Origin of the sequence: Pseudomonas marginalis (assembly GCF_024169655.1) — a bacterium.
Taxonomy (GTDB): Bacteria; Pseudomonadota; Gammaproteobacteria; order Pseudomonadales; family Pseudomonadaceae; genus Aquipseudomonas; species Aquipseudomonas paraveronii.
The window spans coordinates 6,310,945-6,366,023 of the sequence record NZ_JALJWV010000001.1; the positions used below are offsets into that span (position 1 = coordinate 6,310,945).

Consider the following 55,079-nt stretch of genomic DNA (forward strand, 5'->3'; position numbering starts at 1 on the left):
AAATGCTCGCCGCGAAAAACTTCCAGTCCGGCCTGATGATGGTGCGCCAGTTGGAGTTTTCGCTGTTCGACTTTGAACTGCACGCCACCCACGGCGACGGCCGCAGCGTGGCGCAGGTACTCGAAGGCGTGCGCGACGAGGTGTCGGTGATGCGTCCGCCGGCCTACAACCGCTTCCCCAACAGCTTCGCGCATATCTTCGCCGGTGGTTATGCCGCGGGTTATTACAGCTACAAGTGGGCTGAAGTGCTGTCGGCCGATGCCTTCTCCAAGTTCGAAGAAGACGGCGTGCTCAATGCCGAAACCGGACGTGCTTTCCGCGAGGCGATCCTGGCCCGTGGCGGTTCCCAGGCGCCGATGGTGTTGTTTGTCGATTTCCGCGGGCGTGCGCCGTCGATTGACGCACTCTTGCGCCACAGCGGCCTGAGTGAGGACGCAGCAGCATGAGTGACGTGCCAGTGATTACCAAAAAGCAGTTTATTGCCGGGGCCGTTTGCCCGGCGTGCAGCGAGCCGGATAAATTGAAGATGTGGACCGAGGACAACGTGCCGCATCGCGAGTGCGTGGCCTGCGGCTATACCGACACGCTGAATGATCAGGGCTTGTCGGTGCCCAAGGAGCTGGGTACGCGGGTCAATACCTCGGCGCTCAAAGCGCCGGACCCGAAGGTGCAGTCGGTGCAGTTCTTTCCTAACCCGAAGCTGAAGAAAGACTGAGATCCTGTCAGGGCGTAGTCAGCGCTCTGGGGTCTTTGGTGGGTTCAACAGGGCTGGTGGTACCGGCCGTGTTGAACCAACTTTTCACTGAGCACAGAGCAAACTCGCTGGTGCTGCAATCGCCATTCGCCAAGGCTGTGCGCAACTTGTCGATATCGGCCTTCATCATGTAGCGAACACCGTCCTTGAGGCCCTTGCTGCTGCCGAAGCTGCCCAAGGTCATTTCGTTCAACGCCTCTTCCTTGCTCCAACCCTGAACCACCACGCGATACATCGCCGCCATCAGGCCAGTGCGGTCTGTGCCGTGTTTGCAGTGCATCAGCACCGCACCGTTGGCTTCGGCCTCGCGAATCGCCCTCAGCGCGGCGAGCACGTCAGCGTCATCGACATGGTTGGTGCGATAAACCAACTGGACCTGTCGGATATCAGGAGTTTTCAGCCAATCGCTATCGGACTCCGGCAGAAAGTTGATTACGGTGCCGATCTTGAGTTTTTCCAGCAGAGGTACCGCGTTGCTGTCTGGCAGCGCGCTGCGGTAGAGCGTGGGCGTCATCTGGTGCAGGTTGTATTGATTGCCAACCGGCTGCGCCCATTCGGGAGAGCGAAGGGATGCGGTGTCGTCCGCCCAGGTGTGTGCGCTGGTGAACAGTGCCAGGAACGCGAGGCCGAGGGCCGGTAGCCATTGATGCTTGAACATGCGCGACGTAACCGATAGAGGGTTGGCGGGTGAGGCCAAGCGTCGACTAAGCGGGGTCAAGGGGGTGTGAGCGGTCCGTCAAAGAATCGTGAATCCTTCTCGACGCCGCAGGTTTTGCACTGAATCGATTCTCTCGATGCTTGGCTTGCTATTGATTGCCGCTGCGTTCTATCTCCTTGGGTGGGTTGGGTCCAACCTGCTGCCGCCAAACCGGCAGTTTCCATCCGTGGCGAGAGGGTTTAGACGTGGCGACCTTCACCCTGTGGGCGCTTGCCTGTCGGACCATGAAGTGGCGGATGTCGTCAGTTTCATCCGGGGCAGTTGGAGTAATAAAGGGGGGGCAACAAGTGCCGCTCAAGTTGCGGGTTTACGTAAAAAGTCGGCTGATAGAAACTGAGCAAGATAAAGTCTTGCTGGCCCAACTTATATAAGCGGTTTATATAAATTGGGCGGTTCTAGTTTGTTTGAGCGATTAGTTTAATTCTCTTTACGCTGGCAGGTCTTTGCAAAGGCGTTGGCCATGGTCAGGAAAATCGACTTGTCCTCATCGTCGAAGTCGCCGTCATTGTCCAGATCCGTTGGAGACGATGTCGTGTCGTAGTGGCCGTCTTTCTTGGATGAAGAGGCGTACATGGCGTAAGAAAGATCCCCGTTGGTTAAACGTTCGAGTAAGATTTCCGGGCTGTTATCTTTTTCAAAGTCTTCACACGTCAAACGTAGTTCGTCCTGAGACATATTAAGTTCCTTTTGGGTTTTGCTAAGTTGGGGCAAGATCATAGTTGCAGGATGAAAATTTAATCCATGACTAAAATGTGGCGATTTATGTCCTGAAAGTTGATATGTAATACACCGTGTTTTCAGATGTAAGTCGATTACCTCGCAACTTCCCGCCCAACGGCGCTGGCGGGAAACGTCGGGTTCGAATACTGTATGTAAACACAGTATTGAGGCCTGTCCATGAGTTCTTCTCTACCGCCCCGTGGCCGGGGCACGGCGACCAACCTGCACAATCGTTTCGCGCCCACTGTCAGCGTGGTCGAGGACGACGGCTGGTATCAGGAAGTGCCGCCGACCCAGGGCACCGAAGTGCGTATCGAAACGGCCAAGACCATCATCACGCGCAACAACTCGCCGGACTTGCCGTTCGATCGCTCGATCAATCCTTATCGCGGGTGTGAGCATGGCTGTATCTACTGCTATGCGCGGCCCAGCCATGCCTATTGGGACCTGTCGCCGGGGCTGGATTTCGAAACCAAACTGATCGCCAAGACCAACGCCGCCGACGTGCTGGAGCAGCAGCTGTCCAAGCCCGGCTACGTGTGTGCGCCGATCAACCTGGGGTCCAACACCGATCCGTACCAGCCGATCGAGCGCGAGTACACGATCACCCGGCAAACCCTCGAAGTGCTGCTGCGCTATCGGCACCCGGTGACCATCATCACCAAGGGCTCGCTGATCCTGCGCGATCTCGACCTGCTCACCGAACTGGCGCGCCAGCGGCTGGTGGCGGTGATGATCAGCCTCACCAGCCTCGACGACGAGCTAAAGCGCATCCTGGAGCCACGCACTGCTGCGCCCAAGGCGCGGTTGCGGGCGATCCGGGTGATGCGCGAGGCCGGCATCCCGGTGGGGGTGCTGTGCTCGCCGATGATCCCGATGATCAACGACAGCGAACTGGAGAGCCTGCTCACCGAAGCCCATGCGGCCGGTGCGCAAAGTGCGGCGTACATGATGCTGCGCCTGCCGCTGGAGGTGGCGCCGCTGTTCGAGGAGTGGCTGGCCGCGCATTACCCGCAGCGCGCCGCCCATGTGATGAGCCTGGTGCGCCAGGTGCGCGGCGGGGAGGTGTATGACAGCCGCTTCGGCGTGCGCATGCGCGGAGAAGGGCCGTTTGCCGATCTGCTGGCGCAGCGTTTCAGCAAGGCGATCAAGCGCCTGGGGCTCGACCGTCGGGAAGGTTTCAACCTGGATTGCACGGCGTTCTGCCCACCGGGCAGGCAGATGGCGTTGTTGTAGACTACAGGGCAAACACGCACTGTGATTGTGGCGATGGTCGCGTTTTGATATCACTGAAACCCGCGATCTAGAGCGGTTGATTCAGTTTGAGTTAAGTTTCGACGGCTACCTTGTTCAGCGAGTGACTGACGAGTCGGAACCCGGCTTTGTGGCGTTCCAAAACTATCCCATCGGCCCGGCGTCGAATTGACCTGAACCCTCCCCTGCATTAATCAAGAGGATGCATCATGAGTGACAAGGATAAACAGCCGTTGGCTGCGTCGGCTTCAGCCGCTCAAGTGGCGGAGTCCGCCGATGCAGCGCTAAAGCACATCGTTGACGGCTTTTTGCATTTCCATCACGACGTCTTCCCTCAGCAAGAAGAGCTCTTCAAGAAACTCGCCACGGCCCAGAACCCGCGAGCGATGTTCATTACCTGCGCCGACTCGCGCATCGTGCCCGAGCTGATTACCCAGAGCTCGCCCGGCGACCTGTTCGTGACCCGTAACGTCGGCAACGTGGTGCCACCCTACGGGCAGATGAACGGCGGCGTTTCCACCGCCATCGAGTACGCGGTCCTTGCCCTGGGCGTGCAGCACATCATCGTGTGCGGGCACTCCGACTGCGGCGCGATGCGTGCGGTGCTCAACCCGGCGAGCCTGGAGAAGATGCCGACGGTCAAAGCCTGGCTGCGTCATGCCGAAGTCGCCAAGACCATGGTTCACGATAACTGCGATTGCGCCAATGAAGGCGAGAGCATGAAGATGCTGACCGAAGAAAACGTCATCGCCCAGTTGCAGCATTTGCGCACCCACCCTTCCGTGGCCTCGCGCATGGCCAATGGTCATTTGTATATCCATGGCTGGATCTACGACATCGAGACCAGTGAAATCCGCGCCTACGATGCGGAAAAGGCGGCGTTTCGACCGCTGAACGGCACCGAGCCGATCCCCTCCGCGACGCCTAAAGCGCGCTTCTAACACACTTCCCTGCCGGGTAACGCGGTGGCTGCCATGGACGCAGCCAGGCTTTACCGTGCCCGGCGAATGCCTCGGGAGAGTCATCATGCGTGCTGCTCAATTAAAAGCTGTATTGCCTCGGGAGCTGCTGGCTTCCGTGGTGGTGTTTCTGGTCGCCCTGCCGTTGTGCATGGGGATCGCGATCGCGTCCGGCATGCCGCCGTCCAAGGGCCTGATCACCGGGATTATCGGTGGCCTGGTGGTGGGCTGGATGGCAGGTTCGCCACTGCAAGTCAGCGGGCCGGCGGCGGGTTTGGCGGTATTGGTGTTTGAGCTGGTGCGCCAGCACGGCATGCTGATGCTCGGGCCGATCCTGCTGCTGGCCGGCTTCCTGCAACTGGTGGCCGGACGTTTGCGTCTGGGTTGCTGGTTCCGTGTCACGGCGCCCGCGGTGGTCTACGGCATGCTGGCGGGGATCGGTGTGCTGATTGTGCTGTCGCAGGTGCATGTGATGCTCGACGGGGCGCCCAAGCCATCAGGGCTGGATAACCTGGCGAACTTCCCGGCCGCGCTGGCAGAGGCGATTCCTACGCTGGGCGGCGGCCTTGGTTGGCAGGCCGGTTTGCTGGGTTTGTCGACCATGCTCGTGATGTACCTGTGGGATAAGTTCCGCCCGCAACCGCTGCGGTTCGTGCCGGGCGCCTTGTTGGGGGTGGGCCTGGCAACGGTAACCAGCCTGGTGCTCGCGTTGCAGGTCAAGCGCGTGGAGGTTCCGGAAAACCTCGCCGACGCCATCGATTGGCTGCGTCCCAGCGACCTGCTGAACCTGGCCGACCCTCAATTGTTGATCGCCGCGTTTGCCGTGGCGTTTATCGCCAGTGCCGAAACCCTGCTTTCCGCCGCAGCGGTCGACCGTATGCACAGTGGTCAGCGTTCCGATTTCGATAAGGAATTGTCTGCGCAAGGCGTGGGCAACATGCTCTGCGGCCTGGTCGGCGCCTTGCCGATGACCGGCGTGATCGTGCGCAGCTCGGCCAACGTGCAAGCCGGGGCCACCACGCGCTTGTCGGCGATGTTCCACGGCGTGTGGCTGCTGGGGTTCGTGCTGCTGCTGTCGAGCGTGCTGCAGAGCATTCCGGTGGCGAGTTTGGCGGGCGTGCTGGTGTACACCGGGATCAAGCTGGTGGACGTCAAGGCGTTCCGGGCGTTGGGCCGCTACGGGCGGATGCCGATGTTTACCTACGCGGCCACGGCGCTGGCTATCGTCTTTACCGACCTGCTGACCGGCGTGCTGGTGGGCTTCGGGCTGACGTTGCTGAAACTGGCGTTCAAGGCTTCGCGCCTGAAAATCAGTCTGGTCGATTTGCCCCAGATCGGCGAAATGGAACTGCGTTTGAGCGGTGCAGCGACCTTTCTGAAGGTGCCGGCGTTAACCCAGGTGCTGTCGACGGTGCCTGCGGGAACCACCGTGCATGTACCGCTGAGTAACTTGAGTTACATCGACCACTCTTGTCTGGAGTTGCTGGAGGAGTGGGGTCGGGCCAATGCGGCTAAGGGCGCGAAGCTGGTGATCGAGGCGCGGGGGTTGAAGCGTCGGCTGGAGGGACGGGTGCGGACGACGACGGGGATCGGTTCGGCGCCGCTTACCAACTGACGGAACCGGATCAAAAATGTGGGAGGGGGCTTGCCCCCGATGGCGGTGAATCAGTGCCTAATCCGCTAGCTGACACACCGCCATCGGGGGCAAGCCCCCTCCCACATTTGTTTCGCGTCAGGCCGAAGATTCAGGCCGACTGATCCAGCTCCAACTCAACGCCCAGCTTGCGTGACAGGCACGGCCAGCGCTTCCACGCCGCTTCCGTTGCCACGCTTTTGAGCTGCTCGCGATACGCCTCGACCGATTCCAGCGCAAAGCTGTCTTCGTTGAGCATTTCATCCACCGCATGGTGGACGGCTTCGTCCAACTGGTTGGCAAATGTCTCGCCGATCAGTTGATGGGCAATCAGGTTGGCCACGGTCGTATCCGCCGGAATCAACGGTTGGCCGAAATGCTTGATATACAGGTCATTGACCTCTTCAACCAGACGATGGGCCAGGTAGGCCTCGTCCAGCAGGCCGTCGAGGCCAATATGCCCCGCCAGAATCGCTGGCGGTTGCAGGAAAAACTGCTCGGCAATCTTCAGTACCGGCTTGACCTGGCTTTCGATGCCGGCCTCGCGGGCTACGTCGTTGGCGGCGTCCAGCAGGTCCGGGACGAGGTCGACGTAGGCAGTGACAAAGCGTGTCATGACGATGTTGCGATCCCCCTCCGCCAGGCTGATGGCCGGGTGCAGGTGCGGTAATTGTTTCTCGAGTTGCTGGGCCAGTTGGCCAGTGCTGGCTTCGTGTTGATGGGCACGGGAAATCTGCTCGCGCAATGCGGCGGTGTTCATGAAAGCTCCAGTGAAGCAGGCGTAGGAAAAGGGAAAGGACAAGGTAGTTCGTTTATACAAGCGTCTAAGACGCATTTGTCATAATTATTTCATGGTTATGCACCGCGGTTATATCGAATTGCCATCGTTCGTCGGATAAACAATACCGTCCCCGATTTTATGGGCTCCGTCCGTCTGTTTTAGCTCATTTGGCCCAACACATTGCGGGGTTGCAGGTGCTGTCTATACTCGGTTTTGTACGCGATTAGCTGATGACGCCAGACTGCATAAGCAGGTGAGGCTAAGCGGTTGTAAGCAGTATGGAAGCCGCTCCCTTCGACGCAGGTGCACACCGGCGGGATAACAAGAACGATAAGGGGAACCCGCAATGACGCGACATCCACATGTTTGGATGGGCCTCCTGTTGTGGTCAGTATTCGGTCAGGCGCACGCCGCCTGGACAACGAATATGGCGCCAGGGGCGACAGAAGTCAGTCACGCTGTGTTCGACCTGCACATGACCATTTTCTGGATCTGTGTAGTGATCGGCATTGTCGTATTTGGCGCGATGTTCTGGTCGATGATCCTTCACCGCCGGTCTACGGGCCAGGTGGCAGCCAAGTTCCACGAAAGCACCACCGTGGAAATCCTCTGGACCGTAGTGCCCTTGCTGATCCTGGTGGCCATGGCCATCCCGGCGACCAAGACCCTGATCAACATCTACGACAGCACGGAATCGGATATCGATATCCAGATCACCGGCTATCAGTGGAAGTGGCATTACAAATACCTCGGCCAGGATGTGGAGTTCTTCAGCAACCTGGCCACGCCCGCCGAGCAAATCCATAACCAGGCCACCAAGGGCGAACATTACCTGCTGGAAGTCGATCAGCCGCTGGTGTTGCCGGTGGGCGCCAAGGTGCGTTTTCTGGTGACCGCTGCGGACGTGATCCACTCCTGGTGGGTGCCGGCCTTTGCGGTCAAGCGCGATGCCATCCCCGGTTTCATCAACGAGGCCTGGACCCGTGTCGAGAAGCCCGGCATCTACCGGGGCCAGTGCGCCGAACTGTGCGGCAAGGACCACGGCTTCATGCCCATCGTGGTCGAGGTCAAGTCCAAGGCCGACTACGACACCTGGCTCGGCGAGCGCAAGGCCGAGGCCGCCAAGCTCAAGGAGCTGACCTCCAAAGAGTGGACGCGCGAAGAGCTGGTGGCCCGTGGCGACAAGGTCTACCACAGCGCCTGCGTGGCCTGTCACCAGGCCGAAGGCCAGGGCCTGCCGCCGATGTTCCCGGCACTCAAAGGCTCGCCGATCGCCACCGGAAGCAAGGAAGACCACCTGCACCGCGTCTACTTCGGCAAGCCCGGCACCGCCATGGCCGCCTTCGGCAAGCAACTCTCGGAAGTGGATATCGCCGCGGTGGTGACCTACGAGCGCAACGCCTGGGGCAACAACAAAGGCGACATGGTCACGCCCAAAGACGTGCTGGCTCTGAAACAGGCGCAAAGCAAATGACTCACTTCATTGCGAATGCCCTGAACCGCCCCGCCCACTCGTTTGCAGGAGAACGGCCATGAGCGCTGTGATCGATGACCATGGCCACGCCAGTGACCATGCCCACGGCCCCGCCAAGGGTTTGATGCGCTGGGTGCTGACCACCAACCACAAAGACATCGGCACGATGTACCTGTGGTTTGCCTTCACCATGTTCCTGCTCGGCGGCTCGTTCGCCATGGTGATCCGCGCCGAGCTGTTCCAGCCCGGGCTGCAGATCGTCGAGCCGGCGTTCTTCAACCAGATGACCACCATGCACGGCTTGATCATGGTGTTCGGCGCGGTGATGCCGGCGTTCGTCGGTCTGGCCAACTGGATGATCCCGCTGATGATCGGCGCGCCGGACATGGCCCTGCCGCGTATGAACAACTTCAGCTTCTGGCTGCTGCCGGCGGCGTTCCTGCTGCTGGTCTCGACCCTGTTCACTCCGGGCGGCGGACCGAATTTCGGCTGGACCTTCTACGCCCCGCTCTCCACGACCTACGCCCCGGAAAGCGTGACCTTCTTCATCTTCGCCATCCACCTGATGGGCATCAGTTCGATCATGGGCGCGATCAACGTGGTCGCCACCATCCTCAACCTGCGCGCACCGGGCATGACCCTGATGAAAATGCCGCTGTTCGTGTGGACCTGGCTGATCACCGCCTTCCTGCTGATCGCGGTGATGCCGGTGCTGGCCGGTTGTGTGACCATGATGTTGATGGACATCCACTTCGGCACCAGCTTCTTCAGTGCGGCCGGCGGTGGTGATCCGGTGTTGTTCCAGCATGTGTTCTGGTTCTTCGGCCATCCCGAGGTGTACATCATGATCCTGCCGGCCTTCGGCGCCGTCAGCTCGATCATCCCGACCTTTTCGCGCAAACCGCTGTTTGGCTACACCTCGATGGTCTACGCCACGGCGAGCATCGCGTTCCTGTCATTTATCGTGTGGGCGCACCACATGTTCGTGGTCGGCATTCCGCTGGTGGGCGAGTTGTTCTTCATGTACGCCACCCTGCTGATCGCCGTCCCGACGGGGGTGAAGGTGTTCAACTGGGTCAGCACCATGTGGCAAGGCTCGCTGACGTTCGAGACGCCGATGCTGTTTGCGGTGGCGTTCGTGATCCTGTTCACCATCGGCGGTTTCTCCGGCTTGATGCTGGCCATCGCGCCGGCGGACTTCCAGTACCACGACACCTACTTCGTGGTGGCGCACTTCCATTACGTACTGGTGCCCGGCGCGATCTTCGGCATCTTCGCCTCGGCCTACTACTGGCTGCCGAAATGGACCGGCCACATGTACGACGAAACCCTGGGCAAGCTGCACTTCTGGCTGTCTTTCGTGGGCATGAACATGGCGTTCTTTCCGATGCACTTCGTCGGGCTGGCCGGCATGCCGCGCCGGGTGCCGGATTACAACCTGCAGTTCGCTGACTTCAACATGGTCTCGTCCATCGGTGCCTTCATGTTCGGCGCCACGCAGATCTTCTTCCTGTTTATCGTGATCAAGTGCATCCGTGGCGGCCCGCTGGCGCCGGCCAAGCCGTGGGACGGCGCCGAAGGCCTGGAGTGGAGCGTGCCCTCGCCCGCGCCGTATCACACCTTCACCACGCCGCCGGAGGTCAAATGAACCGGTTTGCACAAATCTCCTGTGGGAGGGCGCTTGCTCCCGATAGCGGTGTGTCAGTCGACACCTTCTTTGGCTGTAAGGCCGAGCCTCCTCCCACACCGTCGGGTGATCGCCATGGCTGACTCCGTGCCACTCAAGCGCCTGGTCACCCGCCTGCTGATCCTGGTGTTGGCGATGTTCGCCTTCGGCTTTGCCCTCGTGCCGATCTACGACGTGATGTGCAAGGCGTTCGGCATCAACGGCAAGACGGCCGGGCAATATGAAGGCGAGCAGATCGTCGATCCTTCGCGCCAGGTGCGGGTGCAGTTCCTGTCCACCAATGCCATCGACATGGTCTGGGAGTTCCATTCCAAGGCCGATGAGATCGTGGTCAACCCCGGCGCGGTCAACGAAATGCTCTTCGTGGCCTACAACCCCAGCGACAAGCCGATGACCGCTCAGGCGATCCCGAGCATTTCCCCGGCCGAAGCGGCGATGTACTTCCACAAGACCGAGTGCTTTTGCTTCACCCAGCAAGTGCTGCAACCCGGTGAGCGCATCGAAATGCCGGTGCGCTTCATTGTCGATCGCGACATGCCCAAGGATGTGAAGCATTTGACCCTGGCGTACACGCTGTTTGATATCACCGCGCGCCAACCGCCCGTGGCTGTCCATAGCGGCGGCTAGCTACTGTTTGCCCGCTCAATCAGGAGAGCGAATACATGTCGACTCATGATACGTACTACGTACCAGCGCAAAGCAAATGGCCGATAATTGCCACGGTTGGCCTGCTGGTCACCGTGTATGGCCTGGCCGTGTGGTTCAACGACCTGAAGGCTGCGCGCCCGGAATCCCACGGGCCGTGGATCTTTTTCGTCGGCGGCTTGCTGCTGGCCTACATGCTGTTCGGTTGGTTCGGTGCGGTGATCAAGGAAAGCCGCGCCGGGTTGTACAGCGCGCAGATGGACCGCTCGTTTCGCTGGGGCATGACTTGGTTCATCTTTTCCGAAGTGATGTTCTTTATCGCGTTCTTCGGCGCGCTGTTTTATGTGCGGCATATGTCGGCGCCGTGGTTGGCGGGCGAAGGCTCCAAAGGCATCGCGCATATGCTGTGGCCGAGTTTCGAGTTTGCCTGGCCGCTGCTCAACAACCCTGATCCCAAGCTGTTTCCCGCGCCCGAAGGCACTATCAGCCCGTGGGGCCTGCCGCTGGTCAACACCATCCTGCTGGTGAGTTCCAGCGTGACCATCACCATCGCCCACCATGCGCTGCGCAAAGGCCATCGTGGCGCGCTGAAAATCTGGCTGGCGCTCACGGTGCTGCTGGGCCTGGGCTTTCTCGGGTTCCAGGCCGAGGAATACATCCACGCTTACAAAGAGCTGGGCCTGACCCTGGGCTCCGGCGTGTACGGCGCGACCTTCTTCATGCTCACGGGTTTTCACGGGGCTCACGTAACCATCGGCACCATCATTCTGTTCGTGATGCTGATGCGCATCCTGCGCGGGCACTTCAATGCCGAGCATCAATTCGGTTTCGAAGCCGCCAGTTGGTATTGGCACTTTGTGGATGTGGTCTGGATCGGCCTGTTTTTCTTCGTGTATGTGCTGTGAGGCGCGCTACCAAGGCGCATGCGACACCAACTGGCCGCTGAAAAAGCCCCAGGCGATCAACGCCACGGTGATCACGGCCAGTACGACACGCACGGTCAAGGCCGTGACGAGGCGGTTGGAGTGGCCCTCGTCCTTGACCAAAAAGAACAAGCCGCTGAACAGGCTTGCGACGGTCGCGATCAGCATCAGGGCAATGGCGGCTTTGAGCATGGTCTGGCTCCAGGGCTTACAGAGGGAGGGGCGATGAAATTCAGTATAGCCAGTGCTATCCAGCGCTTTCGCCCCGGTATCGCGCCGACGTTGGTGGTGCTCGTGTTGCTGCCGCTGATGGTGGGCTTGGGCTTCTGGCAACTGTCACGCGGCCATGAAAAACAGTTGATGGTGGACAGCTATGCCGAGCGCCGTGCCGCTGAGCCGGTGGGCAGTGCGCAACTCGGCGACATGGCTGACCCGGCCTTCCGTCGCGTGCATCTGCGCGGCCAATTCGACGGCGAGCACAGCGTGTTGCTCGACAACCGCATGCGTAATGGCAAGGCTGGGGTCGAGCTGCTGCAACCGTTCCACGACCAGGCCAGCGGCCTGTGGCTGTTGCTCAATCGCGGCTGGTTGCCCTGGCCGGATCGGCGCGCGCCGCCCGTCTTCAGCACGCCGGAGCAGCCGGTAAATCTTGACGCCTGGGTGTACATCGCGCCCGGCGAAACCTTCCAGTTGCATGCCGACCTGGCGACCGCGCAATGGCCGCGCCTGCTCACCGCGCTGCATCCCGCCGCGTTGTGGGCCGAGTTGGGCCGCAGCGGTTTTGCCTACGAGCTGCGCGCCGAAGCCGGCCCCGGTACGTATGAAACCACCTGGCCCATCGTTGCCATGGGCCCGGAAAAACACCTGGCCTATGCGGTGCAATGGTTCGCCATGGCGCTGGCGCTGCTGAGCCTTTACCTCTACCTCGGATGGCACAACGCAAAGGAGAAGCACCATGGGAGCGGCCATGAATCCACTCAACATGTCTGATGCGCCAGCAACGCCCGACCGGCGCAAGGGTCGCTGGCAACTGATCCTGATCCTGCTGATGGTGATCGGCCCGATGGTGCTCGCCACGTTTATGTACAAGCTGCAGTTCTGGGTGCCGGACAGTCGCAGTTACCACGGTGAACTGATCGGTAACGGCCAGACCCGTGCCGACATCGGCGTGCAGGCCGACGAACAGCGCTGGCAGTTGCTGGTCACTGCGCCCCGCGCCTGCGCCGCCGAGTGCCAGCAATTGGTGTACCTGGCGCGGCAACTGCAGATCGGCCTCGGGCGCGATGCCTCCCGCGCCAGTCATGCCCTGGCCAGTGCGCTGCCGGTCGGCGCCGATTACGACGCCAAGCTCAAGGCCGAATACCCGCAATTGCAACGCTACCCGCTGGACCTGACGACCTTCGGCAAAGCCGCCGCCGCACCGGGCGAGGCGCAACTGTGGATCGTCGACCCCCACGGCAACCTGGTGCTGCGCTACGACACGACGGTCAAGGGCAAGGACTTGCTCAACGACCTGCGCCAACTGCTGAAACTGTCGAACATCGGATAAGGGCATCGTCATGGCCAAACCTGGATTTCGCCTCGCGCTGTTTGCCACCTTGCTGGCGCTGATCGTCGTGTTGCTCGGCGCCTACACGCGCCTGACCCACGCCGGCCTGGGTTGCCCGGACTGGCCGGGGTGCTACGGCTTTATCAGCGTGCCGCAAAGCGAAGCCCAACTGGCCCATGCCGAGCTGCATTTTCCGGACACGCCGGTGGAGGCCGACAAAGGCTGGAGCGAGATGGTCCATCGTTACTTTGCCGGCACCCTGGGCCTGCTGATCGTGCTGCTGGCGGCGCGCTCCTGGCGGCATCGGCGCGACCCCGGCCAGCCGGTAAAGTTGCCGCTGTTCCTGTTGGCGGTGGTGTTGGCCCAGGCGGCGTTCGGCATGTGGACGGTGACGCTCAAGCTCTGGCCGCAAGTGGTGACCGGGCATCTGTTGGGCGGCTTTGCGACCTTGAGCCTGTTGTTTCTGCTGACGCTGCGCCTGTCCGGCGTACTGCCTGCGTTGATCGTGCCCAAGCGCCTGCAATATTGGGCGACGGCGGGGTTGGTGCTGGTGATCGGGCAGATTGCGCTGGGTGGTTGGGTGAGTTCCAACTACGCAGCGGTGGCCTGTATCGATTTGCCTACCTGTCATGGCCAGTGGTGGCCGGCGGCGGACTTTGCCAATGGCTTCCACCTGACCCAGCACATAGGTCCCAATTACCTCGGCGGCCAGCTCGACAGCGATGCGCGCACGGCCATCCACCTGACCCACCGCGTCGGCGCGCTGCTGGTCACCCTGGTGTTGCTGGGCCTGGCCTGGCAACTGCGCGCCGTGGGCATGACCCGGCTCGCGGGGCTGCTGCTGATCGCCCTGGCGGCACAAATCTGCCTGGGCCTGAGCAACGTGTATTTCCATCTGCCATTACCCGTTGCGGTCGGTCACAACGCCGGTGGCGCAGCCTTGTTGCTGACCCTGGTACTGGTCAATTATCACGCCCGCACCAGCCTGGTCCGGGTGCGCCGCCAGTTGCCGTTCGGCTGGCGCTTCAGCCCGCGTAAACACGTATCGGGCCTCATCACCCTTAAAGGAGAGATGCCATGGCGACCTTGATCGGCGCGCGTCACGGCCAGGCGATCTGGCGTGATTACCTGGAGCTGACCAAGCCGAAAGTGGTGGTGCTGATGCTCATCACCTCGCTGGTGGGCATGTTCCTCGCCACCCGCGCCGGGGTGCCGTGGGCGGTGCTGATCTTCGGCAACCTGGGGATCGCCCTGTGTGCCGGTGGCGCGGCGGTGGTCAACCACGTCGTGGATCGGCGCATCGATACGCTGATGGCACGCACACAAAAGCGCCCGATCGCCCAGGGGCGGGTGTCGCCCGTGGCTGCGCTGGCCTTTGCATTGTTTCTGGCTGTTGCCGGGTTGGCGCTGCTGCTGGCGTTCACCAACCCGCTGGCGGCGTGGCTGACGCTGGCCTCGTTACTCGGTTATGCGGTGATTTACACCGGCTTTCTCAAGCGTGCGACGCCGCAGAACATCGTCATCGGTGGCCTGGCCGGCGCGGCACCGCCGCTGTTGGGCTGGGTTGCGGTTACCGGACATATCAGCGCCGAGCCGCTGTTGCTGGTGCTGATCATCTTCGCCTGGACCCCGCCGCACTTCTGGGCCCTGGCCATTCACCGCAAGGAGGAATACGCCAAGGCCGATATTCCGATGCTGCCGGTCACCCATGGCGAGCACTACACCAAGGTGCATATCCTGCTCTACACCTGCGTCCTGCTGGCGGTGAGCCTGATGCCTTACGTCATCCATATGAGCGGCCTGCTGTACCTCGGATCTGCGCTGGTGTTGGGCGCACGCTTTCTGCAATGGGCCTGGGTGCTGTACCGTGGCGCTCAGCCGCACGCGGCGATCAACACCTTCAAGTACTCTATCTGGTACTTGTTCCTGCTGTTTATCGCCCTGCTCGTAGACCACTACTTACTGTTGAACCTATGACTCGAACTCAAAAAACTGTCTTCATTCTGGTGGCCATTGTCGCGTTGATCATGGGCCTGACCGTCAACAAAGTGCTCTCGGGCAAGGGCCAGGGCGACCCGACCGCCTTGATCGATGCCGGTATCATCCTGCTGCCGCAAAGCCGCCAATTGCCGCCAGTGACCATGACCAACCAGGACGGCCAGCCGGTGCTGGTCAACGAGTTGAAGGGTAAGTGGAGCCTGCTGTTCTTCGGCTACACCTTCTGCCCGGACATCTGCCCCACCACCCTTGCCCAACTGCGCCAGATCAAGAGCGAGTTGCCCAAAGAGGCTGTGGATAAGTTGCAGGTGATCCTGGTCAGCGTCGACCCGAACCGCGACACGCCGACTCAGCTCAAGCAATACCTGGGCTATTTCGACCCGCAATTCCAAGGCCTGACCGGCGCGAATGTGGACGATGTGCAGAAGGTGTCGAACGCGGTGAGCATCCCGTTCATTCCGGCGGACACGACCAAGCCGAACTACACGGTCGACCACAGCGGCAACCTTGCGCTGATCGGCCCGGATGGGACGCAGCGTGGGTTTATCCGTGCGCCGTTGAACAACCAGAAGCTGGTGGTGCAGTTGCCGGGGCTGTTGCAGCGTAAGTAACAGGCAACACAAAACACAGGTGGGAGGGGGCAAGCCCTCTCCCACATTTTTTGATGTGCGGTGTGTTGGGGAGCGAGTCGGATCAGAACGCCGGCTTGATCGCGCCTTTGTACTTCTCTTCGATGAACTTCTTCACTTCAGGCGTGTGCAGGGCTGCGACCAGCTTCTTCACGGCGTCCGAGTCTTTGTTGTCTTCGCGGGTCACCAGGATGTTCACGTAAGGCGAGTCGCTGCCTTCGATGACCAGGGCGTCCTTGGACGGGTCCAGCTTGGCTTCCAGTGCGTAGTTGGTGTTGATCAGCGCCAGGTCCACCTGGGTCAGCACGCGCGGCAAGGTGGCGGCTTCCAGTTCGCGGAACTTGAGTTTTTTCGGGTTGGCGGTGATGTCCTTGATGGTCGACAGGATGTTGGTCGGGTCCTTCAGGGTGATCAGGTCGTGCTTGGCCAGCAGCAACAGCGCACGGCCGCCGTTGGTGGCGTCGTTCGGGATCACGACGTTGGCACCTTCAGGCAGGTCGGCCAGGGTCTTGTGTTTGCTGGAGTAAGCGCCCAGGGGTTCCAGGTGGACCGCGCCGACGCTCACCAGGTGCGTGCCCTTGGCTTTGTTGAACTCATCCAGGTACGGCTGGTGCTGGAAGAAGTTGGCGTCCAGGCGCTTTTCAGCCACTTGGACGTTGGGCTGCACGTAGTCGGTGAAGACTTTGACCTGCAAGTCCACGCCTTCTTTGGCGAGCGCAGGTTTAACGAACTCCAGAATTTCCGCGTGGGGTACCGGCGACGCGGCGACGGTAAGGGTCTCGGCGGCGTGGGCGGAAAACGCGGCAACGGCGGCGAAAGCAACCAGTAGTTTTTTCATTCAACAAGCTCCTTGTTCGGGTATCTATCGGCGTGTGGCCGGCAATAGCCGTTATTTTCGAGAAAAATGCACCACCAGCTTGTCGCCGACGGTTTGCAGAATTTGCACCAGGATCAACAGCATCACCACGGTGACCACCATCACATCGGTCTGGAAGCGCTGGTAGCCGAAACGGATCGCCAGGTCGCCCAGGCCACCGGCACCGACAACACCGGCCATGGCCGTGTAGGACACCAGTGTAATAGCCGTCACCGTAATCGCCGCGAAAATGCCGGGGCGGGCCTCAGGCAATAACGCATGGGTGATGATCTGGCGCGTGCTGGCGCCCATGGACTGGGTGGCTTCGATGATGCCGCGGTCTACTTCACGCAGCGCGGTTTCCACCAGGCGCGCAAAGAACGGTGTTGCCCCTACGACCAGCGGCGGAATCGCCCCGGCCACACCCAGCGAGGTGCCGGTGATCAGCACGGTGAACGGGATCATCACGATCAACAGGATGATGAACGGCAGCGAGCGCAGGATGTTCACAATCAGCGACAGCAACGCGTACAGGCCTTTTTGCTCGAACAACTGGCGCGGGCTGCACAGAAACAGCAGCACGCCCAATGGCAAGCCGAGCAGCACGGTGAAAAACAGCGAACCGAACAGCATGGTCATGGTATCGCCGGTGGCGAGCCAGATTTCGGACCAGTCGATATTGGCGAAGAAACTCAACAGCACTTCCATTAGCGCAGCACCTCCATGTGGACGTCGGCGGCGGTGAAGCGGGCAAAGGCTGCTTCCATGTCGCCGCCGGTGACGGCGAGGGTCAGTTGCCCGTAGGGGGTGTCTTTGATGCGGTCGATACGCCCGGCGAGGATGCTGTAGTCCACCCCCGTTTCACGGGCGACGGTGCCCAGTAACGGCGCGTAGGTCGCTTCGCCCTGGAACGTCAGGCGCACGATGCGGCCCGGTACGTGGGCGAAGTCATCGCGCTGCTCGCTTTCGTCGACCTGATCGGCTTCCTGGACAAAGCGCTTGGTGGTCGGGTGCTTGGGGTGCAGGAACACATCGGCCACCGAGCCTTGCTCGACGATCATGCCGGCATCCATCACGGCCACCTGGTCGCATACGCGGCGGATCACGTCCATTTCGTGGGTGATCAGCACGATGGTGAGTTTCAACTCGCGGTTGATCTCGGCCAGCAGTTGCAGCACCGAGGCGGTGGTCTGCGGGTCGAGGGCGCTGGTGGCTTCGTCGCACAGCAGGATTTTCGGCTTGGTCGCCAGGGCGCGGGCAATGCCGACGCGCTGCTTCTGGCCGCCGGACAATTGCGCCGGGTACTTTTTGGCGTGGTCCGACAGACCGACACGCGCCAGCAGTTCGGCGACGCGCTGGTCGATGGCCTTGCGCGACAACTCGCCGGCCAGGGTCAGTGGCAGCGCCACGTTGTCGGCGACGGTCTTGGAGGCCAGCAGGTTGAAGTGCTGGAAAATCATCCCGACCTGCTGGCGGAAACGGCGCAGGCCGTTGGCATCCAGGGCCGTGACTTCTTCGCCATCGACGTTGATCTGGCCGCCGCTGGGTTGCTCGAGGCGATTGATCAGGCGCAGAAGGGTACTTTTCCCCGCGCCGGAGTGGCCAATCAGCCCAAACACCTGGCCGTTTTCGACGCGCAGGCTGGTGGGGTGCAGCGCGGGGATTTCCTTACCGGCGACGCGGTAGGTTTTATGGACGTTATGAAACTCGATCACGTAGCGAACCTTGTGGGGCGCATGGAAAAGGGATCAGCGGTTAGCCGGGCGCGCATTTTAGCCTGTCCGTATAGCGTTTCTTAGCATTTATTTCGCTTTCAACCAGCGATTTGGCAATAACGCGATCAAAGGTCATAAAAAAGGAACGGTGCAAATTCGTGTCAGTCACTACTTAAGCAACTCGATTTCCCAGGTGCCGTGCCTGGGGTTTGCTCAAACGAGCCGGGGACCGCTCTGGCCACTTTGAATAAGGAGTTTTGTCTGATGAGTACCAAGAAGCCAGCCACCCCGCCGAAGAGCGAACTTGCCGGCACCGATACCCTGGACCGTGGCAACACCAACGCCAAGCTGCAGGCCCTGGAAGCGTTCCGTTCCGATGCGACTGGGCAGGCCCTGCGTACCAACCAAGGCGTGAAGATTTCCGACAACCAGAACACCTTGAGAGTCGGTGCCCGTGGCCCCTCGCTGCTGGAAGACTTCATCATGCGTGAAAAAATCACGCACTTTGATCATGAACGTATCCCGGAGCGCATCGTGCATGCGCGTGGTACGGGCGCTCACGGCTATTTCCAGACCTATGAGAACCATTCGGCACTGACCAAGGCCGGTTTCCTGCGTAACCCCGAGCATAAAACGCCGGTGTTCGCGCGTTTTTCCACCGTGCAAGGCCCGCGTGGTTCGGGCGATACAGTGCGTGACGTGCGCGGTTTTGCGGTTAAGTTCTTCACTGACGAAGGCAACTTCGACCTGGTGGGCAACAACGTGCCGGTATTTTTCATTCAGGACGCGATCAAGTTTCCCGACTTTGTGCATGCGGTAAAGCCCGAGCCGCACAACGAAACTCCTACTGGTGGCTCGGCCCACGATACGTTCTGGGATTTTGTCTCACTGCAGCCGGAATCGGCGCACACGGTGATCTGGGCCATGTCTGACCGGGCCATTCCGAAAAGCCTGCGCAGCATGCAGGGCTTCGGCGTACATACCTTTCGCCTGGTGAATGCAGAGGGGCAGTCCAACTTCGTCAAATTCCACTGGCGCCCTACGGTCGGCACCTGCTCGCTGGTGTGGGACGAAGCGCAAAAGCTCGCAGGTAAAGATGCCGACTACCACCGCCGCGACCTGTGGGAGTCAATTGAAGGTGGCGATTACCCCGAATGGGAATTGGGTGTGCAGGTGATTCCTGAGGCGAAGGAGCACGCGTTCGACTTTGACATCCTCGACCCCACCAAACTGATTCCCGAGGAGGTGGTGCCGATTACCCCATTGGGCAAGATGGTGCTGAACCGCAACCCGGATAACTTCTTCGCTGAAGTCGAGCAGGTCGCGTTCTGCCCGGGGCATATCGTGCCGGGGATCGACTTCTCCAATGACCCGTTGCTGCAAGGCCGGTTGTTTTCCTACACCGACACACAGATCAGCCGACTGGGTGGCCCGAACTTTCATCAGTTGCCGATCAACCAGCCGGTGACGCCTTTGCATAACAACCAGCGCGATGCCATGCACCGCAGCACCCTCGATAAAGGGCGCGCGTCTTACGAGCCGAACTCGATTGATGGCGGCTGGCCGAAGGAAACCCCGCCAGCGGCGCAGGATGGCGGGTTTGAGTCCTATCCGGAGCGCGTCGACGCGCACAAGATTCGCCAGCGCAGTGAGTCGTTCGGCGATCACTTTTCCCAGGCGCGCCTGTTTTTCCGCAGCATGAGCAAGCACGAGCAAGAACACATCATCGCGGCCTACAGCTTTGAACTGGGCAAGGTGGAGCGTGAGTACATCCGTGTGCGTCAGGTTAACGAGATTCTCGCCAACATTGACCTGGAACTGGCCAAGCGCGTGGCGCAAAACCTCGGGCTGCCGGTGCCGACCGAAGGCACGGTGCCAGAGCGCAAAACCCAACCGGAGCGCTCTCCTGCGCTGAGCCAGGCGAATTTACTGTCCGGCGATATCAAGACGCGCAAAGTGGCGATTCTGGCGGCGAACGGTGTGGATGGCGTGGCGATTGCCGCGTTGAAGAAGGCGCTGGAGGCCGAGGGCGCACACGCCAAGTTACTGGGGCCGACCTCGGCGCCGGTCACCACGCTCGATGGCAAGAGTCTGCCGGTGGATGCCTCGATGGAGGGCCTGCCGTCGATTGCGTTCGATGCGGTGTTCGTACCCGGCGGTAAGGCGTCGATCAAGGCGTTGAGTGGGGATGGCGTGGCGTTGCACTACCTGCTGGAGGCCTACAAACACTTGAAGGCGATTGCCGTGGCCAGTGACGCGCAGCCCTTGCTCGACCTGCTCAAGCTCGAGGCGGATGCGGGGTTGATCGTGGGGGCGGATGCCAAGGCGTTCAAGGCGTTCTTTAAAGCGATTGCCCAGCATCGGGTCTGGGAGCGTGAGCTGAAGGCCAAGGCGGTTCCGGCTTAAGTCATCTGCTGTTGGTTAGATCGCCATCGGGGGCAAGCCCCCTCCCACACTGTGAATGCATTCACCGTGTGGGAGGGGGCTTGCCCCCGATGGCTTTATTCCGCCTTGCGCGGAATCAGCACAACCTGCGCCGGAATAGTCTTCAGAATCTGCCGGTGAATCTTCAGGTCGTACCCCGCATCAATGCGCTTGACCCGTTTGCTCAGCAAGGTTGCCAGCCACGGGTAATCCTGGGTGCGCGGTGCCTGGATGGTCACATCGCACTGGTAATTCACCACGTCGGTGGCGATGGCATCCAGCTGATGGCGCAGTTCTTCGATGTCGGTGAGGTTCAGCGCCACGGTGGTGCTTTGCGCAGCCGGGTCGATGACCTTGGCGACGGGTTTGGTTTCGGCGGCCTTGAGGGCGGCCTCGGCTTTGTCCAGCTCGGCTTTGCGCGCATGGGTGATGGCGCTGTTGACGCCACCGGTCAGCGCCGGAGCCTTGGGCATCAATGCACGGGCGCGGCTGAGGGCGGTAGCGGCGGCGTTGACATCACCTTTTTGCAACACGATTTGACTGCGTTGCAGGTAGGCTTCGGCCAGTTGGCGTTGGTAAGCCTCGAGCGCCGGATCGTTGGGCGACTGGGCTTGCAGCGCGGTCAGTTGGTCTTCGGCGGTGGCCAGCTCGCTGCTGGCCAGGTTTTGCTCCAACTGTGCGATGGCGACAGCGCGTGCGTCCTGGGCCTCGGGGGCGGCGGGCGGGGTACTTTGACAGGCGCCCAGCAGCAGGGAAAATGCGGCAAGGAGCAGATAACGGGAGGTGAACGGCTTCATTCCTGCGACTCTCTATTTGCGCAAAAAGCGAGCAAGTCTACACCCCTCGACGAGGCAGGACAAAACTCAGCAGAAACAGGGCGGCCGCCGTGACCACAATCGACGGCCCTGCCGGCGTGTCCTTGAACCAGGACAACGCCAGGCCCCCACACACGGCCAGCATCCCCAGCACACTGGCGCCGATCGCCATCTGCTCCGGCGAACGGGCGTGGCGCTGGGCAGCGGCTGCGGGAATGATCAGCAGTGACGTGATCAACAATACGCCGACAATCTTCATCGCGACAGCGATCACCACGGCGATCAACAACATCAAGGTCATGCGCAGCGCGGGCACGGGCAAGCCTTCCACCGTGGCCAGTTCTTCATGCACGGTGATCGCCAGCAGCGGGCGCCACAGCGTCACCAGCAGCACCAGCACGGCGGCGCTGCCGCCGAGAATCCACGCAAGGTCCGTGGGGCTGATCGCCAGCAGGTCGCCGAACAGGTAAGCCATCAGGTCGATGCGTACTTCATGCATAAAGCTCAGCACCACCAAGCCCAGGGACAGGGTGCTGGGCGCCAGGATGCCCAGTAGCGTGTCGGAGGCCAGCGGCTGGCGCTGTTGCAGGGTCACCAGCAGCACCGCCAGCAGCAGGCAGCCGACCGTCACGGCGATGGCCGGGCTTACATCCAGCAGGAAGCCCAGGGCCACGCCCAGCAGTGCGGCGTGGGACAAGGTGTCGCCGAAATAGGCCATGCGCCGCCAGACCACGAACGAGCCCAGCGGGCCCGCCACCAGCGCCAGAGCCAAGCCTGCCAGCAGGGCGTAGAGCAGAAAATCAGCCATGCTTGCAGCTATCTCCATGAACGTGAGTGTGGGGCGTAGCGGGATCGTCGACCACGGCGCCATGCAGGTCGTGGGCGTGGTCGTGATGGTGGTGATAAATCGCCAGGCTCTGCGCGTTCTTGCCGAACAGCTCGACGAACGCCGGGTCGCCGCTGACTTGCTCCGGGTGGCCGGAGCAGCACACGTGGCGGTTGAGGCACACCACCTGATCGGTGGTGCTCATCACCAGGTGCAGGTCGTGGGAGACCATCAGCACGCCGCAGCCAAGGCGGTCCCGCAGTCGGGTGATCAAGCTGTACAGCTCGGCCTGGCCGGCGACGTCGACCCCCTGCACCGGTTCGTCGAGCACCAGCAATTCCGGTTCGCGCAACAGGGCGCGGGCCAGCAATACGCGCTGCATTTCACCGCCGGAGATGCTTTGCACCGGGCTGTCGATGACCTGTTCGGCACCGACTTCCTTGAGCGCGGCTTGCGCGCGGGCGCGGTCCACACCTGGCACCAGGCGCAGGAAGCGCAGCACAGACAAGGGCAGTGTCGGGTCCACGAAGAGTTTTTGCGGCATATAGCCGACACGCAGTTTGGGCTTGCGCCACACACTGCCGGTGTCGGGCTTGAGCAAGCCGAGCACGGCGCGCACCAGGGTGGTCTTGCCAGCGCCATTGGGGCCGATCAGGGTGACGATCTGCCCCGGTTCGACGCTCAACTGGATGTTATCCAGCACGTTTTGCCCGGCGAACGTGACCCCGACCTGCTCCAGGCGGATTAACGCGTTGCTCATCAAGCCCCCTGGCAACCGGCGCAGAGCCCGACGACTTCGACGGTTTGCCCTTCAACCTTGAAGCCGACGTCGGCGGCGCTCTGGATGATGGCGTCGCTGATGCTTTTTTGCTCAAGCTCAATGGCGGCGTGGCACGTGCGGCAGATCAGGAACTGGCCTTGGTGCGCGTGTTCCGGGTGGTTGCAGCCGACGAAGGCATTGAGCGAAGCGATGCGGTGGACCAGGCCGTTGTCCAGCAGGAAATCCAGCGCGCGGTACACGGTAGGCGGTGCGGCGCGGCGACCGTCCTGTTCGCTGAGCACGCCGAGAATGTCGTAGGCGCCCAGCGGTTTGTGGCTCTGCCAGACCAGTTCCAGCACGCGCCGGCGCAGGGCGGTCAGGCGCAGCCCCTGCCGTGTGCACAGGGTGTCGGCCTCCGACAGCGCGGTATGCACGCAGTGAGAGTGGTCGTGGGGACGGCTGGCGAGCGGTGTTATAGGCATGAGCGGCGGCAGATATTTGATAGAGACGTTATTATGTTACCCGTTCCTACGCCATTGAGTGGTCATCGTGTCCCGACTTTTTCCCGTTTTTGTCGTATTTGTCGCCAGTTTGTTCATCGCGGGTGCCGCTCAGGCGCAGGTCAAGGTGCTGACCAGCATCAAGCCGCTGCAGTTGATTGCCGCCGCTGTGCAGGACGGGGTGGCGGTTCCCGAGGTGTTGTTGCCGCCGGGTGCGTCGCCGCATAACTATGCGTTGCGCCCATCCGACGTGCGGCGTGTGCAGTCGGTGGATCTGTTGTATTGGATCGGACCGGACATGGAAGGCTTCCTGCCGCGCGTCCTCAAGGGGCGCAGCCTGCCGACGGTGGCCGTGCAGGATCTTCCGGGCATGAAACTCCGCCGTTTCGCCGAAGATAGCCATTCCCATGCCGACGATGCCGACGAACATGACCACGATCATCGCCCGGGCAGTCTGGATGCGCATTTGTGGTTGTCGACGCTCAACGCTCGGGTGATTGCCACACGCATGGGCGCCGACCTCAGCGCCGCAGACCCGGCCAATGCCGAGCGTTACCAGCACAACGTGAAGGCGTTCCTGGGCCGACTGGATGCATTGGACGCACGCCTGAAAGCGCGGATGGCTGGCATCCAGGACAAACCCTACTTTGTGTTTCACGAAGCTTTTGATTACTTCGAAGACGCCTACGGCCTCAAGCACGCCGGTGTGTTCAGCGTGGCCGCCGAAGTGCAGCCCGGCGCCCAGCATGTGGCGGCGATGCGCACGCGCTTGCAGGAAGTCGGCAAGACGTGTGTGTTCAGTGAACCGCCGCTGCGTCCGCGCCTGGCAGAAACGCTGGTCGCCGGTTTGCCGGTGAAATTGGCGGAGCTGGATGCGCTGGGTGGCTACACCCCGGCGACGGCCCAGGGTTACGAGCAGGTGCTGGACAAGCTGGGCAATGACTTGGCGGGGTGCCTGGAGTCGCTCTGAAAGACCAGGGGCGGGAGCAAGCTCCCTCCCACATTTTAGAGCGCGAACGGCAGTTGGATCGCGACCTGCTGGCGCTGCGCCAGCCGATGCTCGAACTCCGCAGGGTCATGAATCAACACATCCTGTCCGGCAAACGACTCCGCCGCGATCAGGCGTGACAACCAGAACCGCACGCATGCCACGCGCAACATCGTCGGCCACAACTCGGCTTCCTTCGCGGTGAACGGTCGCAACCCTGCGTAAGCACCCAGTAGCGCACGGGCGCGCTGGCCGTCGAGCACGCCGTCGGCATCCGAGCACCAGTCATTCAGGGCGATCGCTACGTCGTACAGCATCGGGCCTGAGCAGGCGTTGTAAAAGTCGATCAAGCCCGTCAGGTGCGTGCCTTCGAACATCGCGTTGTCGCGAAACAGGTCCGCGTGAATATTCGCGCGCGGCAGGGCGAGGATCTGCGCCTTGTGGGCCTCGATCTCATCCAGCGCGTCCTGCAGCAGGCGTTGCTGCGCTGCGTCCAGGTGCGAAATCAACTGCGCGCCTTCGCTGAGCATCCAGTCCAGCCCGCGATCGGTCTTGCGCTCCAGCACCTTGTCGCCCTGGGTCGCCAGGTGCAGATGGCCAAGCAACTCGCCGACTTGCGCACAGTGCTGGGCGTTGGCGTCCTTGATGTGCTTGCCGGCCAGGCGCGGTTGCAGCAGCGCCGGTTTGCCGGCCAATTCGCGCAGGGCCACGCCGTCGGTGGTGCGCAGCGCGTAAGGCACCGGCAAATCGGCGTCGTGGAGCACGTCGAGCAGTTCGATGAAGAACGGCATTTCCTGCACCGGGCCGCGCTCAACCAGGGTCAGGACGAACTCGCCCTGTTCCAGGCTGACGAAGAAATTGGTGTTTTCGCTTCCCGCGGCGATCCCCTGGAAATCAAGCAGGCGGCCGAGCCCATAAGGGGCAAGAAAGGTTTCCAGCTCGGGCCGAGCCAGGGGGGTGAACACAGACATGGTTAAAACTGCCAGTACGGGCGCCGCGGTGTGCGGCGCCAATTGAAGTTAAGAAATCATTTCCATTCGAAGATCTTCCATGACGGGATCAGCATATCCGGTTGGTCAGAGCGGATGAAATTCGCATCGGTTCCGTCCGCGCGCACCAGGAAATACGGTGGGAAGCCTTTCTTGGTCACCTTGATTGCGTACAGGAAACCGTTTTGACGGTACTCCTGAATGGTTTTGTCGCCCTCTGTGCGAATGGTAACTTCCGGATCACCCGAAGGCGCACTGTCGGCCGCCATGGCAACCATCGGAGCGAATGCAAACAAGCCGGTCAACAGCAGGCGATTGAATGAGCGCATGATAACCTTGTCCCTTTGTTGTCTGTGGTCCGGCTATTCTAGCGCCTGACCCGCCGAAAAGGTTGATCCTGCTCATGAGCCAAGCGCCCCTCGTCCTGGTGGACGGTTCTTCTTATCTGTACCGCGCCTTCCACGCGCTGCCACCGCTGACCACCTCCAAAGGCCTGCCGACCGGTGCGGTCAAGGGCGTGTTGAACATGCTCAAAAGCCTGCGCAAGCAGTACCCGGACAGCCCGTTCGCGGTCGTGTTCGATGCCAAGGGTGGGACCTTTCGCGACGAAATGTACGCCGAATACAAGGCCAACCGCCCAAGCATGCCCGACGACATGCGCCTGCAGATCGAGCCCCTGCACCAGAGCGTGATCGCCCTGGGCTTCCCGCTGTTGTGCGTCGAAGGCGTCGAGGCCGATGACGTGATCGGCACCCTGGCCCGCAGCAGCGCGGCCGCAGACCGCCCGGTAGTGATCTCTACCGGTGACAAGGACATGGCACAGTTGGTCGACGGGCACATTACCTTGGTCAACACCATGACCGGTAGCGCCATGGACGTGGAGGGCGTAAAGGAGAAATTTGGCGTCGCTCCGGAGCAGATCATCGACTATCTGGCGTTGATGGGCGATTCGTCCGACAACATCCCAGGCGTTCCGGGCATTGGTCCGAAGACCGCTTCCGGCTTGCTGGTGGGCGTCAATGGCGGCCTGAAAGAGCTTTATGAGCAGTTGGATATTGTGCCGACCCTGCCTATCCGTGGGGCCAAGACGCTGCCGGCCAAGTTGCAAGAGCATAAGGAGATGGCGTTTCTCTCCTATCAGTTGGCGACGATCAAGATCGACGTACCGCTCGATGTTGGCCTGGACGATCTGCACCTGATCGAGCCGGATCGTGAAAAACTCCTGGAGCTGTATACCCTCCTGGAGTTCAAAAGCTGGTTTGACGAAGTGCAGCGCGACGCCAAGCGCACCGGGCTGGAGGTGGCTGCTCCGGTCATCGATAATGCGCCGGTCGTGAATACCGAGCTCAAGTACGAAACCATTCTCGATCAGGCGCGTTTCGAGGTGTGGATGAAGAAGCTCGGCGACGCCAAGCTGTTCGCCTTCGACACCGAGACCACCGGCATCGATGCGCAGCAGGCGCAATTGGTTGGGTTGTCGTTCGCGGTTCAGCCCTATGAAGCGGCCTACATCCCGCTGACCCATTCCTACATGGGTGTGCCGGAGCAATTGGACCGCGACACGGTCCTGCGCGCGCTCAAGCCGATCCTCGAAGACCCGAGCAAGCTCAAGGTCGGCCAGCACGCCAAGTTCGACATGAATATCCTGGCCAACTGTGCCATCGGCGGTGATCAGAATTGTGGCATCACGGTGCAGGGCATTGCCTACGACACCATGCTCGAATCCTACGTCCTCGACTCCACGGCCACGCGGCATGACATGGACAGCCTGGCGCAGAAATACCTGGGTCACACCACCGTGAGCTTTCAGGATATTGCCGGTAAAGGCGCTAAACAGCTGACCTTTGACCAGATCTCCCTCGAACAGGCCGGGCCTTACGCGGCTGAAGATGCCGACGTCACCCTGCGCCTGCATCAGACCTTGTTCGAAAAACTCACGGCGATCCCCAGCCTGGTCAGCGTGCTGACCGATATCGAGATGCCACTGGTGCCGGTGCTGGCGCGTATCGAGCGCCAGGGCGCACTGGTGGATGCCAAGTTGCTCGGCGTGCAAAGTGTTGAGCTGGGCGAGAAGATGGTCGAACTGGAGCGTGAGGCATTTGCCATCGCCGGTGAGGAATTCAACCTCGGCTCGCCCAAGCAATTGGGCGCGATCCTGTACGAAAAACTCGGCCACCCGATCCTGAGCAAGACCGCCAAGGGCCAGGCGTCGACCGCCGAAGCGGTGCTCGCCGAACTGGCCGAGCAGGATTTCCCGCTGCCCAAGGTGCTGATGCAGTACCGCTCCATGAGCAAGCTGAAAAGCACCTACACCGACCGCTTGCCTGAGCAGATCAACCCGCGCACCGGGCGCATCCATACGTCGTATCACCAGGCGGTGGCGGCCACGGGGCGCTTGTCGTCGAGTGATCCGAACCTGCAGAACATTCCGATCCGCACTGCTGAAGGTCGGAGGATTCGTCAGGCGTTCGTCGCGCCTAAAGGCTACAAGCTGTTGGCGGCGGACTACTCGCAGATTGAACTGCGCATCATGGCGCACCTGGCCAAGGACGAAGGCTTGCTGCATGCCTTCCGCAATGACCTGGACGTGCACAAGGCCACCGCCGCCGAGGTGTTTGGCGTGGAACTGGGCGCGGTCACTACCGACCAGCGTCGCAGCGCCAAGGCGATCAACTTCGGCCTGATCTACGGCATGAGCGCGTTTGGCCTGGCCAAGCAGATCGGTGTCGATCGTAAACAGTCCCAGGCCTATATCGACCGCTACTTCGCCCGTTATCCGGGCGTGCTGGCCTATATGGAGCGCACCCGCGCCCAGGCGGCCGAGCAGGGTTATGTCGAGACGATCTTCGGTCGGCGCCTGTACCTGCCGGATATCAATGCGAAGAACCCGGCGCTGCGCAAAGGTGCCGAGCGCACGGCAATCAACGCGCCGATGCAAGGCACGGCGGCGGATATCATCAAGAAAGCCATGGTCGCGGTGGATAATTGGCTGACCGCGTCGGGCCTGGACGCCAAAGTCATCCTGCAGGTACACGATGAACTGGTGCTGGAGGTTCGCGAGGATCTGGTCGACCAAGTGCGCGACGAGATTCGCCAGCACATGAGCCACGCGGCGACGCTGGACGTGCCGTTGCTGGTGGAAGTGGGCGTGGGTGATAACTGGGACGAAGCGCACTGATGACGTGGTTCTGCCACCCCCCGAGCGTGGTGGCAGAACGCTTTAGAGCCGAAAGCGCCGTCGGTTATTGCAAATAGTTTTTGTACCTGCCGGAACTTAACCCATGAAATGCCACTCAGATTTACTGAATGGGTGGTGAAGCCCTTCAATGCTCCTATGTTGTGTTAAGTGTTGGCAGATATCTGGACCCCGCCCTAGCGGTCCGGAACTTGAACCCCGAACTTCCCCTCCCCTACGAAGTCCGGGGTTTTTTTTGCCTGCGCAAAAGTTACTCGGCGATTTCCGCGCCCTTGTCGGCCAATTCCATCCAGCCGGCCAGTACGGTGTAGGCGTCTTCCAGGCCCATGCGCTTTGGCGCCGAGAACAGCTGGATGGTGATGGTGTCACCCCAACCTTTACGGATTTCCGCCTGCACTTTCAGCAGCGTGTTCTTGGCGGCGCCATAGGTCAGTTTGTCGGCCTTGGTCAGCAGGATATGCATCGGCATGCCGCTGGCGACCGCCCAGTCGAGCATCAGCAGGTCGAAGTCGGTCATTGGATGACGGATGTCCATCATCAGGATCAACCCCTTCAAACTCTCCCGGCCACCCAGGTAAGCCTCGAGGTGACGCTGCCAGTGCAGCTTCAGCGGGATAGGTACTTTTGCATAACCATAGCCTGGAAGGTCGACCAGACGCCGATCATCGTCTAGCTTGAAGAAGTTGAGCAACTGCGTGCGACCCGGGGTTTTCGAGGTGCGCGCCAGGCTGGCGTGGGTCAAGGTGTTCAGCGCGCTGGATTTGCCCGCGTTGGAACGGCCGGCAAAGGCGACTTCAAAGCCCTCGTCATCGGGGCATTGGTCCACTTTGGCGGCGCTGAGCATGAAGGTGGACTGTTGGCACAGGCCGAGGATGGGGTTCTTGAGTTGCATGAGATTTCCGATGTGGGCGGTGCCGAAAAAGGGTGCGGCAAGCGGTGTCGTTTCCGTTTCAGTAGCGCCAGTATATAATGCCGCAGATTTTGTGTGTGCTTTGTCCCAGCGAAGGATGAAGTTCACGGGAGCGATAGACCTTTATTGCGCATTAGAACGCAAAACGCTCCCAAACCCTGAAAAGGTCGATGTATGACCAGATGGTTGCTTGCTATCGGTGTCCTGATGCCGCTTTACGGCGCTCAGGCTACACAGGAACCGGAAGTGGTGTACAACCGAGTTTGCGTGGCTTGCCATGCTGGCCAAATGCCGAACGCCCCGAAGCGGGGTGACCAGGCAGCCTGGGCGCCCAGACTGGCGCAAGGCATGGACACGCTGGTGCAACACGTGACCCAGGGTTTCAAGGCAATGCCGCCGCGTGGTTTGTGCATGGACTGCAGTACCGAGGATTACCAGGCCATCATTGAGTGGATGGTGAGTAAGCCCGGTTAGATAACTCTTTAAACCCTTAGCCGTAGTTGGATTAGCTGATGAACAAACTGATCGTGAGTCTGCTGTTGACCTTGGGCATCACTGGTGTTGCCCATGCTGCAGGCGACGCTACTGCGGGCCAGGCGAAAGCCGCCGTGTGTGGTGCTTGCCATGGACCGGATGGTAATAGCCCGGCACCGAACTTCCCTAAACTGGCCGGCCAGGGTGAGCGTTACCTGACCAAGCAGATGCACGACATCAAGGACGGTAAGCGCACGGTCCTGGAAATGACCGGCTTGCTGACCAACCTCAGCGATCAGGACCTGGCCGATATCGCGGCCTATTTTTCCAGCCAGAAAGGCAGTGTGGGAGCTGCCGATCCGAAGCAAGTGGCCCGTGGTGAAGAGTTGTTCCGCGGCGGCAACCTGGAAAAAGGCATGCCTTCCTGCATCGGTTGCCACTCGCCTAACGGCGCCGGCCTCGCCGCCGCGGGCTTCCCGCATGTGGGTGGCCAGCATGCGCAGTACGTCGCCAAGCAGCTGACGGACTTCCGTGAAGGTAATCGCACCAACGACGGCGATAGCAAAATCATGCAAAGCATTGCCGCCAAGCTGAGCAACAAGGACATCCAAGCGGTTTCCCAATACATTCAGGGTCTGCACTGATCGAAGGCTGCGTTAACGCTCGATTAATCCGTTGATGCAAGCATAAAAAGGGTGGCTTAGGCCGCCCTTTTTTGTGGCCGGTGCCGTTACACTAACGAACTCATGCCCGCGCAGACCTGTCACAACAAAGGTCGCGTGAGGCGACCTTATTTGTCCAGGAGTAAAGCATGCGTAATCTGATCCTCAGCGCCGCTCTCGTCACTGCCAGCCTCTTCGGCATGACCGCACAAGCCGCCGACGTGCCGCTTGTAGCCGGTAAAACCTACGTGGAATTGGCCAACCCAGTGCCGGTGTCAGTGCCGGGCAAGATCGAAGTGGTGGAGCTGTTCTGGTACGGCTGCCCGCATTGCTACGCCTTTGAGCCAACCATCAACCCATGGGCTGAAAAACTGCCCAAGGACGTGAACTTCAAACGCATCCCTGCCATGTTCGGCGGCCCTTGGGATGCCCATGGCCAACTGTTCCTGACCCTGGAAGCCATGGGTGTCGAGCACAAGGTCCACAACGCGGTCTTCGAGGCGATCCAGAAACAAGGCAAGCGCCTGACCAAGCCTGAGGACATGGCTGACTTCGTCGCGACCCAAGGTGTCGACAAGGAAAAGTTTCTGGCTACCTTCAATTCCTTCGCCATCAAGGGCCAGATCGAAGCAGCCAAGAAGCTCGCCGTGGCTTATGGCGTGCAAGGCGTACCGACCCTGATCGTCAACGGCAAGTACCGTTTCGACCTGGGCACCACCGGTGGTCCTGAAGCGACCCTCAATGTGGCCGACCAGTTGATCGCCAAAGAACGCGCGGCCAAGTAAGGGGCCTGCCATGCGTCGCTGGGGTACCGAACGCGTTGTCGGCCTGCATGACCCACAGGTCAACGAAGCTCACCTGGAATCCACAGGCCTGCCGGCGGACAGCCGCCTGCGCCTGCTCAGCTTCAATATCCAGGTGGGCATCAGTACCGAGAAGTACCGGCACTACCTCACCCGTGGCTGGCAGCACTTGCTGCCCCACAACGGGCGGGCCGGCAACCTGCAGAAGATCGGCGACCTGTTGGGCGACTTCGACCTGGTCGCCCTGCAGGAAGCTGACGGCGGCAGCATTCGCTCGGGCTACATCAACCAGGTGGAACACCTGGCCCAGTTGGGCGCGTTTCCCTATTGGTATCAGCAACTCAATCGCAACCTCGGGCGCCTGGCGCAGCACAGCAATGGCGTGCTTAGCCGCCTGAAGCCATCGGCTATCGAAGATCACCCATTGCCTGGCCCCAAGGGCCGTGGCGCGATCCTCGTGCGTTTCGGCGAAGGCCCGGAAGCCCTGGTGGTGGTGATGATGCACCTGGCACTCGGGGGGCGTACCCGCAACCTGCAGTTGGCCTACGTGCGTGAGTTGATTGGCGGCTACAAGCACCAGGTGCTGATGGGTGACATGAACACCCATGCCACCGACCTGCTGCAGAATTCCCCGTTGCGTGACCTTGGCTTACTGGCGCCGCAAGTCGAAGCCACGTTCCCCAGTTGGCGCCCGCAACGCTGTCTTGACCATATCCTGCTTAGCCCGACCCTCACGCTTGAAAGCGTGCAGGTGTTGGCGCAGCCCATCTCCGATCACCTGCCGGTCGCGGTGGAGATTCGTCTGCCGGGTTCGCTCACGGCTGATGCATTGCCCGCGTTGAGCCCCGGCCCTCGCGGACCCCTTGCATGAGCGACGAAGCCCAGCGCTGGAAAGAGAAATACCTCAAAATCATCGAGCAACAAGACACGCTCGAACGCCGCTGGGCTGCCCGCCTCGACCTGCTGCGCCGAGGGTTGGTGCGCAGTACGTTGGCCGCTGAAGGCACCGACCGCGCGGTTGATCAATGCATGAAGGAAATGCGCGACGCCGTGCGCACCGACGACATGGATGCCGCCCTCGCTGCGTTGCTGCCGCGCCTGGAAAAAGCCGTACTGGATTCGGAGCAGCGTCGCGAAACCCGGATTGACCAGATGAGCACCGCGCTCGCGGCCCTGGTTGCGCAGTTGCAGAAACTGCCGCTGCCCCGCGAGGTGGCCCGCCCGTTGAAAACCTTCGCCAAGCAGTTGGATAGCCGCGTAGGTCAGGCGCGCGAGATCCCACTGTTGCTCAGTGAGCTGAGCAGCCTGCAAGGGCAGGCGTTGAATAACCTGGAGCCGGACGGCGAAACCCCGCGCCCCGGCCCCGGCCTGCTGCAACGCCTGTTTGGCGCCAAGGATGTCGCGAATGAAGCTCCGGCCGGCGAGCCCGCGCCGCCGTCTGCTCCGCCATCTTTACCGCCGCCCGCCGCCTCCAGGCCGGCGCCCGAGCCCGAGCCCGTCGCCGAAGAGCCGGCGCAGCCTGACGAATTAGCCCAGGCCCTGCGGGCGTTCGCGCCGTTGCCGCAAGGCTCGGCTTCGCCCCAGCCGGAACCCGTAGCGCCGGCCAAGGCGGTCGAGATCGTGACCCCCTCCGTTGCCGTCGAAGCCGCGCCACGAACTGCGCCGATCGCCCAGCCGGTCGAAGTGGCGGAGCCCGAGGCGCCTTCGGTCGAGGCGCAAGAGCCGGCCCCCGAAAGCGCACTCGCTGCGTTTATCGAAACACCGCCGGTCCAGGTCGATGCGCCGCCGCAAACCGTCATCGGCAGCCTGTCACTGCCGCCCGTGCAGGAAGTGCCGGACCCGGACGAGTTGCAAGCGGACTCGGTCTACGCCCTGCCCGATTCGCCGGAGCCGTCCTACAGCTCCGTGGCCAAACACATTGAAGACACCTTACTTGGCCTGCTGGAAGACCTGTCCCTGCCCGAGCGACACCGGCCCCAGGCCGAAGCCATGCGCGAACGCCTGGCCCATGGTTTGAACTGGTACGAACTGCTGCCGATCCTCGACGATCTGGCCACGCTGATGCTGGCGATCACCGACAGCGGCCAGCATGAGTTCGAGGCTTACCTCAAGCAGCTCAACGAACGCCTCGAAGCGTTCCAGGGCCATCTGCAGATGGCCAGCGAAGGCTATGCCGACAGTCGCTCGGCCGCCCGGGAGCTGGACACGCAAATCCGTGAACAGGTCGACGGCCTGCAAAGCAGTGTGCAGGACGCCGCCGACCTGGACAGCCTCAAGCAGGTCCTGGAAAGCCACCTTGAAGGCCTGCTTGGCACCATGGACCAGCACCAGCAGCAGCGTGACCAGCGCGAGCAGGAAGTGGCGGAGCGTTTGAAAGGGCTCGCGGAGCGCGTCGCCAATATGGAACAGGAGGCCCAGGGGTATCGCGATCACCTGGAAGTGCAGCGCCAGAAAGCCCTGATCGATCCGCTCACCGACTTGCCCAACCGTGCGGCCTGGAGCGAGCGCCTGGACCATGAGGTCAACCTCTGGCATCAGCGCGGCAATAGCCTGTCGCTGGCAATGCTGGACCTGGATCACTTCAAGCGTATCAACGACGGCTACGGGCATCTGGCCGGCGACAAGGTGCTGAAAATCATCGCCACCGTGCTGCGCAAGCGCCTGCGCCCCGGCGACTTCATTGCGCGCTTCGGCGGCGAAGAGTTTGTGTTGCTGATGCCCGACTCATCCCTGGCGAACGCCCTGGCCGCTGGCGAGGCGTTGCGAACGGCGATTGAAGTCTGCCCGTTCCATTTCAAGGGCGAGCCGGTGACGATCACGGTGTCGATGGGCGTGGCACAGTTCCAGCCCGGCGAGCGCAGTGACCTGGTGCTCAAGCGCGCCGACGAGGCGTTGTACCGGGCCAAGGCGGCGGGACGTAACCGGGTGCAAGCGGCCTAAAAGATGTTCCATTTTGTAATTTGACGTTCGGGCCACAAGCGGTACGTTACACTGTTGCATTATCGTCTTCAGCGTAACGTAATCCGCCATGAAATCCGTGTACTTCGCCTTTATGTTCCTCCTGCTCACCGGCTGCGCCAGCGGCCCGCGCCTGGATACCAGCCACCCCTCGGCCAACCACGACAACCGCGTGCAGTTCGTGGTTGTCCATTACACCTCAACCAACCTTGAGCGCTCCCTGGCGCTGCTGACCCATGGTCAGGTCAGCAGCCATTACCTGATCGGCGACGACGCTTCGGGCACTATCTACAAGCTGGTGGATGAAAGCCAGCGCGCCTGGCATGCGGGGGAAAGCGAGTGGATGGGGCGCACCTGGCTGAACTCCAGCTCCATCGGGATCGAGATCGTCAACCCAGGGTTTCGCGACACGCCGACGGGCCGTGTGTGGTACCCGTACTCCGAAGCTCAGGTGCAATCGCTGGAGGTGTTGCTCAAGGACATCAGCACGCGCAATGGCATTGACCCCAAAAACATCATTGGTCACAGCGACATCGCGCCGCTGCGCAAGCTGGACCCGGGGCCGTTGTTTCCGTGGAAGCGCCTGGCCGAGAAGGGCTTGGGCGTCTGGCCCGACGCGCAGGCTGTGGCGCGCTACCAGGCGCAGTACGCCACGGATCTGCCGAGCATCACCTGGTTCCAGGAAGCGTTGGCGCACCTGGGCTACCAGACGCCGCAGACCGGTGAACTGGACGTCGCCACGCGCCATGTGATCGCGGCGTTCCAGATGCACTTCCGCCCTGCGCTGTTCGATGGCACGCCGGATGCCGAGAGTGCCGCGATCCTGCGCGCCCTCGACCGGCGTTAATCGCTACAGCGGTAACGCCATATAGAACTGCGTGCCCTGCCCCGGCCGTGAATACACGCCCATGCGGCCGCCATGCAGTTGCACGATCTCCTTGCACAGCGCCAGCCCCAGGCCGGCGCCGCCTTTCTTGCGGCCCACCTGCACGAAGGGTTCGAAGATGCGTCCCTGCTGGCCATAGGCGATACCTTCGCCGTTGTCCTCGACGCTGATAATCACCCGCTCGCCATGACGCCGCGCCTGCAGGCGGATCTGCCCGCCTTCGGCGGTGTGGCGCAGGGCGTTGCCCAGCAGGTTGTCGAGCACGCGTTCCAGTTGCACCTGATCGGCATACAGTCGGGGCAGGTCGGGCTGAGGCTCTACCAGTAGCTCGATGTGTTGCGCGTTCGCCGGCTCGGCGAAGCGCGCACGCGCATGCTCCAGCAGGTCGGTGACATCGCACGGGCCGAGGGTGAGTTTTTGCATGCCGTTCTGGTAGCGCGAAAAGTTGAGCAGGTCGTTGATCAACTGCATCAGGCGCTGCATTTCTTCATTGACCGTATCCAGCAGGTCCGCTTCACGGGATTCCGCAGGAAACTTCGCGCGTTCGCGGAACAAGCCGAAGGCCATGTGCATGCCGGTCACCGGCGTGCGCAATTCGTGGGAGGCGCGCAACACGAACTCGCTGCGTACCCGCTCAAAGGCACGCTGCTCGGTGACGTCATGTAGCACCATCACTGCGCCGAGGATATGCCCCTGGGTGTGGCTTACCGGCGTCAGGCTGTAGGTCAACAGGCGCAGTTCGCCCTCGACTTCCACCTCCAGGTCGTCCGGCGCCCGCTCCAGGTTGCCGCCGCGCAGCACCAGTTGCAGTTGATCGTCCATTTCCGGGCGACCCAGCGCATCGCCCAGGCCCTGGCCGAGACGTTCCTCGTCCCAGCCCAACTGGCGCTGTGCGACGGGGTTGAGGTGCTCCAGGCGGCCTTGCCGGTCAATCATCAACAGGCCGTCGTCGATACTGTCGAGCACCGCTTGCAGGCGCTGCTGGCCCGCCAGCAGCTCATCGACATTGGTTGCCTGATGCTGGCGCAAGGCTTCGGCCATGATGCCGAAGCGTCGGGTCAGTTGGTTCATTTCCGCCGCTGAAGAAATGGGCAGGGTCACTTCGAAATCACCTTGCCCGATCTTGTCGGCGGCCTTGGCCAGCGCTTCGATCGGCCCGCCAAACCGTCGGGCGATGCCATGGGCGGTAATAAAACCGATGATCAGCACCGCGAGGCCTACCAGCCCCAGCAGCCCGGCGATCAACAAGGCGCGCTCGCGGGATTTATGCTCGCTGGCGCTGATGTTTTCCAGGGCCTGCTTGTGCTCGGCGATCAGGCCGTTGCGCAGGACATTGAATGTTTCGGTGATTTTCTCTTTGCTGCCGGGCGGTGGGGACGCTTGTTGAGATTCGTCAAAAGCCGCCAGCAAGCGCTGGTAGTCGACCCGGGCCTGACTGAAACCGCTGCTATGCCCGTCGCGCTGCTCGTGGGCAATGCCTTGGTCGAGCAGCTCGAAGTAACGCTGTTCCGATGCTTGCAGTGCCTCGGGATTGGGGCGTTGTTCGAGCATCATCATCAACTGGTCGCCCAGGCTCTGGCGCAGCTTGAGTCCCAGGTCGAGGGTGATGAAGTTACTGCGAATCGATGACTCCTGGGTCTTGGCCATCTGCATCACGCTGACCAGCCCCAGGATCAACCCCAGCAGGGCGACGGTGATCAGCGCGGAGATACTCAGGAATAACCGAGTGCGCAGTGTCATCGCTAACTTCATAAGGTACAGCTCACAGGTTGTACTGTTTGCGTTTGCGGTACAGGGTCGACGCGTCGATGCCCAGGGTGCGGGCAGCCTGATCCAGGGTGTCGCTGGTGGCCAGTACGGCGCCGATATGCGCTTTCTCCAGTTCGTCCAGGCTCAACGCCGCCCCGATACGGGGTGCATTGTGGGTCGGCTGTTCGGCCATTCCGAGGTGGCTGATTTCGACCTTTTCCTGCGGGCAGATAATGCTCGCGCGTTCCACTACGTTGCGCAGCTCGCGGATATTGCCCGGCCAGCGGTAGTTGAGCAGCGCTTCGCGCGCTTCATCGCTGAAGCCCCGCGCCGGTCGGGCGTATTCCTTGACGAAGCGGGCGAGGAAGCGGTCGGCCAGGGCCAGGATGTCTTCGCTGCGTTCGCGCAGCGGCGGCAGGTGCAAGGTGATCACGTTGAGGCGGTACAGCAAGTCTTCGCGGAAGCGGCCGTCGCGCACCATGTCTTCGAGATTCAGGTTGGTGGCTGCAAGGATGCGTACATCGGCGCGCCGGGTGACCGGGTCGCCTACGCGCTCGTATTCCTTGTCCTGGATAAAACGCAGCAACTTGGGCTGCAGAGTGAGGGGAAAGTCGCCGATCTCGTCGAGAAACAGCGTGCCGCCGTCCGCCTGGTTAACCCGGCCCAAGGTGCTTTCGCTGGCACCGGTGAAGGCACCGCGGCTATGGCCGAACAGTTCGCTTTCCATCAACTCCGCCGTCAGCGACGGGCAGTTGATGGTGATGCAGGATTTTTTCGCGCGCTTGCTCCAGCCGTGAATGGCGCGGGCCAACTCGCCTTTACCGGTGCCGGATTCGCCGAGGATGAGGATGTTGGCGTCAGTCCCGGCCACTTGGCGCGCAGTTTCCAGCACCGCCATCATCGCCGGGCTGTGGGAGTCGAGGCCGTCTTTCGGTTGGCGCACTTCGCCTTCCAGTGCTTCCAGGCGCGCGGAGAGCTGGCGCACTTCCAGCTGTTTGGCGGTAGCCAGGCGCAGCTGGTCGGGGCTGCACGGTTTGACCAGATAATCAGCCGCGCCGGCTTGGATCGCATCCACGGCGGTGTCGACGGCGGAATGCGCGGTCACAATCACCACGCGCATCCACGGCGCCTGGATACGCATCTGCGCCAACACATCCAGGCCGTTGTCCTCGCCCAGGCGCAGGTCGAGGAAGCACAGGTCGAACACCTGGCGTTGCATCAGGGTATCGGCCTGGGCGGCGCTGTTGGCGGTGGCTACGGTGTAGCCCTCATCTTCCAGGCAATAACGGAAGGTACGAAGGATCGCGGATTCGTCGTCCACTAAAAGAACGCGGCCTTGAAGTTCCTTGGCTGATTCCATTTGTCCCGCGCTCCTGAATATGAATGATGGTGTTTAGTCCCGGAATAATCGGGCAAGTTGCATGGTTCATTCTGATTGATAAAACGCAACGTCGTGCAGCTATCTACGTGCATCCCTACAAGGCCCGCGCCTGCTGGCGTTTTCATGCCTTCTTGCCACTTCGGCAGTGCGCTATTGGCTTTCTATCCGCCGATCCGACCACTGGTGATCGTGCATTTCGCACGGCGCCTAGGTGGTCATCGTGCAGGATGCTGGGCTTTGCGTTGATCAGATATATTTAACTGATTGATTTTATTGAGTTTTATTTTGTAAAAAAGCTGGCATGCCCTCTGCAATAGCTCTCCTAACGAATAATCAAAATGCGGGAGAAAGCAGCATGACTCGCCAAAGCCTCGCTCAACTGTGTGTATCGCCAGTGCGCTTGCAACAAGGCCTGTTCGCCAGCCTGGCCCTGATGGTCACGTTGATTGGCGGCCAGCAGTTGCAGCATTGGCAGCAGCAGACCCCGCATTTCGAACGTCCGGCTATGGCCCAGACCCACTTTCGTTCCATTGATAGCCGTTCCGTTGGCAGCGTCTCTGCCGATGTAACCGTTCCCCAACTGCGGATGGTTGACCAGGCGTCTGCCCTGGGTGAACTGCCATCCCAGGAACGTTGGGTGTTCTAGGCAACAAAAGATCGCTTGAGTTGAGCGATTGCACGGCAGTACCGCCGTCACCCCTAAAAAAGCGTAAGGAGAATCACCATGTTGAGTTGGGCAATCACATTTCTGATCATCGCCATTGTGGCTGCAGTCCTGGGCTTCGGTGGTATCGCGGGCACCGCCACGGGGATCGCCAAGATCCTGTTTGTGGTCTTCCTGGTGATGTTCATCGTTTCGTTCTTCTTTGGTCGTCGCGGCCGAGGCTGAATATGACCACTTTGTCTCTCAACGCTATGGCTGCCGTCCTGCTTCTGGGCGGCAGCGGTTTGGTGATGGCCGCTAACGACGGTCAGACCCGGGCCAACGAATTGCTCAGCGCAGACCCGCAGTACCGTGAAACGTGGCAAGGCGTGGTGAAGAAAGAAGAGCGCCTGCCGGAATGGGTCATGAACCTGTCCGGCACGGCCGAGCAAATGAATGCCGTTGAAGAAGATGGCGACAAGTACTTGGTCGGGCCTCTCTGCGAAACCGCAGACACCTGCCTGAACAAGCGCCTGATCGTCGCCTTCAGTTATGACAAGGAAGATGCCTACGCCATGTTGGTGGAAGTCCCGGCCGGCCTGCCGGCGGACAAGTCTCCAACGCGTCACGCCGATTACCGGTTTATCGGTAAGCCGGATGCAGGCATGCAAAAGCTGCTGATGGAGCAACTGAAGAAAGATCCGAATTGGTACTAGGTTCCGTCTGACGCATCTGTCGTCTGCGGGGCCGGCGTCCATAGAAAGAAGCCCGTGCGCTTCTTTCTGTTTGCATCGCTCGCCAAGGGTGATGCATGACCAGGGGGCCGGGTTGCTCTGATCCGTCGAGATCGGCGTGACCTACGGGTACAGGGAGTGCCTGCGCAAGGGCCGGGTCAGGTGAAAAGCTGCGACGCAAGTTCACACGCTCTCGAGCTTGCTGGACTTGCGGCGGGCTTATGACGTTCATCCCCCGCCTCTCATACTGCCCATAGCCGAGAATCTGCTTTTTGCCCGCGCCTAACCATTACTGGGTATGTCGTGGCGACCATCTATCGAGAAAATTTCGTTCGCGCTATAGGACATTTCAGACAACAGCCCCCTGAATACACAGGCATTTTTGCGAATGCCTTCAGCGTGTCCTGAATCTCTAAGCGAGCCTGATTTGACCGGTTCACGGCATATTCGCCGGGCAAAATGTCGCATTTGAACTGACCGTTCGGTCAGTTATTATGAAAAAAAGCCATGCCGATTCGGCATAGGGTAGGCGTTTACGGCATTAGACGTCGCCCCCTTGCATGGGAATAGTTGCGCCTTTTTTCGCCTGCCAGTAAGCCATTTCGGCCATGCGGCGGTGACTTTCTACGGAGGCAGATGCACACACTTTTTCGCTTCCGAGCGTTGCAGCTGGCGCATTTGCCTTAAGTTCACTTGAAGTAAGGGTAATGACATGAAGAAGGCAAAGCTAAGCCTCGCCTGGCAGATCCTCATCGGTTTGGTGCTGGGGATCGCAATCGGCGCCGTGCTCAACCATTTCAGTGCTGAAAAGGCCTGGTGGATCAGCAACGTGCTGCAGCCGGCGGGCGATATCTTTATCCGCCTGATCAAGATGATCGTGATCCCGATTGTGATTTCCTCGCTGATCGTCGGCATTGCCGGTGTAGGCGATGCGAAAAAGCTCGGTCGAATCGGCGTCAAAACCATTCTTTACTTCGAGGTCGTCACCACCATCGCCATCGTGGTCGGCCTGTTGCTGGCCAACCTGTTCCACCCTGGCACGGGCATCGACATGAGTTCCCTGGGTACGGTGGATATCTCCAAGTACCAGGCGACTGCGGCGGAGGTGCAGCATGAACATGCGTTCGTCCAGACCATCCTCAACCTGATCCCGTCGAACATCTTTGCCGCCGTCGCGCGTGGCGAGATGCTGCCGATCATCTTCTTCTCCGTGCTGTTCGGCCTGGGCCTGTCGAGCCTCAAGCCTGAGCTGCGCGAGCCGTTGGTGACGATGTTCCAGGGCGTGTCCGAGAGCATGTTCAAAGTCACCCACATGATCATGAAGTACGCGCCTATCGGTGTGTTCGCGCTGATCGCGGTGACCGTCGCCAACTTCGGCTTCGCCTCTCTGCTGCCATTGGCCAAGCTGGTGATTCTGGTTTACGTCGCCATCCTGTTCTTTGCCTTTGTGATCCTGGGCCTGATCGCACGCCTGTTTGGCTTCTCGGTGATCAAGCTGATGCGCATCTTCAAGGATGAGCTGGTGCTGGCCTACTCCACCGCCAGTTCCGAAACCGTGCTGCCGCGGGTGATCGAGAAGATGGAAGCCTACGGCGCGCCGAAGGCCATCTGCAGCTTCGTGGTGCCGACCGGTTATTCGTTCAACCTCGATGGTTCGACTCTGTACCAGAGCATCGCGGCGATCTTTATCGCGCAGTTGTATGGCATCGACCTGTCGGTCGGCCAGCAACTGATGCTGGTGCTGACCCTGATGGTCACCTCCAAAGGCATCGCCGGTGTCCCGGGTGTGTCCTTCGTGGTGTTGCTGGCCACCCTGGGCAGCGTGGGCATTCCATTGGAAGGCCTGGCGTTCATTGCCGGTGTCGACCGCATCATGGACATGGCGCGTACCGCCCTCAACGTGATCGGCAACGCCCTGGCTGTGTTGGTCATCTCCCGTTGGGAAGGCATGTACGACGATGCCAAGGGCGAGCGCTACTGGAACTCCCTGCCGCACTGGCGCACCAAGCAAGTGTTGCCGGTCGGCGAGGCCAGCCGCGGCTGAGGTCTGCCTGATGCGCACAAACCCCGGGAAATCCGGGGTTTGTCGTTTCTGTCAGCCCCGCTATCATTCGCCCCATCTTTCGGGGGATTCAACTGATGCTCAATGGCCTGTGGCTTGGCTTCTTTGTCGTGGCAATGGTGTCAGCACTGGCGCAATGGCTGGTCGGCGGTAACGCCGGGATTTTTGCGGCGATGGTGGAAAGCATTTTCGCCATGGCCAAATTGTCGGTGGAGGTCATGGTGCTGTTGTTCGGCACGCTGACGTTATGGCTGGGCTTTTTGCGCATCGCCGAAAAAGCCGGGATCGTCGACTGGCTGGCCAAGGCCCTCGGCCCACTGTTTCGTCGGCTGATGCCGGAAGTGCCGGCCGGCCACCCGGCCATCGGCTTGATCACCCTCAACTTCGCTGCCAACGGCCTGGGCCTGGACAACGCTGCCACGCCCATCGGCCTGAAAGCCATGAAAGCGTTGCAGGAACTCAACCCGATCCCCAATACCGCGAGTAACGCGCAGATTCTGTTCCTGGTGCTCAACGCGTCCTCGCTGACGCTGTTGCCGGTGACCATCTTCATGTACCGCGCCCAGCAAGGCGCAGCCGACCCGACGCTGGTGTTTTTGCCGATCCTACTGGCCACCAGCGCATCGACCCTGACGGGCCTGCTCTCGGTGGCGGTGATGCAGCGCCTGCGGCTGTGGGACCCGGTGGTGCTGGCCTATTTGATCCCGGGCGCATTGGTGCTGGGCGGCTTCATGGCGGTGCTGGCGACCTTGTCCGCCACGGCGCTGGCCGGGTTGTCGTCGATCCTTGGCAACCTGACGCTGTTTGGCCTGATCATGCTGTTCCTGCTGGTCGGCGCGTTGCGCAAGGTGAAGGTGTACGAGGCGTTTGTCGAAGGGGCCAAAGAGGGCTTCGACGTCGCCAAGAACCTGCTGCCGTATCTGGTGGCGATGCTCTGCGCGGTGGGCGTGTTGCGCGCATCCGGTGCGCTGGACTTTGGCCTGGAAGGCATTCGTCATGTGGTCGCCTGGACCGGCATGGACACGCGCTTCGTCGACGCGTTGCCGACGGCGATGGTCAAGCCGTTCTCCGGCAGTGCCGCGCGGGCGATGTTGATCGAGACCATGCAGACCCAGGGCGTCGACAGCTTCCCGGCGTTGGTGGCGGCGACGGTTCAGGGCAGTACCGAGACCACCTTCTATGTATTGGCGGTGTATTTCGGCTCGGTGGGCATCCAGCGGGCAAGGCATGCGGTGGGTTGTGCGTTGCTGGCGGAGTTTGCCGGTGTGGTGGCGGCGATTGCGGTGTGCTACTGGTTCTTTGGTTAAGGCTTGGATGGCTATCGGGGGCAAGTCGAATCGTCGCACCGCCCCTCCCACATTTGACCGTATTCATCCTGACAAAACGCGGTTAAATGTGGGAGGGAGCTTGCTCCCGATGAGGCCCTCAGCGTTTCGGCGCAGTGTTGCCTTGCACCACCACCCAATCCACCACCTGCTTGTTCAACTGATCCCCCGCCAGCCCAAACCCGGCCACCACCGCTGGCACTTTGTTGTCGCTGACCGGCTGGCGCACTTCAAACCGTCGGCTCGCAATGATCCGCTGATCACTCCCACGCACCAGCCGCGCATCCAGGCGAATCACCACTTCCACCGCGCTGTCGCGGTATTCGCTCTGGAACGCCTGCAATTGCCCGCCCAGCTCGTAGTCGGCCTGCAGGTTGGTCTCGTCGCTGCTCAGCAACGTCACCCGGCCATCGCGCTGGAAGCCGTCCATGAAGCGGTTGCGTAGCAGCACCGGTGCCGAGTCGCTCCAGCGTGAGTTGGCGTAGCTGCTGATCAGATCACCCCGGGGCACCACGGCAATGCGCGAGCTGTCGAGGAACTCGCTGGTCTGCGGCTTGGTCACGCGCAGCGACCAGGCTACCGGCGCCGCTTGGGCGGCCGCCGGGGCCGAGGCCAGGCGGTAGACGTCTGACGGGTTGGGACTGGGCAGGATCGAGCACGCGCCGATCAGCACCAGCGCCACGGGGGCGATCAGTTGGTAAGCACGCTTCATGGCGTGAACTCCTTGTTCTTGTCGCTGCCCAGCAGGTAACCGCTGGGGTTGGCTTCCAGGCGGCGGGAGATGGCGCGCAGCGAACCGAGGGTTTCGCGCAGTTCGCGCACGGCCGGCGCCAGTTCGTTGAGGCCCTGCATGCCGCTGTTCACCGCGTTCTTGTTATCGGTCAGCAAGGTGTTGATGGTCGCAGTGCTTTGCTCAAGGGATTTCATCGCCTGCTCGGCGCTGCCGAAGACCTGCCTGCCTTGATCGTTGAGCAGGCCGTTGGCATTGCGCATCAGCGCGGTGGTCTGCTCGAGGGCGGCACCGGCCTGCTTGCTGACCTGCATCAGTTGCTGCATCACCACTTTGATATCGCCGCGCTGGTCGGCAATCGCGCCGGTGGTTTGTTCCAGATGGTCCAGGGTGTTGCTGATGCGCTCGACATTCTGCGCGGAGAACATGTCGTTGGCGTTGTGCAGCAGCAGGTTGATGCTGGTCATCAGGTCGTTACTGTTGTTCAGCAACCGCGCAATAGGTGATGGCGAGGCGATGATCTCCGGCAGGTCGCCGCCCTTGCCTTTGAGTGTCGGGCTTTGCGGTGTGCCGCCGCTGAGCTGGATGATCGAGGTGCCGGTGATGCCGGTCAGGGCCAGCTTGGCCTGGGTGTCTTCCTTGATCGGCGTCTGCCCGGAAAGGCGGATGCGCGCGAGCACGCGGCGCGGGTCTTTGGGGTCCAGGCGCAGGCTGATGACATCGCCCACCTTGATCCCGCTGTACTGCACCGAGCTGCCCTGGGACAGGCCGCTGACCGCTTCGTTGAAAATCACTTCGTAGTCCTGGAACGCGGTGTCGACGCTGGACTTGGCCAGCCACAGGCCAAACAGCATCGCGCCGACCACCACAATCACGCTGAACAGACCGATCATCACATGATGGGCTCGGGTTTCCATGTCATACCTCGTTGAGCGGTTGAGCGGCATCCAATGCCGCGCGGCCCCGGGGGCCGTGGAAATATTCGTGAATCCAGGCGTCGTCGGTTTCCGAGACGACATCGATGGCATCGGCCACCAGCACTTTCTTCTGCGCCAGCACCGCGACGCGGTCGGTGATGGTGTACAGCGTGTCCAGGTCGTGGGTGACCAGGAACACGCTCAGGCCCAGCGCATCGCGCAGGGTCAGGATCAGTTGGTCGAATTGCGCGGCGCCGATCGGGTCGAGCCCGGCGGTGGGTTCGTCGAGGAACAGAATGTCCGGGTCCAGCGCCAGGGCACGGGCCAGGGCCGCGCGCTTGATCATGCCGCCGGACAGCGACGCCGGGTATTTGTCGGCCGCCGACAGCGGCAACCCGGCCAAAGCCAATTTGACTGCGGCCAGGTGCTCGGCGTCGGCGCGGCTCAGGCCGGCGTGTTCGATCAGCGGCAGCGCGACGTTCTCGGTCACCGTCAGCGAGGAAAACAGCGCGCCCTTCTGGAACAGCACGCCAAAGCGCCGTTCCACCAGCGAGCGCGCCTGCTCCGGCAGGTTCGACAAGTCCTTGCCGAATACCCGCACCTCGCCTGCGCTGGGCCGACGCAGGCCGACGATGCTGCGCAACAGCACCGACTTACCGCTGCCGGAGCCGCCAACCACGGCGAGGATTTCGCCCTTGTACAGATCCAGGTCGAGGTTTTCGTGCACGCTCTGGCTGCCAAAGCGATTGCACAGCCCACGGACTTCGATCACCGCCTCGCTGGGCGCTCGGTGTAGGCGACTCACCAGCCCATCTCCATGAAGAACAACGCGGCGACCGCATCGAGCACGATCACCACAAAGATCGATTGCACCACGCTGGAGGTGGTATGGGCGCCGACCGACTCGGCGCTGCCGCTGACCTTGAAGCCTTCCAGGCAACCAATGGCGGCGATCAGGAAGGCGAAGAACGGCGCTTTCACCATGCCCACCAGGAAATGCTTCACACCAATGTCCGACTGCAGCAGCGAGAGGAACATCGCCGGCGAAATATCCAGGGTCAGCGCACACACCACCCCGCCGCCGACAATCCCCGAGAGCATCGCCAGGAACGTCAGCATCGGCAGCGACACCAGCAGGGCCAGCACGCGGGGCAAGACCAGCAGCTCCATCGGGTCCAGGCCCAGGGTGCGGATGGCGTCGATTTCTTCGTTGGCCTTCATCGAGCCGATTTGCGCGGTAAAGGCACTGGCGGTGCGGCCGGCGATCAGGATCGCGGTCAGCAAGACGCCGAATTCCCGTAGGAAGGAGAACGCCACCAGGTCCACGGTGAAAATCGTCGCGCCAAAGCTCTTGAGCACCGTGGCGCCGAGGAACGCCACCACGGCGCCCACCAGAAACGTCAGCAAGGCGACGATGGGCGCGGCGTCGAGGCCGGTCTGTTCGATATGCGCAACCATCGGCGTCACGCGCCAGCGTTTGGGCCGGAAAATGCTGCGGGCAAAGGTTTCAAGGATCAGGCCGATAAAGCCCAGCAGCTTTTTGCTGTCCAGCCACACCGCATCCACCGCGGCGCCGATGCGCGCCAGCACCTGGATGCCGGTGGCCTCTTCCGGGGCTTTTTCCGGTACGCAGAAATCGTTCAGGGAGCGGTAGACGGTCTTGAGCAGTGCGCGGTCGGCGGCGGACAGGCTGCAGTCGGTTTGCTCGGCGGATTGCTCGATACGCTCCGGACCCAGCAGCTCCACCAGCAGTGAGGCGCCGGCTGTGTCGAGGGCGCCGAGGCCATTGAGGTCGACGCGGGCACCGGCGTCGTATCCGCCGTCGAGCTTGTCCGACAGTTTCTTCAGGTTTGTGTAGTGGGCAAGCGTCCAGTCCCCCGTAATCCTGAGTAACGGGGGGGCGGTGGACGTATCGAGGTGGGCTGTGCCGGCCGAGGTACGAGTGGTCATAAGCTCCGAGCTTGTCTGGCTATCCACAATGCCTACGTAATAGCACGATACAGCCTACTTTGGGTTGTCCGTTTGTGCTGTGTCAGTCACTTTGAAACGCAGCACACCGATCACCTGCCCGTCTTCGGTCAGCACCCGGACTTGCCAGCGCCCCACGGCGTCGGCCGGGAAGTTCTGCTTGTGGGTCCAGGCGCGGTAGCCTTCTTTGCGCCCGCCGTGGATATCCAGGGCTATGCGGTCGACCTCCTTGCCGTTGAATTTCCACACATGGTAGATCCGCTCCTCCAGCCCGCGCGGGGCGTTGATGGCGGTATAGGCGTACAGCCCGCCGCCGCGCAGTTGGGCGGCGCTGACTTCTTTGAGATCGTCGCCTGGCGTGCGGTCTTGCAACTGGGTGCTGATCGCCACTTCAGTCATCCACAAGGTGGCCGGTGGCACCCAACTGCGTAGGAACCATCCGGCGCAGCCAATGGCGGCAGTGACCCCGAGCAGCATCGCCCAGCCTTTGAGACTGCGCAGCGGCAGGCTCACGGCCAGGCTCGGGATCGACAAGGCCATGGCCACGCCAAGGGCCAGCTTGTAACTCTCGGCAGTGGTCAGGTGCAGGATGATCGGCAGCGCGGTGAGCAGCGCGGCGAACAGGGTGAAGGTGTGCAAGGCGAGGAACAGCGAGCGTTTGGGCGCCAGCCACTTGTAATACAGCGGGTCGGTGATCGACACCAGCGCCGCCGCGCCGAGCAGCCCGGTGAAGATCGATTGGCCGCTGTTCCAGGCGGTGGTGATGAAAAAGAACGGCAGCACAAAAAACAGACTTTCCTGGTGGATCATCTGGGTGGCGTAACGCAGCAGCGGTTCGGGGATTTCGCGCTTGAAGACTTTGGTGAACAGCTGGGTAAAGCTGTTTTCCAGCATCAGCCACAACCAGCTCACCAGCATGATGACCGCGATCCAACTGGCCATGCCCTGCTGGCGGTCCACCAGGATGAAGCTGCTCACCCCCGAGATGAAGCCGCCGAGTGCGATCACCCCTGGGTAGCGTTTCATCAGTTCGAGGATGCGCTGGATGTAGTGGTTCAGGTTCGGCATTCGGCGGTCACAGTCTTTGTAAGAAAAATCTCCGACAGAATAACGCCTTAGCCCTGGGTGCGGTGCCTCATTACGCGTTTCGTTTGCGATAACTGCGCACGCCGATCAATACAATCGTGATCAGCCCGAGCACTCCGGCGCCGATCCCGTTCAGCAGGTCGTAGCTCAGCAGCGGTTTTTCGATGCGCCAGTAGCCCGGCTGCTTGAATAGCTCGCGCATGGCCTGGTTGGTTTGCGCCAGAGTCACGGCCTTGATGCGTTTGACCGGGTCGCTGAAGTGGCCGTTGTCGTAGTCGCCCGAGGCGCTCCAGTAATAGTCGGCCAGCGCGCTGTTGCCCTGCACGGCCCAGGCCTGGCGCGCGATGGTGGCGTGTTGGAGGCGGGCGAATGCCGCCGGGTCGAGGCCGTCCTTGAGCAGTTGGGCCTTGAGGTCTTGCAACACCTGTTCGGCTTCGGGGAGGGTTTCCCGTTCGAGGTCGGCATTCAGGCTGAGGAAACCGACGCCGCCGAGCACTTCGCGTTCGCTCCACGGGCCGTAGGACAAGCCGTGCTTGAGGCGCAGTTGGCGATACAGCGCCCAGTCGAGGTAGTCCTTGAGCAGGTCGTAGGTTTCGTCATGCTGCTCGTCGAGCACCGGCTCGGGGAACAGCCAGTGCAGTTTGGCGCCGTTGCCGACCCAGCCATGGATCAGGTCGCGACGGCTGGCAGCGGCGTGCTGGATTTCCGGCAGGGCCAAATGCTCGGTCGGCTCGACCGGGACGAGTTGGCCATAGGTGCGTTCCAGGTAGGCCGGCAGCAGCTTGTCGAGGTCGCCGACGATGATCAGCGTCATGTTGTTGGGGGCGTACCAGTTTTTACGCAGTTGCTCCAGTTGGTCGCGGGTCAACTGGTTGACCTCGGCGCGTTCGGCGCACTTGAGGCCCAGTTCGACCGCCAATTGGTTGCTGGCGGTGTGGCCCAGGTCCTGGCGGTCCAGCAGGCGTTGCAGGTGCGAGTAATGGCCGCCGTCTTCGCGCTCGACTACCTGCTTGGCCGCGTTGATATGGGCGTCGGTCAGTTCGGTGCGGGTGAGGATCGCCCGTAGCAGGTCCAAGACCTTGCGCTGGTTTTGCGCGGGCGCCTCGATCACGAAGGTGGTGTCGGCATTGCTGGTGTAGGCGTTCCATTCGCCGCCCAGGGCTTGCATGCGTTCTTCGAGGTCGCCTTCGCCGCCGCCGTCGATACCGCTGAACAACAAGTGTTCGAGCAGGTGCGGCAGTTCCTTGTCTTCGCAACGGAAGTCATCCAGGCCCACACCGACCACCAGGCGAATGGCAACATGCCCGCGTTCGGTGCCCGGCTTGAGCAGTAATTGCAGGCCGTTGGGCAAGGTGTAGCCTTCGACTTGCAGGCGGTCAAAGGCAAGGGCGTGTACAGAGCCCATGAGCAGGCAGGCGAATAACAGGCGACGCATAACTGGCTTCCTGGCGAGTGAGGTCAGTGTTAACTGACTTCACTGGCCGTCTTACGTTCAGGGCGAATGTGTGATGTCGGCAATATCTTCGGCGGAGAGCGCGCCGATGTCGGACGTTTCCAACACTGCATAAGCACTGCTGCAAAACAACGAGTTCAAGCGTTTCATGTCGGCAATCAGTTCCAAATGCAGGGAGCTGGTCTCCAGGCTCTGCACGATCTTGCGTTGCAGGCGGCTGACGTGGGCGTGTGCCAGGCGGCGCTCCTGGGCGCGGAAGCGGCGTTTCTCGCGCAGCAACTGGCGCGCGCTTTCCGGGTCGGCACTGAGGAACACCGACAGGCCCAAGCGCAGGTTGGCGATCAGTTGGCTGTGCAGGCCGGTGAGTTCTTCCAGGCCCACTTCGGAGAACTGGCGCCGCTGGGAGGTTTTCTGCTGCTGGACTTTGCGCAGCATGCGTTCGATCAGGTCGCCAGCCAGTTTCAGGTTGATCGACAGCTCGATGATCTCGGCCCAGCGGCGGTTGTCCTGTTCGCTGAGGTCTTCGCGAGGCATTTGCGCCAGGTAGAGTTTGATCGCGCTGTAGAGCGCCTCGACGTCGTCGCTGAGGCTGCGCATTTCCTGGGTGATGGCGGTCTGTTTGCCGCGCAGCACTTCGAGCATCGCGGTGAGCATGTTGTCGATCAGGTCGCCCAGGCGCAGGGTTTCCCGCACTGCGTTGGCCAGCGCCAGGCTTGGCGTGGCCAGGGCGGCGAGGTCCAGGTGGCGCGGCGTGGCCTTGCCGTTGGCCTCTTCCCGTTCGGGCAGCAACCACGCGCAGACCCGGGCCATCGGGCCGATGCTCGGCAGCAGGATCAGGCAACGACTGACGTTGTAGAGCAGGTGGAAGCTAATGACCATGCCTTGGGCGCTGTAATCCAGGCTGTCCATCCATAACACGAGCGGGTCAAGCACCGGGATGATCAGCAGCAGGCCGATCAATTTGTACAACAGGCTGCCCAGGGCCACCTGGCGTCCGGCGGCGTTCTGCATGTTGGTGCTGAGGAAGGCCAGCACGCCGCTGCCGATGTTGGCGCCGATCACCAGGCCGATGGCCACGTGCAAGCCGATCACGCCGGCGCCGGCCAGGGTGGCGGTCAGCAGTACGGCGGCGAGGCTGGAGTAGGAAATCATCGCGAACAACGCGCCGACCAGCGCATCGAGCAGGATGTCGCCGGTCAGCGAGGCGAACAGCACCTTCACGCCCTGCGCGTGGGTAATCGGCCCGGCGGCTTCGACGATCAACTGCAGGGCGAGGATGATCAGCCCGAGGCCGATCCCGACCCGACCCAATTGCCCGGCCCGTGTCTGCTTGCGCGAGAGGAAGAAGATCACCCCGAGAAAGATCAACAGCGGCGACAGCCAGGACAGGTCCAGGGTGAGCACCCGGGCCATCAGCGCCGTACCGACGTCGGCGCCGAGCATGGTCGCCAGGGCGGGCATCAGCCCCATCAAGCCCTGGCCGACAAACGATGTCACCAGCATGGCGGTGGCGTTGCTGCTCTGCACCATGGCCGTCACCAGGATACCGGCGACAAACGCCAGCCAGCGCTTGGACATGTTTTGCCCGATGACGTGGCGCAGGTTGGAACCGTAGACCCGCAGGATGCCGGTGCGGACGATATGCGTGCCCCAGATCAGCAGGGTCACGGCGGAAAGCAGATTGAGCAAGGTCAGCATGCTCGGCCCCCCGTGTGGGTGGGCTCCAACAGGAGCCAATGAGAATTGCCGCGTGCCGTTCTACGTCTTGTACTTAAGCTGTAGTTGGCGAATGGGCTCTGCGCCAGCATCGCATAGCTAAAGTCGGGATTGAAACAAAACTGTCATGAGATCAATTTTTTGCAGATGAAAAAATGGGGCGCGAACGCCCCATTTCAGCAGCGGATCAAGGTTATTGACCCGGAATGTCCTTGCGCAGTTTCACAGGGTCCTGCTGTTTCTTCTTTTTCGCGATGGCGGTGCGCATCTTGATGTTCACCACTTCCACCGCCAGCGAGAACGCCATGGCGAAGTAGACGTAGCCTTTAGGTACATGCACGTCGAAGGATTCGGCGATCAGCACGGTACCCACCACCACCAGGAACGACAGCGCCAGCATCTTCAGCGACGGGTGCTTGTCGATGAAGTCGCTGATGGTGCCTGCTGCCAGCATCATCACCATCACCGCGACCACGATCGCCGCGATCATCACCGGTACGTGGGACACCATGCCGACGGCGGTGATCACCGAGTCCAGGGAGAACACGATGTCGATGATCGCGATCTGGATGATGGTGTAGATGAACTTGCCACCGGTGCCTTTGGGTTCTTCGTGGGTTTCGTCTTCACCTTCCAGGGCGTGGAACATCTCCTGGGAGCTTTTCCACAGCAGGAACAGGCCACCGAAGAACAGGATCAGGTCGCGCCCGGAAATGCCCTGGCCGAAGACCACGAACAGATCGTCGGTCAGGCGCATGACCCAAGCGATGGACAGCAGCAACAGGATACGCGTGACCATGGCCAGGGCCAGGCCGAAGAACCGGGTGCGCGCCTGCATATGCTTGGGCATGCGGCTGACCAGGATCGAAATCATGATGATGTTATCGATGCCCAGGACGATCTCAAGGGCCGTCAGGGTGAAGAAGGCAATCCAGATTTCCGGATTGGTCAGCCATTCCATGTGTATTCCTTTAAGCAAGTGTTAAACCGCGCCAGCTGCAGCGCCGCGCGGCGAGTCGGCAGGATTATAGAGTGCTGAACAGCGGAAAAATCCCCATCAGCAACGCGGCGAACATTATGCACAGGCAAACCAGCACTGCCCACTTCAGGGTGAAGCGCTGGTGATCGCCGAACTCGATACCGGCCAGGGCCACCAGCAGGTAAGTCGACGGCACCAGCGGGCTGAGCAAGTGTACGGGTTGGCCGACGATGGACGCACGGGCCATTTCCACGGCGGTGATGCCGTAGTGGCTGGCGGCTTCGGCCAATACCGGCAGTACGCCATAGTAGAACGCATCGTTGGACATGAAGAAGGTAAACGGCATGCTCACCAGCGCGGTGATTACTGCCAGGTAAGGGCCCAGGGCGTCGGGAATGACCGCCAGCAGGCTCTTGGACATGGCGTCGACCATGCCGGTGCCCGACAGGATGCCGGTGAAAATCCCCGCAGCGAAGATCAGCCCCACCACGGCCAGTACGCTGCCGGCATGGGCGGCGACGCGGTCTTTCTGCTGTTGCAGGCACGGGTAGTTGACGATCATCGCGATACTGAACGCCACCATGAACAGCACCGGCAGCGGCAACAGGCCGGCGATCAGCGTACACATCAGCGCCAGGGTCAGCGCGCCGTTGAACCAGATCAGCTTCGGACGGCGGGCGTCCGGGTATTGCGACACGCTGATTTCGCTGTGGTCGATCTCGTCGCCCTGCAGGTGCAGTTCACCCAGGCGCGCACGTTCGCGCTTGCCGTACATATAGGCGATCACCAGGATCGCGACCACGCCGGCGGCCATGGCCGGGATCATCGGCACGAAGATGTCTGACGGGTCCACATGCAGCGCACTCGCGGCGCGGGCGGTCGGGCCACCCCAGGGCGTCATGTTCATCACGCCACCGGCGAGGATGATCAGGCCGGCCATGATCCGCGGGCTCATGCCGATGCGCTGGTACAGCGGCAGCATGGCGGCCACGCAGATCATGTAAGTGGTGGCGCCGTCACCGTCGAGGGACACCACCAGGGCCAGCACGGCGGTGCCGACCGAGACTTTCAGCGGGTCGCCCTTGACCATCTTGAGGATCTTGCGCACGGCCGGGTCGAACAGGCCGGAGTCGATCATCAGGGCAAAGTAGAGGATGGCGAACATCAGCATCACGCCGGTCGGCGCGAGCTTGGTGATGCCTTCGAGCATCATCGGGCCGATCTTCGGCGCAAAACCGCCGAACAGCGCGAACAGGATCGGCACGATGATCAGGGCGATCAGCGCGGACAGGCGCTTGGTCATGATCAGGAACATGAACGTGATGACCATGGCAAAGCCAAGGAAAGTCAGCATAGGAATACTCCAGGCGTAGCGCGGCTAAGGAATGGCGAACCGGGTGGGGTCAGCGCAGAACGAGAGGCACGAGGTTTACGGGTGGAGTGGGGGCGAACAGGCGGGAGCGGGCGGACATCGGGAATCACCATTGTTGTTGTTAATAGCCGGTCTGTTGCCGGCAGTGGGCGCGATCCTAGACGCGTTAGCTTTCAGCCAGCTTTCGTTGATCAAACAGGTGAGGTGGAAATGACACACGGTCTCCAGGCTTGCGCAGATCAACATGTGGGAGGGCGTCAGCCCCCTCCCACATTCAGGGCAATTCGAGGCCGCCGGCGGCTTTGTGCAGTTTGCGCAGATGTTCGCCGACCTGCTTGAGGTTGGCCTCGCAGGCGGCGATTTCGGCTGAGCGTGACGGGTCCAGCAGCGCCCTCACCTCTTTGTCCAGTTCGCCGGTCAGGGATTGCAGCTGTTTCTGGCGCTCGGCGCTTTCCGATTCGAGGCGCTTTGATTCCGAGGGTTGCGGCAGGCCGTAGCCGCTGCTGCCGAGCAGTTCCGCCGGGCGACTGAGGAAGCCGCTGTTGGCGAGGATTTGTTGCAAGGTGGCGTTGGCTTTCTCCATGCCGCCGTTTTTCAGCTCGCGGGCGCCGAGGTAGCGCTGTTTGACTTCGTCCTGGGCCAGCATCAATTGTTTGCGAAAGCTCGCCTGTTCCAGCAGCAGTAGCGCGGCGCTGGTGCGCAGGTCGGCCTGGTCGAACCATTGGCGGCGCTCTTGCGCACTCAGGGACAGCCAGTCTTCGACCTGGGTCTGCTTGATCGGCAGGTGCTTGCGCAGCACGTCGAACATCGCTTGATAGCGCTCGCGGAACGAGTCGAAGTGATAGCCCAGGCGCAGCGCCTCGCGCTTGTCGTTCAATACGCTGGTGTCGGCCAGGCCGCGCGCCTGCAGGACCTCCAGCAGCCCGTTGGGCGTGATGTTGTCCAGGCCGGTCAGTTGCGGGTTGGCGCTGCCGCTGCGCAACAGTTTCAGGCCTTCGACCGCGCAGTTGTTGGACAGGAAGAAGTAGTTGCCGTCGTAGCTCCAGTGCATTTCAGCCGCGTGCTCGACGGTGTCCTCGATCTCTCGGCGCGACAGTTTCAGCGGCACCGAGGCGAGGCCGCGCAACTCGGTCTTGGTGTACTCGTCGATGACCTGGGCCAGCGGTAACACGAACAGTCGTGACGGGTACTTGCCCACCAGGCCATCCCAGCTCGACAGCTGTACGTCACCGACAAAGGCGCGGTAGGACAACACCAGATGCTGGTCCAGATCCAACCGACAGTCCGGGCCGCGAGGGCGACCGGGTGCGCAGATCACCAGGCGCAACATGCTGTGGCCCCAGCGACTGACCAGGTTCTGGTTGGCTTCGGCGAGCAGGTAGTCGATTTCGTAGACCCGTTCCGGGTCGACATGGCCCAGGGGCGTCTTGGCGAAATCGTTGCCGGCGTTGAGGAAGGCGTAGGTCTTGGCGCAGGTG

54 protein-coding genes (2 of these 54 only partly in view) are annotated in these 55,079 nt (G+C 61.5%); 28 read left to right on the forward strand and 26 right to left on the reverse strand.

The window, feature by feature from the left end; genetic code table 11:
- Together prlC and J2Y83_RS29225 are read left to right on the forward strand one after the other, a co-directional pair.
- Nucleotides 1–446: the final stretch of an oligopeptidase A gene (gene prlC, locus J2Y83_RS29220; protein ID WP_253400272.1), read on the forward strand. It extends 1,654 nt beyond the left edge of the window; 446 of the gene's 2,100 nt are visible here — the last part of the coding sequence; its start codon lies beyond the left edge, outside the window; its stop codon occupies nt 444–446.
- The gene (locus tag J2Y83_RS29225; protein WP_247400240.1) at nt 443–715 is read left to right on the forward strand and encodes a YheV family putative zinc ribbon protein; all 273 of its coding nucleotides are present in this window, start codon (nt 443–445) and stop codon (nt 713–715) included. Before prlC ends, J2Y83_RS29225 begins: the two co-directional genes overlap by 4 nt.
- Nucleotides 716–722: 7 nt before the next feature.
- On the opposite strand, the gene J2Y83_RS29230 is transcribed toward J2Y83_RS29225, so the two are convergent.
- The gene (locus J2Y83_RS29230) at nt 723–1,412 is read right to left on the reverse strand and encodes a phosphatase domain-containing protein (RefSeq protein ID WP_253400273.1); all 690 of its coding nucleotides are present in this window, start codon (nt 1,410–1,412) and stop codon (nt 723–725) included.
- A 477-nt stretch (nt 1,413–1,889) separates the two neighbouring features.
- Nucleotides 1,890–2,147: a hypothetical protein gene (locus tag J2Y83_RS29235; RefSeq protein ID WP_253400274.1), complete on the reverse strand. Its 258-nt coding sequence runs from the start codon at nt 2,145–2,147 to the stop codon at nt 1,890–1,892.
- 222 nt (nt 2,148–2,369) lie between these two features.
- Here J2Y83_RS29235 and J2Y83_RS29240 point away from each other — a divergent pair, with 222 nt between their 5' ends.
- The 3 genes from J2Y83_RS29240 to J2Y83_RS29250 all read left to right on the forward strand — a co-directional run bounded on the left by J2Y83_RS29240 (nt 2,370) and on the right by J2Y83_RS29250 (nt 6,020).
- Nucleotides 2,370–3,428 (forward strand): PA0069 family radical SAM protein, encoded by a 1,059-nt coding sequence (locus J2Y83_RS29240; protein WP_253400275.1) that lies wholly within the window; start codon nt 2,370–2,372, stop codon nt 3,426–3,428.
- Nucleotides 3,429–3,655: 227 nt separating this feature from the next.
- On the forward strand, nt 3,656–4,387 hold the full coding sequence (locus J2Y83_RS29245; protein WP_247400246.1) for a carbonic anhydrase: 732 nt from the start codon (nt 3,656–3,658) through the stop codon (nt 4,385–4,387).
- Between the two features lie 85 nt (nt 4,388–4,472).
- A complete protein-coding gene (locus tag J2Y83_RS29250) occupies nt 4,473–6,020 on the forward strand; it encodes a SulP family inorganic anion transporter (RefSeq protein WP_253400276.1) in 1,548 nt (515 codons plus the stop codon).
- A gap of 130 nt (nt 6,021–6,150) precedes the next feature.
- Here the strand turns inward: J2Y83_RS29250 and J2Y83_RS29255 are convergent, their stop codons facing one another.
- On the reverse strand, nt 6,151–6,798 hold the full coding sequence (locus tag J2Y83_RS29255) for a hypothetical protein (protein ID WP_253400277.1): 648 nt from the start codon (nt 6,796–6,798) through the stop codon (nt 6,151–6,153).
- A 367-nt stretch (nt 6,799–7,165) separates the two neighbouring features.
- Here J2Y83_RS29255 and coxB point away from each other — a divergent pair, with 367 nt between their 5' ends.
- The 4 genes from coxB to J2Y83_RS29275 all read left to right on the forward strand — a co-directional run bounded on the left by coxB (nt 7,166) and on the right by J2Y83_RS29275 (nt 11,530).
- The gene (gene coxB, locus J2Y83_RS29260) at nt 7,166–8,293 is read left to right on the forward strand and encodes a cytochrome c oxidase subunit II (protein WP_253400278.1); all 1,128 of its coding nucleotides are present in this window, start codon (nt 7,166–7,168) and stop codon (nt 8,291–8,293) included.
- A gap of 58 nt (nt 8,294–8,351) precedes the next feature.
- Nucleotides 8,352–9,941 carry a cytochrome c oxidase subunit I gene (gene ctaD / locus J2Y83_RS29265; protein WP_253400279.1) on the forward strand — a complete coding sequence of 530 codons (1,590 nt, stop codon included), beginning with the start codon at nt 8,352–8,354 and terminating at the stop codon, nt 9,939–9,941.
- 114 nt (nt 9,942–10,055) lie between these two features.
- Entirely contained in the window at nt 10,056–10,607 is a 552-nt protein-coding gene (locus J2Y83_RS29270; protein WP_026140285.1) for a cytochrome c oxidase assembly protein, read from the forward strand.
- Nucleotides 10,608–10,642: 35 nt separating this feature from the next.
- Nucleotides 10,643–11,530 (forward strand): cytochrome c oxidase subunit 3, encoded by an 888-nt coding sequence (locus tag J2Y83_RS29275; RefSeq protein ID WP_253400280.1) that lies wholly within the window; start codon nt 10,643–10,645, stop codon nt 11,528–11,530.
- Nucleotides 11,531–11,536: 6 nt separating this feature from the next.
- Here the strand turns inward: J2Y83_RS29275 and J2Y83_RS29280 are convergent, their stop codons facing one another.
- Nucleotides 11,537–11,740, reverse strand: a complete 204-nt coding sequence (locus J2Y83_RS29280; protein WP_017849009.1) for a twin transmembrane helix small protein — start codon at nt 11,738–11,740, stop codon at nt 11,537–11,539.
- A 33-nt stretch (nt 11,741–11,773) separates the two neighbouring features.
- Here J2Y83_RS29280 and J2Y83_RS29285 point away from each other — a divergent pair, with 33 nt between their 5' ends.
- Genes J2Y83_RS29285 through J2Y83_RS29305 form a run of 5 tightly spaced genes read left to right on the forward strand, consistent with a single transcriptional unit; the run spans nt 11,774 to nt 15,706 of the window.
- A complete protein-coding gene (locus J2Y83_RS29285; protein ID WP_253400281.1) occupies nt 11,774–12,538 on the forward strand; it encodes an SURF1 family protein in 765 nt (254 codons plus the stop codon).
- Nucleotides 12,504–13,097 (forward strand): hypothetical protein, encoded by a 594-nt coding sequence (locus tag J2Y83_RS29290; protein WP_253400282.1) that lies wholly within the window; start codon nt 12,504–12,506, stop codon nt 13,095–13,097. Before J2Y83_RS29285 ends, J2Y83_RS29290 begins: the two co-directional genes overlap by 35 nt.
- A gap of 10 nt (nt 13,098–13,107) precedes the next feature.
- Complete coding sequence (locus tag J2Y83_RS29295) at nt 13,108–14,187, forward strand: COX15/CtaA family protein (protein ID WP_253400283.1); 1,080 nt, start codon at nt 13,108–13,110, stop codon at nt 14,185–14,187.
- Entirely contained in the window at nt 14,175–15,074 is a 900-nt protein-coding gene (gene cyoE / locus J2Y83_RS29300) for a heme o synthase (protein WP_253400284.1), read from the forward strand. Before J2Y83_RS29295 ends, cyoE begins: the two co-directional genes overlap by 13 nt.
- Entirely contained in the window at nt 15,071–15,706 is a 636-nt protein-coding gene (locus J2Y83_RS29305) for an SCO family protein (RefSeq protein WP_253400285.1), read from the forward strand. The genes cyoE and J2Y83_RS29305 overlap by 4 nt, the downstream gene beginning before the upstream one ends.
- An 82-nt stretch (nt 15,707–15,788) precedes the next feature.
- On the opposite strand, the gene J2Y83_RS29310 is transcribed toward J2Y83_RS29305, so the two are convergent.
- The 3 genes from J2Y83_RS29310 to J2Y83_RS29320 are packed head-to-tail and all read right to left on the reverse strand — an operon-like array spanning nt 15,789 to nt 18,295.
- Nucleotides 15,789–16,562 (reverse strand): MetQ/NlpA family ABC transporter substrate-binding protein, encoded by a 774-nt coding sequence (locus tag J2Y83_RS29310; RefSeq protein WP_253400286.1) that lies wholly within the window; start codon nt 16,560–16,562, stop codon nt 15,789–15,791.
- Nucleotides 16,563–16,613: 51 nt separating this feature from the next.
- Nucleotides 16,614–17,288, reverse strand: a complete 675-nt coding sequence (locus J2Y83_RS29315) for a methionine ABC transporter permease (protein ID WP_247399170.1) — start codon at nt 17,286–17,288, stop codon at nt 16,614–16,616.
- Nucleotides 17,288–18,295 carry a methionine ABC transporter ATP-binding protein gene (locus J2Y83_RS29320; RefSeq protein ID WP_253400287.1) on the reverse strand — a complete coding sequence of 336 codons (1,008 nt, stop codon included), beginning with the start codon at nt 18,293–18,295 and terminating at the stop codon, nt 17,288–17,290. Before J2Y83_RS29320 ends, J2Y83_RS29315 begins: the two co-directional genes overlap by 1 nt.
- 243 nt (nt 18,296–18,538) lie before the next feature.
- Here J2Y83_RS29320 and katE point away from each other — a divergent pair, with 243 nt between their 5' ends.
- Nucleotides 18,539–20,701, forward strand: a complete 2,163-nt coding sequence (katE, locus tag J2Y83_RS29325) for a catalase HPII (RefSeq protein WP_301295071.1) — start codon at nt 18,539–18,541, stop codon at nt 20,699–20,701.
- A 95-nt stretch (nt 20,702–20,796) separates the two neighbouring features.
- On the opposite strand, the gene J2Y83_RS29330 is transcribed toward katE, so the two are convergent.
- The 4 genes from J2Y83_RS29330 to zur are packed head-to-tail and all read right to left on the reverse strand — an operon-like array spanning nt 20,797 to nt 23,602.
- A complete protein-coding gene (locus J2Y83_RS29330) occupies nt 20,797–21,516 on the reverse strand; it encodes a PA5502 family lipoprotein (protein ID WP_253400289.1) in 720 nt (239 codons plus the stop codon).
- Between the two features lie 37 nt (nt 21,517–21,553).
- Nucleotides 21,554–22,342 (reverse strand): zinc ABC transporter permease subunit ZnuB, encoded by a 789-nt coding sequence (gene znuB / locus J2Y83_RS29335; protein WP_017849020.1) that lies wholly within the window; start codon nt 22,340–22,342, stop codon nt 21,554–21,556.
- On the reverse strand, nt 22,335–23,120 hold the full coding sequence (gene znuC, locus J2Y83_RS29340; RefSeq protein WP_253400290.1) for a zinc ABC transporter ATP-binding protein ZnuC: 786 nt from the start codon (nt 23,118–23,120) through the stop codon (nt 22,335–22,337). Before znuC ends, znuB begins: the two co-directional genes overlap by 8 nt.
- Nucleotides 23,120–23,602, reverse strand: a complete 483-nt coding sequence (gene zur, locus J2Y83_RS29345; RefSeq protein ID WP_373423786.1) for a zinc uptake transcriptional repressor Zur — start codon at nt 23,600–23,602, stop codon at nt 23,120–23,122. The genes znuC and zur overlap by 1 nt, the downstream gene beginning before the upstream one ends.
- 58 nt (nt 23,603–23,660) lie before the next feature.
- On the opposite strand from zur, the gene J2Y83_RS29350 reads away from it, so the two are divergent.
- The gene (locus tag J2Y83_RS29350) at nt 23,661–24,590 is read left to right on the forward strand and encodes a zinc ABC transporter substrate-binding protein (RefSeq protein ID WP_253400291.1); all 930 of its coding nucleotides are present in this window, start codon (nt 23,661–23,663) and stop codon (nt 24,588–24,590) included.
- A 35-nt stretch (nt 24,591–24,625) separates the two neighbouring features.
- Here the strand turns inward: J2Y83_RS29350 and J2Y83_RS29355 are convergent, their stop codons facing one another.
- Both J2Y83_RS29355 and J2Y83_RS29360 read right to left on the reverse strand, forming a co-directional pair.
- Nucleotides 24,626–25,579, reverse strand: a complete 954-nt coding sequence (locus J2Y83_RS29355; protein WP_253400292.1) for a homoserine kinase — start codon at nt 25,577–25,579, stop codon at nt 24,626–24,628.
- A 56-nt stretch (nt 25,580–25,635) separates the two neighbouring features.
- Nucleotides 25,636–25,926: a DUF2782 domain-containing protein gene (locus tag J2Y83_RS29360; RefSeq protein WP_253400293.1), complete on the reverse strand. Its 291-nt coding sequence runs from the start codon at nt 25,924–25,926 to the stop codon at nt 25,636–25,638.
- Nucleotides 25,927–26,000: 74 nt separating this feature from the next.
- Between J2Y83_RS29360 and polA the strand changes: the two genes are divergently transcribed.
- Nucleotides 26,001–28,775, forward strand: coding sequence for a DNA polymerase I (gene polA, locus J2Y83_RS29365; RefSeq protein WP_253400294.1), 2,775 nt, complete (start codon nt 26,001–26,003; stop codon nt 28,773–28,775).
- A gap of 268 nt (nt 28,776–29,043) precedes the next feature.
- Here the strand turns inward: polA and yihA are convergent, their stop codons facing one another.
- On the reverse strand, nt 29,044–29,685 hold the full coding sequence (yihA, locus tag J2Y83_RS29370) for a ribosome biogenesis GTP-binding protein YihA/YsxC (protein ID WP_099601836.1): 642 nt from the start codon (nt 29,683–29,685) through the stop codon (nt 29,044–29,046).
- Nucleotides 29,686–29,877: 192 nt separating this feature from the next.
- Between yihA and J2Y83_RS29375 the strand changes: the two genes are divergently transcribed.
- The 6 genes from J2Y83_RS29375 to J2Y83_RS29400 all read left to right on the forward strand — a co-directional run bounded on the left by J2Y83_RS29375 (nt 29,878) and on the right by J2Y83_RS29400 (nt 35,447).
- A complete protein-coding gene (locus J2Y83_RS29375; protein ID WP_247399213.1) occupies nt 29,878–30,177 on the forward strand; it encodes a c-type cytochrome in 300 nt (99 codons plus the stop codon).
- A 38-nt stretch (nt 30,178–30,215) separates the two neighbouring features.
- On the forward strand, nt 30,216–30,821 hold the full coding sequence (locus J2Y83_RS29380; protein ID WP_253400295.1) for a c-type cytochrome: 606 nt from the start codon (nt 30,216–30,218) through the stop codon (nt 30,819–30,821).
- A 167-nt stretch (nt 30,822–30,988) separates the two neighbouring features.
- Complete coding sequence (gene dsbA / locus J2Y83_RS29385; protein WP_253400296.1) at nt 30,989–31,624, forward strand: thiol:disulfide interchange protein DsbA; 636 nt, start codon at nt 30,989–30,991, stop codon at nt 31,622–31,624.
- A 10-nt stretch (nt 31,625–31,634) separates the two neighbouring features.
- Complete coding sequence (locus J2Y83_RS29390) at nt 31,635–32,513, forward strand: endonuclease/exonuclease/phosphatase family protein (RefSeq protein ID WP_247399221.1); 879 nt, start codon at nt 31,635–31,637, stop codon at nt 32,511–32,513.
- The gene (locus J2Y83_RS29395) at nt 32,510–34,582 is read left to right on the forward strand and encodes a diguanylate cyclase (RefSeq protein ID WP_253400297.1); all 2,073 of its coding nucleotides are present in this window, start codon (nt 32,510–32,512) and stop codon (nt 34,580–34,582) included. Before J2Y83_RS29390 ends, J2Y83_RS29395 begins: the two co-directional genes overlap by 4 nt.
- Before the next feature lie 88 nt (nt 34,583–34,670).
- Nucleotides 34,671–35,447: an N-acetylmuramoyl-L-alanine amidase gene (locus J2Y83_RS29400; protein ID WP_247403443.1), complete on the forward strand. Its 777-nt coding sequence runs from the start codon at nt 34,671–34,673 to the stop codon at nt 35,445–35,447.
- 3 nt (nt 35,448–35,450) lie between these two features.
- Here J2Y83_RS29400 and J2Y83_RS29405 read toward each other — a convergent pair whose 3' ends face one another.
- On the reverse strand, nt 35,451–37,238 hold the full coding sequence (locus J2Y83_RS29405; RefSeq protein WP_253400298.1) for an ATP-binding protein: 1,788 nt from the start codon (nt 37,236–37,238) through the stop codon (nt 35,451–35,453).
- A 10-nt stretch (nt 37,239–37,248) separates the two neighbouring features.
- Entirely contained in the window at nt 37,249–38,595 is a 1,347-nt protein-coding gene (gene algB, locus J2Y83_RS29410) for a sigma-54-dependent response regulator transcription factor AlgB (protein WP_253400299.1), read from the reverse strand.
- A 376-nt stretch (nt 38,596–38,971) separates the two neighbouring features.
- Between algB and J2Y83_RS29415 the strand changes: the two genes are divergently transcribed.
- The 5 genes from J2Y83_RS29415 to J2Y83_RS29435 all read left to right on the forward strand — a co-directional run bounded on the left by J2Y83_RS29415 (nt 38,972) and on the right by J2Y83_RS29435 (nt 43,362).
- Entirely contained in the window at nt 38,972–39,262 is a 291-nt protein-coding gene (locus tag J2Y83_RS29415; RefSeq protein ID WP_253400300.1) for a hypothetical protein, read from the forward strand.
- Nucleotides 39,263–39,340: 78 nt separating this feature from the next.
- Nucleotides 39,341–39,505, forward strand: coding sequence for a DUF1328 domain-containing protein (locus J2Y83_RS29420; RefSeq protein ID WP_084378456.1), 165 nt, complete (start codon nt 39,341–39,343; stop codon nt 39,503–39,505).
- Between the two features lie 2 nt (nt 39,506–39,507).
- Nucleotides 39,508–39,975, forward strand: coding sequence for an inhibitor of vertebrate lysozyme family protein (locus J2Y83_RS29425; protein ID WP_253400301.1), 468 nt, complete (start codon nt 39,508–39,510; stop codon nt 39,973–39,975).
- Nucleotides 39,976–40,705: 730 nt separating this feature from the next.
- Nucleotides 40,706–42,037 (forward strand): glutamate/aspartate:proton symporter GltP, encoded by a 1,332-nt coding sequence (gltP, locus tag J2Y83_RS29430; protein ID WP_253400302.1) that lies wholly within the window; start codon nt 40,706–40,708, stop codon nt 42,035–42,037.
- Nucleotides 42,038–42,132: 95 nt separating this feature from the next.
- Complete coding sequence (locus tag J2Y83_RS29435) at nt 42,133–43,362, forward strand: nucleoside recognition domain-containing protein (RefSeq protein WP_253400303.1); 1,230 nt, start codon at nt 42,133–42,135, stop codon at nt 43,360–43,362.
- A 118-nt stretch (nt 43,363–43,480) separates the two neighbouring features.
- Here J2Y83_RS29435 and J2Y83_RS29440 read toward each other — a convergent pair whose 3' ends face one another.
- From J2Y83_RS29440 to J2Y83_RS29485, 10 genes are all read right to left on the reverse strand, one after another.
- Entirely contained in the window at nt 43,481–44,092 is a 612-nt protein-coding gene (locus tag J2Y83_RS29440) for an ABC-type transport auxiliary lipoprotein family protein (protein WP_253400304.1), read from the reverse strand.
- Nucleotides 44,089–45,027, reverse strand: a complete 939-nt coding sequence (locus J2Y83_RS29445) for an MlaD family protein (protein WP_253400305.1) — start codon at nt 45,025–45,027, stop codon at nt 44,089–44,091. Before J2Y83_RS29445 ends, J2Y83_RS29440 begins: the two co-directional genes overlap by 4 nt.
- Before the next feature lies 1 nt (nt 45,028).
- A complete protein-coding gene (locus J2Y83_RS29450) occupies nt 45,029–45,832 on the reverse strand; it encodes an ABC transporter ATP-binding protein (RefSeq protein WP_253400306.1) in 804 nt (267 codons plus the stop codon).
- On the reverse strand, nt 45,829–46,977 hold the full coding sequence (locus J2Y83_RS29455) for an ABC transporter permease (protein ID WP_253400307.1): 1,149 nt from the start codon (nt 46,975–46,977) through the stop codon (nt 45,829–45,831). Before J2Y83_RS29455 ends, J2Y83_RS29450 begins: the two co-directional genes overlap by 4 nt.
- 54 nt (nt 46,978–47,031) lie before the next feature.
- Nucleotides 47,032–48,063 carry a DUF5924 family protein gene (locus J2Y83_RS29460; protein ID WP_253400308.1) on the reverse strand — a complete coding sequence of 344 codons (1,032 nt, stop codon included), beginning with the start codon at nt 48,061–48,063 and terminating at the stop codon, nt 47,032–47,034.
- A 70-nt stretch (nt 48,064–48,133) separates the two neighbouring features.
- Entirely contained in the window at nt 48,134–49,516 is a 1,383-nt protein-coding gene (locus tag J2Y83_RS29465) for a M16 family metallopeptidase (RefSeq protein WP_253400309.1), read from the reverse strand.
- A 57-nt stretch (nt 49,517–49,573) separates the two neighbouring features.
- Nucleotides 49,574–51,232, reverse strand: a complete 1,659-nt coding sequence (locus J2Y83_RS29470) for a Na/Pi cotransporter family protein (protein ID WP_253400310.1) — start codon at nt 51,230–51,232, stop codon at nt 49,574–49,576.
- A 211-nt stretch (nt 51,233–51,443) separates the two neighbouring features.
- The gene (locus tag J2Y83_RS29475; RefSeq protein ID WP_253400311.1) at nt 51,444–52,211 is read right to left on the reverse strand and encodes a TerC family protein; all 768 of its coding nucleotides are present in this window, start codon (nt 52,209–52,211) and stop codon (nt 51,444–51,446) included.
- Between the two features lie 64 nt (nt 52,212–52,275).
- The gene (locus tag J2Y83_RS29480; protein ID WP_253400312.1) at nt 52,276–53,583 is read right to left on the reverse strand and encodes a CitMHS family transporter; all 1,308 of its coding nucleotides are present in this window, start codon (nt 53,581–53,583) and stop codon (nt 52,276–52,278) included.
- Nucleotides 53,584–53,875: 292 nt separating this feature from the next.
- Nucleotides 53,876–55,079, reverse strand: the 3' portion of a protein-coding gene (locus J2Y83_RS29485) for a DUF7844 domain-containing protein (protein ID WP_253400313.1). 758 nt of this gene lie beyond the right edge of the window; 1,204 of the gene's 1,962 nt are visible here — the last part of the coding sequence; the start codon falls outside the window, past its right edge; the stop codon is at nt 53,876–53,878.

What these genes read in the sequence shown, in the direction of transcription:
- J2Y83_RS29230 (WP_253400273.1), bottom strand. Translation starts at nt 1,412, where the DNA reads ATGTTCAAGCATCAATGGCTACCGGCCCTCGGCCTCGCGTTCCTGGCA.
- J2Y83_RS29460 (WP_253400308.1), bottom strand. Translation starts at nt 48,063, where the DNA reads ATGCCGAACCTGAACCACTACATCCAGCGCATCCTCGAACTGATGAAA.
- J2Y83_RS29480 (WP_253400312.1), bottom strand. Translation starts at nt 53,583, where the DNA reads ATGCTGACTTTCCTTGGCTTTGCCATGGTCATCACGTTCATGTTCCTG.
- znuB (WP_017849020.1), bottom strand. Translation starts at nt 22,342, where the DNA reads ATGGCTGATTTTCTGCTCTACGCCCTGCTGGCAGGCTTGGCTCTGGCG.
- J2Y83_RS29415 (WP_253400300.1), top strand. Translation starts at nt 38,972, where the DNA reads ATGACTCGCCAAAGCCTCGCTCAACTGTGTGTATCGCCAGTGCGCTTG.
- J2Y83_RS29315 (WP_247399170.1), bottom strand. Translation starts at nt 17,288, where the DNA reads ATGGAAGTGCTGTTGAGTTTCTTCGCCAATATCGACTGGTCCGAAATC.
- J2Y83_RS29470 (WP_253400310.1), bottom strand. Translation starts at nt 51,232, where the DNA reads ATGCTGACCTTGCTCAATCTGCTTTCCGCCGTGACCCTGCTGATCTGG.
- cyoE (WP_253400284.1), top strand. Translation starts at nt 14,175, where the DNA reads ATGGCGACCTTGATCGGCGCGCGTCACGGCCAGGCGATCTGGCGTGAT.
- J2Y83_RS29445 (WP_253400305.1), bottom strand. Translation starts at nt 45,027, where the DNA reads ATGGAAACCCGAGCCCATCATGTGATGATCGGTCTGTTCAGCGTGATT.
- J2Y83_RS29270 (WP_026140285.1), top strand. Translation starts at nt 10,056, where the DNA reads ATGGCTGACTCCGTGCCACTCAAGCGCCTGGTCACCCGCCTGCTGATC.
- J2Y83_RS29425 (WP_253400301.1), top strand. Translation starts at nt 39,508, where the DNA reads ATGACCACTTTGTCTCTCAACGCTATGGCTGCCGTCCTGCTTCTGGGC.
- J2Y83_RS29455 (WP_253400307.1), bottom strand. Translation starts at nt 46,977, where the DNA reads ATGACCACTCGTACCTCGGCCGGCACAGCCCACCTCGATACGTCCACC.
- J2Y83_RS29235 (WP_253400274.1), bottom strand. Translation starts at nt 2,147, where the DNA reads ATGTCTCAGGACGAACTACGTTTGACGTGTGAAGACTTTGAAAAAGAT.
- gltP (WP_253400302.1), top strand. Translation starts at nt 40,706, where the DNA reads ATGAAGAAGGCAAAGCTAAGCCTCGCCTGGCAGATCCTCATCGGTTTG.
- J2Y83_RS29305 (WP_253400285.1), top strand. Translation starts at nt 15,071, where the DNA reads ATGACTCGAACTCAAAAAACTGTCTTCATTCTGGTGGCCATTGTCGCG.
- J2Y83_RS29285 (WP_253400281.1), top strand. Translation starts at nt 11,774, where the DNA reads ATGAAATTCAGTATAGCCAGTGCTATCCAGCGCTTTCGCCCCGGTATC.
- dsbA (WP_253400296.1), top strand. Translation starts at nt 30,989, where the DNA reads ATGCGTAATCTGATCCTCAGCGCCGCTCTCGTCACTGCCAGCCTCTTC.
- J2Y83_RS29440 (WP_253400304.1), bottom strand. Translation starts at nt 44,092, where the DNA reads ATGAAGCGTGCTTACCAACTGATCGCCCCCGTGGCGCTGGTGCTGATC.
- J2Y83_RS29290 (WP_253400282.1), top strand. Translation starts at nt 12,504, where the DNA reads ATGGGAGCGGCCATGAATCCACTCAACATGTCTGATGCGCCAGCAACG.
- J2Y83_RS29420 (WP_084378456.1), top strand. Translation starts at nt 39,341, where the DNA reads ATGTTGAGTTGGGCAATCACATTTCTGATCATCGCCATTGTGGCTGCA.
- J2Y83_RS29360 (WP_253400293.1), bottom strand. Translation starts at nt 25,926, where the DNA reads ATGCGCTCATTCAATCGCCTGCTGTTGACCGGCTTGTTTGCATTCGCT.
- J2Y83_RS29250 (WP_253400276.1), top strand. Translation starts at nt 4,473, where the DNA reads ATGCGTGCTGCTCAATTAAAAGCTGTATTGCCTCGGGAGCTGCTGGCT.
- J2Y83_RS29465 (WP_253400309.1), bottom strand. Translation starts at nt 49,516, where the DNA reads ATGCGTCGCCTGTTATTCGCCTGCCTGCTCATGGGCTCTGTACACGCC.
- J2Y83_RS29375 (WP_247399213.1), top strand. Translation starts at nt 29,878, where the DNA reads ATGACCAGATGGTTGCTTGCTATCGGTGTCCTGATGCCGCTTTACGGC.
- J2Y83_RS29225 (WP_247400240.1), top strand. Translation starts at nt 443, where the DNA reads ATGAGTGACGTGCCAGTGATTACCAAAAAGCAGTTTATTGCCGGGGCC.
- J2Y83_RS29310 (WP_253400286.1), bottom strand. Translation starts at nt 16,562, where the DNA reads ATGAAAAAACTACTGGTTGCTTTCGCCGCCGTTGCCGCGTTTTCCGCC.
- J2Y83_RS29390 (WP_247399221.1), top strand. Translation starts at nt 31,635, where the DNA reads ATGCGTCGCTGGGGTACCGAACGCGTTGTCGGCCTGCATGACCCACAG.
- znuC (WP_253400290.1), bottom strand. Translation starts at nt 23,120, where the DNA reads ATGAGCAACGCGTTAATCCGCCTGGAGCAGGTCGGGGTCACGTTCGCC.
- J2Y83_RS29240 (WP_253400275.1), top strand. Translation starts at nt 2,370, where the DNA reads ATGAGTTCTTCTCTACCGCCCCGTGGCCGGGGCACGGCGACCAACCTG.
- J2Y83_RS29245 (WP_247400246.1), top strand. Translation starts at nt 3,656, where the DNA reads ATGAGTGACAAGGATAAACAGCCGTTGGCTGCGTCGGCTTCAGCCGCT.
- algB (WP_253400299.1), bottom strand. Translation starts at nt 38,595, where the DNA reads ATGGAATCAGCCAAGGAACTTCAAGGCCGCGTTCTTTTAGTGGACGAC.
- coxB (WP_253400278.1), top strand. Translation starts at nt 7,166, where the DNA reads ATGACGCGACATCCACATGTTTGGATGGGCCTCCTGTTGTGGTCAGTA.
- J2Y83_RS29255 (WP_253400277.1), bottom strand. Translation starts at nt 6,798, where the DNA reads ATGAACACCGCCGCATTGCGCGAGCAGATTTCCCGTGCCCATCAACAC.
- J2Y83_RS29400 (WP_247403443.1), top strand. Translation starts at nt 34,671, where the DNA reads ATGAAATCCGTGTACTTCGCCTTTATGTTCCTCCTGCTCACCGGCTGC.
- J2Y83_RS29355 (WP_253400292.1), bottom strand. Translation starts at nt 25,579, where the DNA reads ATGTCTGTGTTCACCCCCCTGGCTCGGCCCGAGCTGGAAACCTTTCTT.
- J2Y83_RS29380 (WP_253400295.1), top strand. Translation starts at nt 30,216, where the DNA reads ATGAACAAACTGATCGTGAGTCTGCTGTTGACCTTGGGCATCACTGGT.
- J2Y83_RS29330 (WP_253400289.1), bottom strand. Translation starts at nt 21,516, where the DNA reads ATGAAGCCGTTCACCTCCCGTTATCTGCTCCTTGCCGCATTTTCCCTG.
- J2Y83_RS29395 (WP_253400297.1), top strand. Translation starts at nt 32,510, where the DNA reads ATGAGCGACGAAGCCCAGCGCTGGAAAGAGAAATACCTCAAAATCATC.
- J2Y83_RS29280 (WP_017849009.1), bottom strand. Translation starts at nt 11,740, where the DNA reads ATGCTCAAAGCCGCCATTGCCCTGATGCTGATCGCGACCGTCGCAAGC.
- J2Y83_RS29295 (WP_253400283.1), top strand. Translation starts at nt 13,108, where the DNA reads ATGGCCAAACCTGGATTTCGCCTCGCGCTGTTTGCCACCTTGCTGGCG.
- J2Y83_RS29275 (WP_253400280.1), top strand. Translation starts at nt 10,643, where the DNA reads ATGTCGACTCATGATACGTACTACGTACCAGCGCAAAGCAAATGGCCG.
- ctaD (WP_253400279.1), top strand. Translation starts at nt 8,352, where the DNA reads ATGAGCGCTGTGATCGATGACCATGGCCACGCCAGTGACCATGCCCAC.
- polA (WP_253400294.1), top strand. Translation starts at nt 26,001, where the DNA reads ATGAGCCAAGCGCCCCTCGTCCTGGTGGACGGTTCTTCTTATCTGTAC.
- J2Y83_RS29435 (WP_253400303.1), top strand. Translation starts at nt 42,133, where the DNA reads ATGCTCAATGGCCTGTGGCTTGGCTTCTTTGTCGTGGCAATGGTGTCA.
- J2Y83_RS29475 (WP_253400311.1), bottom strand. Translation starts at nt 52,211, where the DNA reads ATGGAATGGCTGACCAATCCGGAAATCTGGATTGCCTTCTTCACCCTG.
- J2Y83_RS29405 (WP_253400298.1), bottom strand. Translation starts at nt 37,238, where the DNA reads ATGAAGTTAGCGATGACACTGCGCACTCGGTTATTCCTGAGTATCTCC.
- yihA (WP_099601836.1), bottom strand. Translation starts at nt 29,685, where the DNA reads ATGCAACTCAAGAACCCCATCCTCGGCCTGTGCCAACAGTCCACCTTC.
- zur (WP_373423786.1), bottom strand. Translation starts at nt 23,602, where the DNA reads ATGCCTATAACACCGCTCGCCAGCCGTCCCCACGACCACTCTCACTGC.